This is a genomic window from Janthinobacterium sp. GW821-FHT03C10, assembly GCF_059420865.1.
The window spans coordinates 630,838-686,383 of record NZ_JBWKUN010000001.1; the positions used below are offsets into that span (position 1 = coordinate 630,838).

The window sequence follows — 55,546 nt, forward strand, 5'->3', positions numbered from 1 at the left end:
CCATCGCCCATGCGCTGATGTATGCCAACGGCATCAATCGTTCGGACATGCGCTTGCAGCGCAGCCATGAGGGGGAAAGTCGCACTTTGCATTTCGGAAATTATTTCGGTCCAGGGATGGAGTACGGGCGCCAGTTCGACAACCTTGGCAGCATGAGCAAGACGGAACTCCTGGACGAATTCGCCGGCCCCTATGCCGCTGCCGGCGGCACCAAGCTCTTGAAAAGCCATCTGTTTGCCCGGCATTTGCCGTGGCTGAAACACACTTTTCCTGCAGCGCGCTTTCTGCTGGTGCACCGCCCTGACCACGCATGCCTGGCATGGTGGGAGGCGGCCGGCGGTTTCAGCATCTCCTATCCTGATTACAGCTGGTACAAAAGTTCGACCAACATGGCAAACCAGATCGCCGCCGACAATGCGGACATCGCTGCGTTTGCCACTCAACATCAGCGGCAGCTAAGGCGCCGGCGCAGCATGCAACCGATACTGAACGAACTGGGCCTGCATTACAGTCATTCCGAGGTCCAGGCCGTTTCGGAGTTGGAATTCGAACGGCAGTGGGGACTGGGCAACCAGCCCGTCGCCGACGTCCTGGCGGCCTGCCATGCCATGGCAGGGCTAGCCCGCACCTGCGTGATCTGAGGGAGACGCCAGACATGAACGACAACGCGAGGCTGATTGCCTTTTTTCACCCCCAAACCTGGCAAGCGTCGATCGACCGCTTTCCCCTCAGCGGTTATGCGCTGGTCGAACAGGTCAATGCACTGCGGCCACGCACAGTGGTCGACGTCGGCTGCGGCTTCAATCCATTCAAAGGCAAAATTCCCAACCTGATCGGCATCGATATCGCCAATGATGCCGCCGATCTCGTCTGCGACCTGCACGATGCCCCGTTTGCGGAAGGCTCGATCGACGTCTGCCTGGCGCTGGGCAGCATCAACTTCGGCGGCGCGCAGCAGGTCGCCGCGGCATTGCGCAAGGTACATGGCTGGCTGCGGCCAGGCGGCACGCTTTTCATGCGCGCCAACCCCGGCGAACCGATAGGGAACGATATTGCCGTCTTCCCCTGGCATCCGCAATGGATACGGCAATTTGCGCATGAGGTGGGTTTTGAACTGGCCTCCGCCATCGAGGAAGAGCGGCTTGTGCTCAGCAATGGGCAAGCGGCGCGGCGCCTGTTCTGGCGCTACGCCAAGTGTTGAGCGGCCAGCAGGTCTAGCAGCAGCGCGTGCTGCTGGCGGCCATCGCCGGGTGGTATCGGCAGGTCGGCGACAATGCTGTCGCCATTGCCCGTCAGCACGATGACCCGCTGCGCCAGCCGTATGGCTTCCGGTAAATCATGCGTTACAAGCACGGCGGCACAGGCGAGTTGCTCAAACACCTCGGCCAACTGCCCCTGCAGGTGTTCACGCGTCTTCTGGTCCAGGGCGGACAGCGGCTCATCGAGCAGCATCAGGGCGGGCCGCGCGACAAGCGCGCGGGCCACGGCGACGCGCTGCCGCATGCCGCCTGATAACTGGCTCGGGTAGAGACGGCCACTGTCGCCCAGGCCGACCTGACGCAGGGCCGCCTGCGCCGCAGCCTGGCGCTGCGCTCTGGGCACGCCATTGACCAGCAGGGGATATTCGACATTCCCCTGTGCACTGAGCCAGGGAAACAGCGCGTAATCCTGGAACACCATGGCCAGGCCGGACATGCCGGGTTGCACCGCGCGGGCAGACAGCGTCACGCTGCCCTGCTGCGGACGCACCAAGCCCGCCAGTATGCGCAGCAGCGTGCTTTTGCCAACCCCGCTGGGCCCCACCAGCGCCACGACCTCGCGCTCGCCTAGAGTGAAGGAGCAATTGCGTATCACCTGGCGTGCTTGAAATGCATGGGAGACCGCGTCTACCCGCAGCAGGGGACGGGCCATCACCGTTCCTCCAGGTGCGGCGCGCATGCGCGCGCCAGCCATGCAATGGCGCCATTGATGCCCAGCGATACCACGCCAGTGACAACAATCGCGCCATACATCGCGGTCACCTGGAAGGTTTGCGACCACTCGAGGATGCGAAAGCCGATGCCGGCGTTTGCGCCCAGCATTTCGGCGGCGACGACGGCAAGCCAGGCGCTGCCCAATGCAAGCCGCAGGCCGGCCAGCAGGTGTCCGAATACGGCGGGCAGGTAGACGCTCGCCAGCAGCCAGGGCAGATTCGCGCCCATGCTCCGGGCCGCGTCGATTAGCGTGCGGCAGGTAGCGTCGAGCCCAGCCAGGACATTGATGAACAGAGGCGGCCAGGCGACCCAGACAATGATGGCGATCGTGCTCTTGCCGCCCAGTCCGAAGATCAGCAGAAAAGCCGGCAGCAGCGCCAACGGAGCAATGCCGCGCACCAGTTCGACCAGGGGAGCCGTCAGCCATCGGAACGGCGCATAAAAATGGGCCAGCGCCGCTGCCGGCAGCGCGAACAGGCAGGCAAGCACAGTACCGGCCAGCACGGCATGCAGGCTGGCTCGCATGTCGGCCAGCAGCGGACCGTGCCACAGCAGCGAAGGCAAGGCCGCCAGCACCTCACCGGGCGGTGGCAGATAGACAGGGTCGAGCAGCTGCAGGCGGATCAACGCTTCCCATGCCAGTAGCGCAGCGGCAACGCCCAGCAGGCCAAGCAGCTGCGGCGCGCGCCGATCCCGCCAGCGGCCAGCATGGCCAGGGCCGCCCAGGCCGGTCGCAGGGCGGGCCATCACGGATTGAAGCGGTCCGTGGCGCAGGCATCGCCCCGCAGGCCAGGCGCCTGCCTCAGGCCACCGTCCTGCCGCATGACATCGAGCCAGAACTGGACATCGCGCATCCGCACCTGCGCATTGCTGGTATAGCGGTGCGCCACCATCACGCTTTGCTTGAGGCCCAGCGCCCTGGCCATGATCGCATTCCCGTGCTGGATATCGTTCTGCAGGAAGGCGACGGCCTGGCGATAGCCGGCCAAAAAGCGGCTGACCGTATCGGCCTGCTCTTCCAGCATCTTTTTGCGGAAAAATACCAGCGAAAACTGCCGCTCGCCGATGATGTCGGCTCCCGTAAAGAGCCGACGCAACTTGGTCTGCGCTGCCATCGATACGCTATAGGGATCGATCAGCGCGGCAACATCGATCAAGCCCGCCAGCAAGGCCTGCTCCTGGCGCTCATGCGGCAGTGTCACGAAATGGACCTCCGACTTGGCAATGCCGAGCTTGCGCAGCGCGAGCAGCGTGGTGTAATAGAAGGAACCGGATAGGGAGTTGACGGCGATGCGACGCCCGCGCAGGTCGGCCATGCCCTTGACCGGCCCCGCGTGCAGGACGAACCATTGCTGCAGAGGAGCATCGGCGAATTCCGTCTGAGAATCGGCAACCCCAATTACCCCGACGCCCTGCGCTGCCGCATTGGCCAGGCCCGTGATCGCAGCATGGCCGGCATCGAGCTGGCCCAGTCCTGCCGCCTGGACGATGGCCGGGCCGCTGCTGAAATTGCCGGTCATGGCGACATGCACGCCGGCAGACTTGAAAAAGCCTGCTGCGATGCCGATGTACACGGGCTGGTAGTTACGAAACGTGCCCCAGCGCACGACAGGCAAACCGGCCGCCGCTGCCTCCTTGGCAGCAAGACCTGGGCAGGCAGCAACAACAGCCAGCGCCGCCGACGAAGTTAACAGCGCGCGGCGGGTGCGGCAGTATTTGGACATGGGCATCATCGGGCTTGGGCGCGGACGGATCGCAGGCTAGGATTTCATGACATCCATGTCCTTCAGCGAACCGGGCGGCAAGCCTGCTATCTCCAGGTGAAAGCCTGCCGTATCGATGGCATGCTGATACGCGCGGTTGCTGCTTCCCAGCGCCAGGCGCAGTTGCACTTCAAACCCGCGCCAGGCCTCGGCAAACAGACGCGGATCAAACAGCATTTCCACTTCCAGCCTGGGGCGCCGCTCCCCGCGCGATACCAGCCGCCATTTGGGAAAGGCATCGCCCTCCGTTGGCGTGACCAGCGAATGGCGCGTATTGTCGATCCGGCCCACCAGCGGATCATGGTCGAGCGCTTCCTGGATATCCCCATAACGCACGGGATACAGGTCGTCGCCAGCGGCGCTGTCGATCACGATACTGTGGTCCACCTTGCCCCATGGCTTGAAACCGCATTCGCCTGCCATCTCGCAATATGTGCCTATTTGCACGACGTCGCCGCTGTCGAAGCGAAGCGCCGGCATGGCATGATCGTGCTCTTCCAACAGGCGCGTCACCAACAGACGGCCGTTGGCATGCGGCGCGGTGAGCAGCCGGTCCCGGGTATCGACCACTTCGGGATAAATAGTGTCAGGGAAATGATAATAACCGCAATACGGACATTCATGCGCGCGAGCATTCTGAATTTCAGTGAATCCATAATGATCTATTAACTTCGCACTCAATACCGATTCAATTTTATTTCGCCAGGATTGCGTCACGAACGAAGAATTCGTATGTACTTCCTTCAGGCCAGATCCATGCAGTTCAATATTATTCACCAATATATAATGAACCAATTTCTTTGCAGCCGGCAACGGTATCGAGATGCGGGAAAACTGCTCTTCATATCCGGCGAAATTATATTTCGTCTTTAATATCTCGATCATGATGCGGTAGCCATCCTCATCGCGCAAAGGCGCGATCAGCGCCCCCACATCGCGCGGAAAGTGCGGCACGGTCCCCTGGCGGCCATCGCCGGCCTTCAGGTACAGCGGGCGCAATGCTTCGCCGGGCGACGGTGCAACGGGCGGCGCATAGGGCGGCATATAACCCCACTGCAAGGTCGGCATGCCCGTGGTGCCCCCCGTGCGTATCATGAAATGGGGAAGCGACGCATTCGTCTGCAGCCACTCCTGCGCCAGGATCCGGTATTGCGCCTTGTCCATGATGGGCAGGCTGCGCAGCGATTGCAGGTCAATTTCCCGCTCGGCAAGCTCCGGCATCACGCGCCGCAGCGAGGGCAGCCTCTGGCGGCTCAAGCCCCAGGTGCGTGTCAAATGAAAGTTGCGCGACAATTCCAGAGGCGACATGGCAGCTCCTGTTGGATTGCAATTAACCAGATAAGATATATTTGGCGCAGGCCTTAAAACAGTACAAATAGAATTCACATGCCTGTCGCACGTTTGTAATTCCATGTATCCCATATTATAATCAGATTTCTTTCACCGCACACCACTATGCTCCGGCATTATTTTTCGGGACAATTTTGCAACGCTGATGTCATGCATCGGGAATATTTTTTCCCATGGTTATACCTTATTAAACTATCGATAGGATAGGAATATGAGAAACAACACGGTCGCGCGCCAATTAAATACCAGAGCCATGCATTTTTTAGCAGAAAACATGGCGCAGCAAACCATTCAATTGTCACTCATCGAAGCAATTGCCGACACAGTCCTCGCCTGTGGTGACGCTGACATGTTGTTGACGGGGTCGCTATCCACGGGCAGCGGCGATGCCTATTCAGATATCGACCTCGCCATGTGCTGCGATGACCCGACAAGCCGGCTGCGCCTCCAGGCCGCCGTCGCGCAATGCCTGCAGCAGCACGGACGCGCGATAGCTCAGTTCCCGGCGACCCATTTGCAGATGCCCGACCTCCTGATTCATTTCTGGGATTGCCAGGACACCCTGGTCAAGATCGATATTCACTATCTACATGCAAGCGCAGCAAGCCAGCCTCAGCAAGGGCTGCTGCTGGTGGGCATTCCACCGTTCCGGGCGTCGGCGCCGCATGCGGCCGGACATGCGGCGTCAGCAGATCCAGCTTTTCTCGAAGATACGTACAATAAATTTTGCGGCTGGATCTGGTACACCCACACCAAGATTGCCCGTGGCGAGTATTGGGAAGCCGGCGACTCGCTCGACGTCATGCGCGCGAAGGGCTTGCTACCGATGCTGCAACTGGCGCACGGCTTGCCGCTGGAAGGATACCGCCACGCGGAGCAGCGCCTGAGCCCCCAACTGCTGGTGCGCCTGGCCGAAACGCGTTGCGATGGGCTGGCACCCACCCAGTTGTATCGTGCCCTCTTTGCAAGCTGCCGCTTCTTTGCCGAGACGGTCCAGCTGGTTTCGGCCAGCCACGGCGACGCCTGGCTCACTGCCCGGCTGGAACAAATGGTCGATTTTGTTCTACGCACAACTGAACCGGCGCATGCCGACAGCAGCAGGCCCGGCCCGAAGGCCCGCTAATCTGCCACCAGACAGGAGGAGCATCATGCTACGGATGGATGCGATCAAGCGCTATTATTCGGACGTCGACGCCTGTCTGCACACCTGCCTGCAACGGCATTGCCAGCAATTGGTCGCTGCCCCTTCGATAGACGAGAAGATAGCCGTCGGGCTTGCGCTGGACGGCCTGCTGCAACTGTTTTGCGCAGTCGGCGCGCGCCGGGCGCAGATCGCCACGGACGAGATCATCAGCCTGCCCGACATGCCGGCGATCGCTGCGGCCATCATGCCGCCGCAGGGACCGGCGGCCCTGGCGGCGCGTGCCCGGACGTTGCTGCCGGCCTTATCCAGCGCCATCCTGTTTGCGCCGGAAATGCCGCTCATGACCTTGCTCGTGGAAAAACTGCCCTTGCTGGAGCAGCGCCACGCGGCTGGCGACAGCACTCCGCCACGGCAACCGGCCCGCGACGCCGCGCTGCACTGGTCTGCCGTCAAGCCGTTCCGCTTCATCGAAGGACGCGGCATCCTCGACGATGACGCAAACTACCTGGGCTTTCTTTTTTACGTACTGGTCGACGTCGAAATCTCCGCAATGGAAATTTGTGCCTACATGCTCCTGGATAACCCGGACATGCCGGACGCCTTCATGGGCGACATGGGCCGGCAGATATGGGATGAGGCCCGCCACGCAAGCTACATCCAGGCGCTGTACCTGGAGCGCGGCGGCATCATCGGCGCCTTCCCTTATACCAACACGGTACTGGAACGCTTCATGTCGGCGGACAATCTCCTGGACGGCCTGATCGTCCAGCAGTTGCTGCAGGAGGCCAATGCGGTCGAGACCAACCTGAACCTTGCCACCCATTTGCAGCGCGCGGCGCGTGAAGAGGAGACGCTGAGCTTTCTGGTCATCAATAATGACGAAGCGCTGCATGCACGCATCGGCAACCGATGGCTGCACTATCTGGCGCAGCGCGATGGACTGAGCGAAGAGCATGTGTTTGCGCAAATGCTGCGGCTATCGAAAAAAGTCGGCCTGCCCGTCTTCGGCACCGGCGGATGGCGCGATACGCTGCGCTCCGACATCGGTTTTCCCACCTGGCTGATCGAGAAGAAAAAGATGCTGCTCAGCCTGACCTGATGCATCCCTTGCCTGGCACAGGGATGCAAGACAGTCCCCCTCTCCCGCCCCTATCGTCCACTCACCTGGCGCTCGAAGCGCAGCTGGCGCGAGACATCAGACTGGTCCGTCGCCAGGAATCCGTCGGCATGAGGTTCGATGCGAAAGCGCGAATTGCCAATGAACATGGAGCTATCCCGCAAGTTGCCCGATTGCACTTCACCACGGCTATAGTGGATAACCGGTCATCTGCTTGCACCATGAGCTTCACCATCGCTTTTTGACGGCTATTGAAAGCGGAAAACTCGCCCGCATTCCATCGCTGCACTGGCTGAGGTAGTTGATTATCCTGCTGCTGCGCCTTGTTATTGGCTTTGGCCGCCATCGGGTAACGGTCGTTCAGCACGTTTGCCGCCTTGTGCTGCTTGTACATGATGGAAGCCGCCCGATGTTGCTTAATTTTTTACAACATATTGCGCAATATATTGTATTCTTGAGTTTCACCGGGGGAGAAACCTTAGAATGCGCTATCACTCATGTCTGCTTCAAGCGCTGTCGGCGCTGTCCATCATTTGCGCATCGGGCGCATTTGCCGAGGTGCCGGGCATCTCGCGAGACGAAAAGGGTGCGATCATCGCCTCCCTCGACAGCACCTTGAATACGAACTACGCGTTTCCGGACATCGCGCGAAAAATTGTACCCGTGCTTCAGGAGCGTCTGAAAAAGGGAGATTATGATTCGGCGGCAACGAAGGCAGCGTTTGCGAGCAAGCTGACCGACGATCTCATCAAAGTCAGCGGCGACCTGCATTTCCTCGTGGGAGCCGACTCCCAATGGATCGCGGAATTCAAGGCAAAGGCCAACCCGGCGCTCAAGGCCAAGATACGAAAAGAGGAATTGAGCAGGTTGGAAGAGGCCAATTTCGGTTTCGACGAGGTCGCTCGCCTGAAGGGCAATATCGGTTATATACGGTTCAGCTATTTTGCCGATCCCGAGCTTGCCTATGATACGGCCGCGTCCGTTATGCGCTTCGTCGGCAATACGGATGCCGTCATCATCGATTTGCGCTATAACAATGGCGGACATCTGGAAATGGCGCAATTCCTGGCGAGCTATTTTTTCTCCAGCGAGAAAGACCAGCTGCTCTTCGACTACTATTACAATGAGGATGGCAAGCGTATCCAGCGCGGACAATGGGTACTGCCGGGCCTGCCGGGCAAGCGCATGGTGGACAAGCCCGTCTATATCCTGACCGGCTCCACGTCGTTTTCCTCCGCAGAATGGTTTTCCTATGCGATGAAGAAGCTCGGGCGGGCTACGCTGATCGGCGAGCGGACCGCTGGCGGTGCGCATCCGGTTGCGCGCAAGCCGCTGAACGACGATTTTTTCGTGCAAGTGCCGATCGGCCAGATCCAGGACCCCGTGGACCATGGCGATTTCGAAGGTGTCGGCGTGCAACCTGATATCCCTAGCCCCTCTATTCGCGCGCTTCCTCTGGCGCACAAGCTGGCGCTTGAACATCTGGCGAAGACCGATGACGCCAGGCGAACCGAACTTGCCTGGCTGCTCCCGAGCCTGACGGCAGCGATCGAGCGCCCGCACGTCGATGCCGCGGTGTTGACAAAAGCGGCCGGAAAATATGAAGGCCGCCAGATCATCCTGGACAATGGCACGCTTTACTATCTCTGGCGCGAACGGTTTCGGGTCGCGCTTGAGCCGATCGGTCCCAACCTGTTCGCCGTGGAAGGCGTGTCGGATTTTCGATACCGCCTGAATACCTTGCGCGGAAAAGTGACGGAGCTGGAACGCGTGAACAAGGATGGCAGCATCCAGAGGTACAAGCGCCTTGACTAAAAAGACCCATCAACCGGCCCCGATCGATGACGCCGTGTTTCTCGGCCGCGCTGTCGAACGGCTGAGCGTCCTGATCGCCGAGCAATCCAAGACTGTCTTCGATACGATGGGAATCGTCATCCCGGTCCGCTCGTGTTCGCTGATGACGGTTCTGGCAACGCTCGGCACGGCCTCCGCCGCGGATCTGGCGCGCGAACTCGGACATTCGCACCAGCTGGTCATGCAAAAGATACCAAAGCTGCTCCGTCTGGGCCTCATACGGTATCGGAACGATGACAATGATGCCCGGCGACGGCTATTGGAGCCCACGGAGGAAGGCTTGTCGCAGCTCGCGAAATTCGAGCAGTGCACGGTGCTGATCCGGGCGGCCTATGCCGGCCTGTTTGCCGAGGTGGGGGACGTCAGGCAATTCGTGGACCGGGCCGCCGATGCGCTCAACGAGAGGCCGCTGGACAAGCGCATCCATTCCCCGGCGCGTTTGACCTGACGCACAAGCAGTTTTGTCTTCATTTTTTACTGGCTATCCCCATGCTTTCCATGATCCTGGCCGTATTATCCTTGCAGTCCAGCTCATCGGGTTTTGCCTCGATCATCTGAATCACCGACAAAAGATGGGCCTTGTTCTGCGCCAGCCGCACTTCCAGGGACTCGATATCGGCGATCTTCTTCTTGAGCGCCACCATCAGCTCATCATGTTTCCATGATGAAATATCCTCCGGCAAGACTTGCCTGATTTCGTCCAGGGAAAAGCCCGCCTGCTGGGCGTCGGTGATGATGGACAGTACCGCCACCGCTTCCAGCGGATAGTCGCGGTAGCCGTTCGATTGCCGGTCCACGGCTTTCAGCAAGCCCTTGGCTTCGTAGAAACGTATCGTGGACGCCGCCAGGCCGCTGCGCTTGGCCAGTTCGCCGATTTTCATCGTTTTTCCTGCTCCCCTATTCTGGTTTGTTGTTTCGCAAAGCCGCGAGCAGCGCTTGCGCCACTTCCTTGCCCGATCCGGGATTCTGGCCCGTGACGAGGCGGCCATCGGTCATCACGAAGCTGCCGAACGGTAGAAAACCCTTGTATCCCAGGCTGCGCTCATCGAGCGGCACGGCGCCGCCGTTCGGGCTGACAAAGTCGACGCCATAGCCGGCTTCCTTCAGCGCGTCATACACGTGCGTGAGTTCCGTGAGCCAAAGCCCGGTATGGTCGTTTCTGCTCGGATACTGGGAATGATTGGTCATGACCACGAGTACCGTGCCCCGTTCCCGCTTTGGCGCCGCCGGTTCCGCAGCAACGATTTGCATGAACAGCAAGGGCATGAGCGCGAAGAAAAGCTGCTTGAAAACTGACATGGGATCGTCCTCCTGATGGTTGCGTGGCCTGCGCCATGTGATCCACTATAAGCTTAAAGCCAACTTGAATGTCAAGCGGCAGATGGGCGGTGACAGGAGTTTGTTGTCTCAGGCTGCTGCGTTTCTTCCAGCCCGTGTCGCGAACGGCACACAGGCAAAAAAAGTGCGTTTTAGAGCTTGACCTTCAAGTTAGCTTAAAGCTTATCGTAAGGCCATCGCAACCCTGGAGATAAGCATGAAGCCTTTTACCCCACTGACGCTGCCCAATGGAAGCGTCATTCCGAACCGCCTCGCCAAAGCCGCCATGGAAGAGAACATGGCTGACAACGATCACGCGCCCTCACAGGAGCTGATCCGCCTGTACCAGTCGTGGGCCGACGGCGGCGTTGGCTTGATGATCACAGGAAACGTGATGATCGACCGGCGCGCCATGACGGGACCGGGCGGCGTGGTGCTCGATTCTGCGCAATTTGGCGCCCGCTTCGAGCAATGGTCCCGCACTGCCCGTTCACGCGGGGCGCAGATCTGGATGCAGATTAACCATCCCGGACGCCAGATGCCGGCCGCCATGGGACAGGAAACCATCGCGCCCTCGGCCGTGCCCATGGATATGGGCAACTTTTCCAAGCAGTTTTCCGCGCCGCGTGCAATGACGGAAGCCGACATTGCCGACGTGAAGCAACGCTTTATCAACTCTGCCAAGCTGGCGGAACAGTTCGGCTTTACGGGCGTGCAAATCCATGCCGCGCACGGCTACCTGCTCAGCCAGTTCCTCTCCCCTATTACAAATAAACGCACGGACCGCTGGGGCGGCTCGCTCGAGAACCGGGCGCGGCTGCTGGTGGACGTCGTCAACGGGGTGCGGCAAGCCGTGGGCAAAGGCTTTGCCGTCGCCGTGAAGCTCAACTCGGCGGATTTCCAGAAAGGCGGCTTCAGCTCGGAGGACGCCAGGCAGGTGGTTTCCATGCTCAACAGCCTGGGCGTGGACCTGATCGAATTGTCCGGCGGCAGTTATGAAGCCCCTGCCATGCATGGCCAGACCCGCGACGGCCGCACCTTGGCCCGCGAAGCGTATTTCCTGGAGTTTGCCAAGGACATCGCCACCGTGGCCACGATGCCCATCATGGTGACGGGCGGCATACGCCGCTACCCGGTGGTCGAGCAAGTGCTGGGCAGCGGCATTGCCATGGCAGGCATGGGAACGGCGCTGGCCATCGACCCGCACTTGCCGAAAGCATGGCGTGCCGATCAATCGGCCAGTCCCTTGCTCAGGGCCATTACCTGGAAAAACAAGGTGCTGTCGTCGATCGGCTATATGGCGATGGTCAAGTATCAGCTGCGGCGCCTGAGCCAGGGCAAGCCAACGAAGCCCAATGTGGCGCCCGCCCTGGCGCTGGCGATGCAGCAATGGGAAACCGCCATCAGGAACCGGCAGTATCGCCGCCGGATGAACAGGCTGGCGCCCGGCGGCCTGTGACTCAATTAATTCCAATCCAACATGAAAGGTGCAAGCAATGAACATGAAAATTGCCGCGGCGGTATCCGCATTGATATGGAGTGCCGCCGCAGCCCCGTCGTGGGCCGACAGTCCTGCCGAAACCAAGCCGGTCATCATCAATATCGCCGGCCATGACCTGCCGGTGGCGGCCGGCGGCCTGTACGACCGCTATCGCTCGAATCCGCCCTTATCGGTGATCGCGGCGGAAGCGCCAGACGTGGACTTGAGCTGGTTCAAGGGTATCAAAAAAGAAAAGGTCGCCATCGGCTTTGACTCGTATTCGCCGAATTTCTATTATAAAAACAGCAAAATCACGGCCGTCTTCACGGCCGACCTGGCCAGGCTGAAGGAGCTGATGCCGGAAGATATTTTGCGGGAAGTCCAGCCACTGCAAGTGTGGCCGGGCCGGGGCGCGGTGGCGTTGACGGCCTACGCCTATGAATACTGCGACAACGACAGCTACAATGAAATTTCCCTGGCGATCGTGACCAACAAGCCCGGCACCACCAGTTTCGGCCCTTTCACCTTGCTGGGGCAATCGCTGTCGAAGGATTTCTGGGGCTATGTGCTCAAGCTGCCCGTCAACACGGAACTGGCCAGGGTGCGCGGTGTCGTTGGCTACAATCTGCCCAAGTGGCTGACCGGCATCGAGCGCAAGGAAACGGACGCCGCCGTCTCCTTTGAAGTCATGGACAGCGCAACGGGCAAACTCGATTTTGTCTTCGCGGGGAAAAAGCTGGATGGCCTGTCGCACCAGCCCGAACTGGTGACGAACAGCTTCACCAACAAGGATGGCGCCGGCACGCTGACGTATGGCTATGCCGTTTCGCGCCAGCTCAGCCATGCAACGAGCACGAGCGCGGAAGCGGTCGACCTGGCACTGGGCGATGGCAGCTTCTCCAGCTATCTCAAGTCATTGAAGCTGGGGAAGATGATGAAATATGAATATTTGCCGGAATTTCAAAATGCGCTGTATGCGCCGAAACCCTTATTAATAGGTCAGTAACAGGCTACTTGCCCGGCGTCTCGTGTTCCATGGCCGCCGCGGCAAGGGCGCGCGCATCGAGCGGCATGGATTCCTTGCGCTCGCTGTAGCGGCTGGTCAGGTAATCGGAGCGGTCGCGCACGACCAGGGTGAATTTGTACAATTCTTCCATGACGTCGACCAGGCGGTCGTAATACGGCGACGGCTTCATGCGGTCGTTGTCGTCGAACTCCTGGTAGGCCTTGGCGACGGACGACTGGTTCGGGATCGTCACCATGCGCATCCAGCGGCCCAGCACGCGCAAGCCGTTGACGGCGTTGAACGATTGCGAGCCGCCCGACACCTGCATCACCGCCAGAGTGCGCCCTTGGGTGGGACGCACGCTGCCCATTTCCAGCGGCAGCCAGTCGATCTGCGACTTGAACACGCCCGTCACGGCGCCATGACGTTCCGGACTGCACCAGACCTGGCCTTCCGACCACAGCGACAGCTCGCGCAATTCCCGCACCTTGGGATGATCAGGGCTGACGCTGTCGACCATGGGCAAGCCATGCGGGTCGAAGACCCGTGTCTCGGCGCCGAAATGCTGCAGCAGCCGCTCCGCCTCCAGGGTCAGCAAACGGCTGAATGAACGTTCACGCAAGGAGCCGTACAGCAGTAGGATGCGTGGCGGATGCGTGGCCACCGCCGGCGGCGCCAGTTTATCGAGGGTCGGCGTGTCGAGGTGGGCTGCGCTGATGTTGGGCAAGTCATGCATGATGGTTTCCTTATTCAATAATTCCATAATAGTCGAATTATGGAATTGATGGAAGCCTGTTTTGCACCTGAGTAAACGCCTCCCTCCCGGCATATGTTGATGTAGATCAATCAATTTTTGAATCGTGTGCAGCAGAATATGATCATGCGCAAGCCGCTATTCAAGCGACGATGGTTCGGCCTGCACCCTGCACTACACGTACCCACTTCATAAGGAATACCATGATCCCCACTACCATGAAAGCCGCCGTTGTCGAACAACTGGGTCAGCCGCTGGTGCTGCGCGACGTACCCGTGCCGGTGCCTGGCCCCGGCCAGATCCTCGTCAGGACGGAAGCGTGCGGCGTCTGCCACACGGACTTGCATGCGGCACGCGGCGACTGGCCCGTCAAGCCGTCGCCGCCATTCATTCCCGGCCACGAAGGCATCGGTGTGGTGGTGGAGTTGGGCACGGGCGTGACCGAGGTGCGGCTGGGCGACCGGGTCGGCGTGCCCTGGCTCTATTCCGCTTGCGGCCATTGCGAACATTGCCTGGCAGCCTGGGAAACCGTGTGCGCCGAGGCGCAGTTCGGCGGTTACACGAAGAACGGCGGCTTCGCCGAATACATCCTGGCCGACCCGCGCTACGTCGCGCATATCCCGGCCGGTCTTTCTGCAGTGCAGGCGGCCCCCATCATCTGCGCGGGCGTAACGAGCTACAAGGGCATCAAGGAAACGGGCGCACGGCCGGGCCAGTGGCTGGCCGTATCCGGCATCGGCGGACTGGGCCACCTGGCCATCGAATATGCGGTGGCGATGGGCTTGCGCGTGGCGGCCGTCGACATCGATGAAGGCAAGCTCGAGCATGCACGCGCCCTCGGCGCCGAAGTGACGATCAATGCGCGCCAGGGCGACCCCGTGGCGGCCTTGCGCGAAGCGACGGGCGGCGGCGCGCACGGCGTACTGATCACGGCGCCGTCGATCGATGCCTTCCAGCAAGGCGTGGCGATGACGCGCAAGCGCGGCACCTGCGTGCTGGTGGGCTTGCCGCCGGGCGACTTCCCCACGCCGCTGTTCGACGTCGTCGCCAATTGCGTGACGATACGCGGCTCTTTTGTGGGCACGCGCCAGGACATGGCCGAGGCGCTGGCGTTTGCCGCCACCGGCAAGGTCAAGGCCGGCATCGAATTGCAGCCGCTGTCGGCCATCAACGACGTCTTCAACCGGCTGGAACATGGCAAGGTCGCCTCGCGCGTGGTGCTCGATTTCAGCGGCAGCTGAGCGCGACTCCGGCCGCGCGGCCGCTGTGTCCTATGGTGCGACGGCAAGCAATTGCCGTTGTTATGATGGCATTTCATAAAAGACACAACAAGGACACAGCGATGAAAAAAATCCTCTCCAGCCTGCTGGCCTGCGCCGCCCTCGCCTGGCCGCTTGCGGCCGGCGCGGCCGGCCAGGCCCCGTCAACGCTGCCCGGACACTATTACCTGCAAGGCGTGATGGAAACGGGGTCCGAGCTGCTGCTGAAAAAGGACGGCACCTTCGAATGGACGCTCAGCTACGGCAATACCGACGAGCAAGCCAGCGGCGAGTGGCGCGTTGCCGGCGACACGGTGACCCTGGTGACGGGCAACGGCGGCAAGGAGCCGCAGTTCCGCGTGTTCGAGGAAGCGGAAATGCGCATCCAGAAGCCTGCCGAAGCGGGCCTGTGGGTGGCCATCGTCGGCTTCCCCAAAGTGGGGCCGATGGCCGGCGTGGAGGTGAAATTCGAGGCGCAAAGCGGCAAGACGGCCACGGCCGTGAGCGTGGCGAACGGCGACGCCATCGTGCGCATGCCGGCCTCGGAACGCTGGGTGCGCGCCGGCTTGCGCCGCCAGGGGGCGAAGGCCGACTACCAATGGCTGGCCGTGCCGCCCGCGCGCGCGCAGGAGCGCATCGCCGCGTTCGCCGTCACCGACCCGCAATGGCTGCGGGGCCAGGCATTCCAGAAGCTGGCCTTGCGCGTCGTCAAGGGCGGCCTGAAAGTCGACGATGCGGACAATGGCCTGGCCAGGGGCCTGTACGCCAAACCGGCATCGAAGCCGTAGCCTTCTTCCCTCCTCCTTCCATTCTCCACGCACGCTGTCCTGGTCAAGAATATCGGCCAGCACAGCGCCGTTTGCACCCGCGCACGCCCGTGCGCCGTTGACACCCTGCACCGTCTGTCCTATAGTCGCCGGGTTAACGACAAATGAGAATGAGAATCATGTTCAGTTCTATCAAGAAATGGCTGGTCTGCTATCCGCTCGTGGCTGCCAGCCTCAGCCTGTTACTGGCCGGAGGCGCGCAGGCGCAGGCGACCGATCCTGGCGCCGGCGCCAAACAGTTGTGGCAACTCATTGATTATGTTGCCGTCGATTACAGCGGCGCCGTCGAGCACGGTAAAGTGGTCAGCGAGGCGGAATACGCGGAAATGCTCGACTTTACCGACAACGCGACGACGCAGATCGCCGCCCTGCCCGCCCACGCATCGCAGGCGGCCATCGCCGCCGCCATCGCCGACCTGCGCAAAGCCGTCGTGGCCAAGGCCGATGGCGTGGAAGTCAAGCGCCTGGCGCACCACGCGAACGGCTTGCTGATTGCCGCCTACCCGATCCCCGTGGCGCCGAAGGTGCTGCCGAACCTGGCGCGCGGCGCGGCCCTGTATGCGGCCCAGTGCGCTTCTTGCCACGGCGTGGCCGGCGGCGGCGACGGTCCGTTGGCGGCCAGCCTGGAACCGAAGCCGATCGCCTTCACGGATGGCGATCGGGCGCAGTCGCGCAGCGTGATGGCCCTGTACCAGGTCATTTCGCAAGGCGTGGCAGGCACCTCGATGGCCAGTTTCGGCCAGCTGTCCGAAAACGAGCGCTGGGACCTGGCTTTTTTTGTTGGCGGCATGTCGCACGACGCGGCGGCGCGCAGCCACGGCGAAAAGCTGTGGCAGGACGATCCACGGGCCAAGCAACTGTATGCGGACCTGGCCGCCGTGACGACCGTGACGCAGGAAGCGGCGGCCGCCAAGCTGGGCGCGGATGAGGCCTTGGCCCTGACGGCATACCTGCGCAGCCATCCTGACAAGGCCGAGGCGCACAAGCCTGCCGGCCTGGCCCTGTCGCGTATGCGCCTGGCCGAAAGCCTGGCCGCCATGCATGCGGGCGACCGCGCAGGCGCCACGCGCCTGGGCCTGTCCGCCTACCTGGACGGTTTCGAGCCGATCGAGCCGATGGTCGGCGCACGCAACAAATCCCTGCTGCTGGCCGTGGAAAACGCCATGCTGGCCTACCGTTCCGCCGTTGCCAAGGGCACGGTGGCCGACGCCGAGGCGGCCGGCGAAACGCTGCAGCAACTGTTTACCCACGTGGAAGCGGAACTGGGCGACGCCAAGGCCGATCCGATGACGACTTTTGTCGGCGCGCTGACGATACTGCTGCGCGAAGGCGTGGAAGCGCTGCTGATCGTCATCGGCATCATCGCCTTCCTGCGCAAGGCCAAGCGCAACGACGTGCTGCCTTACGTGCATGCGGGCTGGGCCAGCGCCCTGGTGGCGGGCGGCCTGACGTGGGTGGCGGCGACGTATCTGGTGACCATCAGCGGCGCCAGCCGCGAGGTGAGCGAAGGGCTCGGTTCCGTGTTCGCGGCCCTGGTCCTGCTCAGCGTGGGCCTGTGGATGCACCAGAAGAGCAGCGCCGGGCGCTGGCAGGAATATTTGCACGAGAAACTCACGGCGGCGATGACGCGGCGCTCCGCCTGGGGCCTGTTCGCCCTGGCCTTCATCGCCGTCTACCGCGAAGTGTTTGAAACCGTGCTGTTCTATTCCGCGCTGGCGGCGGACGGCAATGGCGGCGCCCTGCTGGGCGGCTTCCTGGTGGCCATCGTGCTGCTGGTGGTGATCGCCTGGGCCTTGCTGCGCACCAGCGCCCGCATGCCGATCGGCAAGTTCTTCTCGTGGACATCCGCCTTCGTGGCCGTGCTGGCCGTGATATTGATGGGCAAAGGCGTCGCCGCACTGCAGGAAGCGGGTTGGGTCGGCGTCACCCCCGTCGACTTCATGCGCATCGACCTGCTGGGCATCCTGCCGACGGCGGAAACCCTGCTGGCGCAGGCGGCCATCCTGGCCATCATCATCGCCGGCTATGGCTGGAACCGCGTTTCCGCAGGCAAGCGCAAGCTGGCCTGACATTAAGTTCGCCCCTTGAAGCGCGCCGGTACGGGCGTTTCCGCCAGCCCCCGATAGCAGCAGGCCGCCATCGGGGGCTGTTGCATTGCGGCGGCTTAGCGCGCCGTGGCGCCCGACGACTTGTTGCCGTGTACTTTTACGCCTGCCAGCCAGGTCTCCTCCACCACGATGTCGCGCAGCTTGCGCACGGTCTCGTCCAGCGGGTCTTGCGCCAGAATCACCAGGTCGGCCCGCTTGCCGGCTTCCAGTGAGCCGACCAGGTGATCGAGGTGGCAGTGCCAGGCGGCATCGAGCGTGACGGCGCGCAAGGCCGCCATGCGGCCCAGGCGCTCATCCGGATTCAGCACCTCTTTCGCCGGCGCGGCTTCCATGGTGCGGAACACCGCCTGCTCCATCATGCGCAAGGGGCCCAGCGGCGAGACGAAATGGTCCGAATGCAAGCTGATGCGCATACCCGCTTGCAATGCCGAGTGGCAACGGTCCAGCAACTGGGCGCGCTCCTGGCCAAAAATGGTGTGCTGGAACGTATGCCCCCAGTAGCCGACGTGGCCGATGAGGAAACTGGGATTCAATTGCAGTTCCGCCATCTTGTCGATTGCCGCGTCATTCAGCAGCGACGCGTGCTCGACGCGCAGCCGCAGCTGGCGCCGCTTCCGCGCCTCCTCTTCGCCGGGACCGCCCGGCTGCGCGGTCAGTACCTGCGCGTAGCTGTCCAGCACATATTCCACCGCCTTGTCGCCGTTGGCGTGCACCAGCACGGGCCAGCCGTGCCCCACCGCCTTGTCCAGCATGCGGGTGAACACGGACGTCTCGGGATAATTGCTCAGGCCAGTGTCCGGCACCCCGGGAACGGAGTGCTCGTGCGAACAGGCATAGGGCTCGCTCTGGTAGCCCGTCAAGCCCTGGTTGGAGCCATCCGCGATCAGCTTGATCGCCTTGATGCTGAAACGCTGGTCGCCGCGGCTGTCCAGATCCGGCGTGTAGCGCTGCAGCCAGTGGTCCAGCGCCTGTTCTTCGGGTTTGGTGAACAGCGCGGCACCGATGCGCACGGGCCCCAGGTGCGCCGCCAGCTTGAGCAAGCCGATTTCCAGCTGCGGCTGCTCGGTGGCACCGAGGCCGGCATCGAAGACGGTGGTGATGCCCATGGCGGATGCGTTGTCCAGCACCTGCTTCAGGCTGGCCACAAATTCCAGCAGTCTGGGTTGCGGCGCGACCAGCAGCGCCTTGGCGATATTGATCTCGGTCAGCACGCCGGAAGGGGTGTCCGTGATGCCAGCCGCGTTCAGCGCGGCGGTATTCAGATAGGCAAGGTGGCCGGAAGAGTTCATCAGCAGGATGGGCACCGTGCCGCTCAGCGGATCCAGCCGGCTGGCGGTGATATCTTCCCAATCGAGCATCAGCGAGGGATCGACGCCGAAACCGAGCACCCAAGGGTTGCCATTCTTGTCTTTCGGCAGCGTGTCCGGCTGGGCCAGCGCGTTGCCGATCTGCCGGCTGATGCTGTGGAAACTGTATTCAGGATCCAGCTCCTGTTGCAGGGGGGGCTGCTGGAACGGCGTGAGCGGCAGCCAGCTCCTGTACAGCGCGCTGGGCAGGACGTGCATGTGGGGTTCGACGAAACCAGGCAGCAAGGTGCGTCCGTTCAAATCCGTCTCGCCCGGCTGGTGCGGCTGCATGGCCAGGCGCACCGCGTGCAGCGTGCCGGCGGCAACGATGCTGCCGCCGGCGATGCCCAGGGCCTCCACCTGGCCGCTACCGGCGCTGGCCAGGGTATGGATCACACCGTTATGGAAGATCATGGCTTGCGGCGCCAGTGTCCGGGAATGCTGGCCATAGGCTTGTTGAAACGCCGCATCGAGTTCACCGCCGGGTACGGTTTCCGTCAACAGGCCGCTAGTCAATGCTGGCAGATGGGGCAGGTTGCAGCAGGCGCAACCGAGATGGTCATGGCTCATGCAGATTCCTATCAGAAGTTAATGATTTAAATCAATGAAGTCATCCATTATTCTGGTTTAAATATACCCAACGACAGAATATCGGGAGAATATTACGTCCGGACTGGCTTGCTTGTTGCCAGTAACTATCTCGGAGCATAACGAATTGAAAATCAAAAAGACTCAAACATTGTCACGTGAATGTAAATGACTGCATGGATTTTTCTGACACCCTGCAGCGTATTTATTTTCAGAAGAATTTTATCTTCCAATGTTTCCGGCAAAAGAAATCCCGACATAGATCATCGCGTGACAATTGGATAGCTATATTTTATAAATTTTAATTATATTCAGCATTGCAGAGATTATGCCGGCCGCCCGAACAGCGGCCGTATCCAGAAATTCCCATCCATTGAATGCACCACCAACGAAAGCTTATCGATGAAAACTCAACGCGCAACAACCTGGTCGCTGGGTCTTATTGTGGCAGGCGCCCTGTTATCTTCGCATGCCTATGCGGCGAAAATTCCCGACTGCGGCAAAAGGGAACCGAGCAAAACCCTGCCCACCCCGCAAAACAGCGAATATGACGCATACCGCAATGCGAAGACGACCGCGGTGGCCGGTGGTCCGGGCAATACCGTCTTCAATAACAATGAACGCCGCCTTCCCGCCGCAGGCAAGGACGAGGTTTATTATGAATATTATCTGGGTATCGGCGGCGATGGCGGAGCCGGTTCCCATCGTGCGGTATTGCTTGTGCAGACCCCGGCGGGGAAACGCAAGCTGGTGGAACGCTATTACACGCAGGATCACTATGCGTCCTTTTGCAGCCTGAAGAACTAGTTTTTTCAAATACGAGCCGCAGCAGCGGAACACCTGCTGCGGCGCGTCGCGTGCACGATGTTCAAAACTGCGATATGATGATCGTCATGCGAAATTTACCTACTGCGACATCGAACAACTCAGGGGCCAAACCCACGGCGCTCAGCCGCAAGGAAGCCACCCACGACCGCATCGTCGAGGTGGCCACGCGCGCCATCCGCCGCAGCGGCTATGCGGGGACGGGCGTGGCCGACATCATGAAGGAAGCGGGCCTGACGCACGGCGGCTTCTATGCGCACTTCGCTTCGCGCGACGCGCTGCTGGCCGAAGCGGGCGACCGCGCGGGCGCCGAAGCGGTGGCGCTGGCGGCCCGGGTGGCCGCCTCCGCCCCGCCCGGCCAGGCGCTGCAGGCCATGCTGGCCGCCTACCTGTCGCCCGAACACATCGCCGCCATCGAGGTGGGCTGCCCCGTCTCGGCGCTGGGTTCGGAAATGCCGCGCCAGGCGCCCGAGGTGCGGCGCGCCGCCACCATCCACATCAAGGAAATGATCGACCTGTTCGCGCGCCAGCTGCCGAACTGGGGCCAGCCGGAAGCGCACGCGCAAGCCATGGCGACGGTGTGCGCCATGATCGGCACCACCATCCTGGCGCGCGCCGTCGACGAACCGGCCCTGTCGGACGCGCTGTGCGCGGCCACCCTGGCGCAGTTTCAAGAGACAAACCAGCCGTAACGCCCATGGCCCGGGTCCGTCCCGGGCTTTTTTTCAAACAGCAATATGACGATCATCATATTTTATTTCCAAAACTGTCCACCACTGAAGGAACTGCCATGAACAACAACAAGATTGCCCTGGTCACCGGCGCCTCGTCCGGCATCGGCGCCGCCACGGCCCAACGCCTGGCGCAGGCGGGCTACATGGTGTATGGCACCAGCCGCCGCGGCGCGCAAGCGCAAGACGTGCGCGACTACACGATGCTGGCGCTCGACGTCACCAGCGATGCCTCGGTGGCGACGGCCGTCGCGGCCGTCCTGCAGGCGGAGGGCCGCATCGACCTGCTGGTCAATAACGCCGGTTTCGGCGTGGCGCCAGCGGGCGCCGAGGAAAGCAGCGTGGCGCAAGCGCAAGCGATATTCGATACGAATTTCCACGGCGTTGTGCGCATGACCCTGGCCGTGCTGCCGCACATGCGGGCCCAGGGCGGCGGGCGCATCCTCAATATCGGTTCCGTCGTGGGCTTCCTGCCCATGCCCTATGGCGCACTGTATTCGGCCAGCAAGCACGCCATCGAGGGCTACACTGAATCGCTCGACCATGAAGTGCGCGGCTGGGGCATCCGCGCCAGCGTCATCGAGCCGGCCTACACGAAAACCACGTTCGAAGCCAATCTGCTGGCGCCAGATAGCCCGCTGTCCGCCTACCGGCAAGTGCGCGCGGACGTCACGCGCCGGCTGCAGGCGCTGATGGCCGGCGCCGATGATCCTGGCGTCGTGGCCGATACCATCCTGGCGGCGGCCCAGGCGCGCCAGCCGAAATTGCGCTACACGGCCGGGCCGCTGGCGGCACGCCTGCGCCTGATGCGCCGTTTCCTGCCCGCCGCGCTGATGGACGCCGGCTTGCGCAAGGACCTGCGCCTGGCCTGAGCGCCAGCGCCTTTTCAGCATTCAGAGAGAACATCATGCAAGCATTGCAACTCAAACGATACGGCGGCCTCGATCACGTGGCGTTTGCCGACCTGCCCCGCCCCGCGCCCGGTCCCGGCGAACTGCTGGTGCGCGTGCACGCCGTGGGACTCAATCCCATCGACTACCTGATTCCCAGGGGCGACTTCAAGCCGATCTTGAAAATGCGCTTGCCGGCCACCCTGGGCAGCGACCTGGCCGGCGTGGTCGTGGAAGTCGGCAGCGGCGTCACGCGCTTCAAGGCGGGCGACGCCGTGTATGCGAGCATTTTCGACACGCCACATGGCAGCCTGGCCGACTATGCCGTCGTGCCGGAACAGGCGGCCGCCCTGAAACCGGCCAACCTCGATTTCGTGCAGGCGGCGTCGATTCCCATGGTGGGCTTGACGGCGTGGCAAGCGATGCATGAGCGCATGCAGCTGCGGCCGGGCCAGAAGGTGTTCATCCCGGCCGGTTCCGGCGGCATCGGCACGTTTGCCATCCAGCTGGCCCGGCACCTGGGCGCCCGCGTGGGCACCACCACCAGCACGGCCAACGTGGAACTGGTGCGCGGCCTGGGCGCCGATGAGGTGATCGATTACAAGAAACAACCGTTCGAGGAGGTGCTGCGCGATTACGACGCTGTGCTGGGCACGGTGCGCGGCGACGGGCTGGAAAAGGCCTTGCGCATCGTCAAGCCTGGCAGTCGCGTCGTCTCGCTGATCGGCCCGCCGGACGCCGCGTTCGCCCGCGCGCGCGGCATGCACGTGGTGCTGAAACTGGTGTTCGGCTTACTCAGCCGCAAGATCATCGGCCAGGCGCGGCGGCGCGGCGCCAGCTACGCCTTCCACTTCGTGCGTCCCGACGGCGGCCAGCTGGCGCAGATCGCCGCCCTGCTCGAAGCGGGCGCCATCCGTCCCGTCATCGACCAGGTGTTTCCTTTTCTGGAGGCGAAACAGGCGCTGGCCTACCTGGCGCAGGGCCGCGCGCGCGGCAAGGTGGTGGTGCGGCTGCCCGTGCCTTGAACGGGCCGCGCCGCAACGGCGTTGGGCGCCGTGACTATGTGTGAGTTTTGCGTTGGCAATTTCGGCCATACTCGTTGTCAACCCTTTACCTATTGATACCGCTCAACTTCAATAAAGGTAGCTCATGCGCGTTTTCCCGGAATGCTGCTGGTTCGCTATCGCCCTCGCGGCCGGCACCGGCCATGCCGCCGAACCGGGCGTGACCGATACGCACATCCGGCTCGGCATGGTCAATGCGCAAACAGGCGCGGCATCGGGGCTGGGGCGGGCCATGCTCGACGGCGCGACGGCCGTGTTCCAGGAAGCGAACCGGAACGGCGGCATCCATGGCCGCAGCATCGAACTGGTGGTGGCCGACGATGGCTACGATCCGGACCGCGCCATCAGCGAAACGCTCAGGCTGGTCGAGGAAGAACAGGTGTTCGCCCTGTTCGGCAACGTAGGCACGCCCACCACCAACGCCGTCATCCCGATCGTCCAGGAAATGAAGGTGCCGCTGGTGGGCGCATTTACGGGCGCGATGACCCTGCGCCGCCCCGTGGTGCATGAAATCATCAACTTTCGCGCCAGTTACGACGATGAGTCCGATGCCCTGGTGCAGTACTTCGCCAGCCGGGGCATCCAGCGCTTCGGCGTGCTGTACCAGGACGACGGTTTCGGCAATGCCGTGCTCGACGGCACCGTGCGCGCCCTGCAGCGGCGCGGCATGGAACTCGTCGCCAAGGGCGCGTTCCAGCGCGGCACGACGGCCGTCAAGGCGGGCCTGGCGGCCCTGATCGGGCACGACCTGCAAGCGGTGATCATGGCCGGCCCCTACACGCCGGTGGCCGCATTCGTGCGCGAGGCGGGCCAGGCCGGGCTGAAGGCGGCCTTGGCCACGGTATCGTTTGTCGGCACCGACAGCCTGCTGCAGCTGCTGGGCACGGAAGGCAACAACATCGTCATTTCGCAGGTGGTGCCCCTGCCGGAAGACCGCCAGCTGCCGATCGCCGCCGACTGCGCCGCGCTGCTGGCCCGGCACGTACCGTCGGCCAGGCTGTCTTTCGTCAGTTTCGAGGGCTGCATCTCGGCCACCCTGATGGTGGCGGCGCTGCACCGCGCGGGCGCCGGCCTCACGCGCGAGCGCCTGATCCAGAGTTTCGAGACGTTCGACCGGCTCGATCTCGGCGGCCTGCAGGTGACGCTGCGGCCAGGCGACCACCAGGCGTCGACGGCCGTTTTCCTGACCCGCATCGCCGACGGCAGGATCGTGCCGGCGGACCCGGCGCCTGGCGCGAAGTGATGCGCGTCCCCCTGCCCTGGAACCCGGCATGAAAATCCGCACCAAGCTCATCATCAGTACCAGCGTCCTGCTGGCGGGCGTGGCGGCCATGGCGGCGGCCGGCCTGCTGCTGGTGAAAGGCATCGAAACCCATGTCCACGGCTTGACCGACGAGACGGTGCCGCTGTACACGGACGTGTTGCGCCTGCGCTATACCGTGCAAGACATGGCATCGGACTTTTTCGAGCTGGGCAAGGCGGAAGACATGGCGCAGCTGGAGCAGGTATCGCACAAGATCGGCGCCAATATCCAGGCCGCCGAGCGCCTCAGCAACGATTTGCGGCGCCATGGCGAGTCGCAGGCGCCCCGCTACCATGCGGCCTTCGAACGGGAATTCCAGCGCATGCGCGTCGCCGTGCGCAAGCGCCTGGAAAACGAGGCCTATTACAAGGCGCAGGCGACGGAGATGCGGCAAGTGCTGGCGCAGATCAAGGCCGCCGCCAAGGGCGCGCGCGGCAAGATCCGCCTGGTCGACAGCCAGGCCCAGACCACGGCCGCCGAGGTACAGCTGCAAAGCCAGCGCCTGAACCAGAATGCCCGCTACCTGACGGATTTGCGCAAGAGCATCCACGACATGCAGATTGCGCTGGCCGAGACGGAAGCCGTGAAGAACCGTTTCCGCATCGCGCCGCTGCGCGAGCGGCTGACGGCGGCCGTCGCGCACCTGGCGGGCACCAGCGAGCGCGACATCAGCCCGTCCCAGCTGGCGCTGCGGGGGAAACTGCTGGCCACGGCGCGCCAGATGCTCGATCCCGCCGCCGGCTTGCTGGCCCTGCGCGCCGGCCTGCTGGCCGAGGGCGGCGCCGGCGCGGCGCGGCAGGCGGCCTATCTTGCGCTCAAGGAGCAAACCAGCGCCGCCCTGGCCGCTGCCCACCTGCGCCTGGCCGAGGAGCTCGACCCCATCGAACTGCAGCTGGCCATCGGACGCGACCGGCTGGCCGAGGCGGGCCGCTACATGCACACCTCGGCCCGCATCGAGGATGCCAGCGGCGAAATCAACCTGGCCGTCGACGCCATCAGCATCGACGTGGGCGAAGTCATGCTCGCCACGGCCGCCGACGACGTCGCGCGCCTGGGCCGCGATATCGCCCGGCGCATCCGCGCCCTGCACCGCGACATGGCGACCATGCAGACCTTGCTGCAAAGCATAGGCCAGCTGGGCTTGCTGGCCGAAACGCGGACCGTCAACACCTACCTGGACGCCGTGGAGCGCTCGGGACGGCGGCTGGTGCAGGCCAAGGGTAGCGTGCTCGACAGCCAGACGGCGCTGAGCGAAGTCATCGACCACGTGCGCGCCTTCGAGCGGGAACAGGCCGCCTATTCCGCGCAGCAGGTGGCGCGCATCACGGGCCAGCAGCAGGAGGCGGTGACCAAGGTGCGCGACGGCGTGCGGCATGCCTTCATGCTGATCCTCGGCATCGCGCTGGTCCTGCTGCTGGCCTGCGTGGCCATCACGGGCCTGATCAGCGCATCGATCGCCAGGCCGCTGGCGCGCCTGTCCTACGCGATCGCGCATATCCGCGACGGCAAGGCGCTGTCGGTGCGCGTGGCGCAGCACGGCAGCGATGAGCTGGGGCAGCTGATCACGGGTTTCAACGGCATGCTTGAACACGTGGAACAGCGCGACCTGGCGCTCACGCAGGCCAAGGCCGAGGCCGACGCCGCCAACCGCGCCAAATCGGAGTTCCTGGCCAAGATGAGCCATGAAATCCGCACGCCGATGAATGGCGTGCTGGGCATGACGGAATTGCTGCAGCGCACGGAACTGAGTCCCAAGCAGCAGCGTTTCGTGCACACGGTGCACCGTTCGGGCGAAAGCCTGCTCAGCATCATCGACGACATCCTCGATTTTTCCAAGATCGAGGCGGGCAAGCTGGTGCTCGAACACATCCCCTTCGATCTGCGCCAGGTGATCGACGACGTGGTGGCGCTGTTTGCCAGCGGCATCGAGCGCAAGGCCATCGCATTTAGCTGCCGCATCGCCCCAGACGTGCCGCAGCATGTGCGCGGCGACCCCGTGCGCCTGCGCCAGATCCTCACCAACCTGCTCAACAACGCCACCAAGTTCACGGAACGGGGCGACATTGCCGTCGACGTCAGCTGCCCCGCCGCCGGCCAGCTGCGCCTGGAAGTGCGCGACACGGGCATCGGCATGACGCCGGAAGCGGCGGCGGCCGTCTTCCAGCCCTTCCGCCAGGCCGACAGCACCACCTCGCGCAAATACGGCGGCACGGGGCTGGGCCTGGCCATCATCAAGCAGCTGGCGGAAATGATGGGCGGCAACATCGTGCTCGAATCCGTGGCGGGACAGGGTTCCCGCTTCGCCGTCACCGTCGTCGTGGGCGAGGTGGCGCCCGAGGATGCGCCGGCGCCGCCGAGGATGCCCGCCCTGCCCGCCGCGCCGGACGGCGCCGCCACAGCGCCGGCGCCGCTGCGCATGCTGCTGGTGGAAGACAACGCGATCAACCGGGAAATCGCCCTGGCCATGCTGGAGGACACCCCTTACGAGGCCACGCCGGCCGACAACGGGCGGCGCGCGCTGGCCCTGTGGGAGCGCTACCCCTTCGATGTGATCCTGATGGATTGCCAGATGCCGGAAATGGACGGCTTCGAAGCGACCCGGCATTTGCGCCGCATGGAAACCCAGCAAGGCCGCAGCCGCACGCCCATCATTGCCCTGACGGCCAATGCCATCCTGGGCGACCGCGAACTGTGCCTGGCCGCGGGCATGGACGACTATCTCGCCAAGCCGTACACGCGCGCCGCCCTGCTGGCCGTGCTGGCCCGCTGGCGCCCATCGGCGGCAGCGGAGACGGCGGAGGAAGTCGACCCGGCGCAGGCGGAGCCGGCGGCGGCGAGCGATGCAAGCCCCATCCTCGACGCGGCCGCCCTGCAAAATCTGCGCGCCATGCGGCGTCCCGGCCGTCCCGACGTGCTGGGACGCATCATCGACCTGTTCTACAGCGACGCCCCGCGCCTGCTGGGCCAGCTGGAAGTGGCCGCCGGCGCCAGCGACGCCGCGGCGCTGCAGCTGGCCGCGCACACTTTCAAGTCCAGCTGCGCCAACGTGGGCGCGCTGGGTCTGTCGGCCACCTGCCGTGAAATCGAACAATATGCGCGCGGCAATGACGTCGGCGGCGCGCTGCACCATATCCGCGGCATCCAGCAAGAACTCGACCGTGTCCTCGCCGCCCTGGCCATTGAGAAGGAAGCCCTATGAATACCGCACAAGCCCCGCAAGCACTGGTCCTGGTGGTCGATGACGACACCATGACGCGCATCCTGGTGACGGAAGCGCTGGAGCCGGAAGGCTTCCGCATCGAGGAAGCGGCCAGCGGCCTGGAAGCGCTGGCCGCTTTCCAGCGCGGCGTGCCGGACCTGATCCTGCTCGACGTCGCCATGCCCGGCATGAGCGGCTTCGAATGCTGCGCACAGCTGCGCCGGCTGCCCGGCGGCGCGCACGTGCCCATCGTCGTGCTGACAGGCAATGACGACGACGACTCCATCAAGCAGGCGCTGGAAGCGGGCGCCAGCGACTTCATTTCCAAGCCGATGCAGTGGCGGCTGCTGGCGCACCGGCTGCGCTACCTGCTGCGTGCCAGCAGCGCGCTCACCGAGCTGAGCCGTATCCAGGAAAGCCTCAGCCACGCACAGGCGCTGGCCCGCCTCGGCAACTGGGAATACCGGGGCACCGGCTGCGACGGCTACTGGTCGCCGGAACTGTTGCGCATCCTGGGCCTGGAAGCCGATTCCGGCGCCACCAGCTTCGACCGCCTGCTGCAATGCCTGCCCGAAGACCAGCGGCCCCTGCTGCTCGATGCCTTCATGGAACTGCATGCCAACGGCACCAGCTACAGCCTGGAACACAAGGTGCTGCAGCCCGATGGCGGCGAATGCATCGTCTTTCACCAGGCCGAGGCCGTGCGCCAAGGCCATCGGGTGCTGCTGATGCGCGGCACCGTGCAGGACATCACGGAACGCAAGCTGCAGCAAAGGCGTATCGAATATCTGGCCAACCACGATGCGCTGACGGACTTGCCCAACCGCCAGTTGCTGAACGACCGCATCGGCCAGGCCATCGCCCACGCCCGCCGCACCCGTTTGCACCTGGCGACCCTGATGCTGGACCTCGACCGTTTCAAGTTCGTCAATGACAGCTATGGCCACCCTGTTGGGGACGCGCTGCTGCAGGAAGTGGCCCGCCGCCTGAAGCTGGCCGTGCGCGAAGGCGACACCGTGGCCCGCCAGGGCGGCGACGAGTTCGTCGTCCTGCTGACGGATCTGTCCGACATCGAGACGGCCGAACAGATCGTGAAAAAAGTACTCGAGGTGTTCGCCGATCCTGTCGTGCTGGGCGAGCATACCTTGCACGTCAGCACCAGTATCGGCGCCAGCGTCTTCCCCTCCGACGGCGACAGCGCCGACATGCTGCTCAAGACGGCCGACGCGGCCCTCTACAGCGCCAAGGACAAGGGCCGCAACGGCTACCAGTTCTACAATCACAAGATGGGCGTGCTGGTGGAGGAACGCGCCGAAATCGAGCACGCGCTGCACCAGGCGCTGGCGCTGGGCGAGCTGGAATTGCACTACCAGCCCAAGGTCGACCTCACCAGCGGCAAGATCTACGGCATGGAAGCGCTGCTGCGCTGGCGCCGCGACGGCATCGGCCTGGTGCCGCCGGACCGCTTCATTCCCCTGGCCGAGGAAACGGGCATGATCGTGCCCATCGGCGAATGGGTGCTGCGCACGGCGTGCGCGCAACTCGGCGTCTGGCATGCCTACGGCTTTACGCACCTGACGATGGCCGTCAACGTGTCGGCACGCCAGTTCCGCCAGACCGACATGCCGGAACTGGTGCGCGCGGTGCTGGCGGAAAGCGGCATGCCGGCCCACTGCCTGGAACTGGAGCTGACGGAGAGCGTGCTGATGCAAAACCGCGACCTGGTGGTGCGGGCGCTGGAACAGTTGAAGGAAATCGGCGTCACCCTGTCGCTGGACGACTTCGGCACCGGCTATTCCAGCCTGTCGTATCTGAAGCAGTTTCCCATCGACGTGGTCAAGATCGACCAATCGTTCATCCGCGACGTGACCGACAGCGTGGATGGCGCCTCGCTGACCCGCTCCATCATCGCCATGGCCAAGTCCCTGCACATGACCACCGTGGCCGAAGGGGTGGAAACGGAGGGTCAATTGGGCTTTCTCAATACCAACCGCTGCGACGCCATGCAAGGCTATTACTTCAGCCGCCCGCTGCCCGGCGCCGAGATGGATCTGATGCTCTATGCCGGCACCCATTTGCCGCCCGAGAGCTGCCATGCCGTCGCGCCCCAGCGCGTGCTGCTGCTGGTCGACGACGAGGAGCATATCCTGTCCGCCCTGCGCCGCTCGCTGCGCAAGGAGGGCTACCAGATACTCAGCACTACCAATCCGCAGGAAGCGCTGGAACTGGTCGCCTCGCACGCGGTGGGCGTGATCCTCACGGATGCGCGCATGCCGGGCATGTCCGGCAACGAACTATTACGCCGCATCAAGGGCATCTATCCGGAGATCGTGCGCGTGATGCTGTCCGGCTATCCTGAGCTGCATTCGGTCACGGCGGCCATCAACGAAGGTTCGGTGTACAAGTTCATCACCAAACCCTGGGATGAAACCCTGCTGAAAGACCATTTACTGGAAGCCTTCCAGCGCTTCGAATCGGGCGTGCAGCGGCCGCCACGGGGTCCCCATGGCATCGAGATCGGCAACCGAGCCGCCTAGCGCGCCACCAGGAGCCATCATGCAGGAGCAGCTGTTCTTCGAAGGCTTGCGCGCCCTGGCCGAAGCGGCCTTTCCCAAGCATTGCGCCTGCTGCGGCCGCGTCTTCGCCACGGCGGACGAGTTCATCGGGCAGACACGGGCTATGCAGCAGAATGTCTCCGGGCTGAAACAAAGTTTCGATGACAACAATGTCGCCATCGTCGAGGTCTACCGCAATTGCCTGTGCGGCTCGACCCTGATGGATTTCTTTTCCGACCGGCGCGGCACCTCCGAACCGTGCCAGCAGCGGCGCCAGCTGTTTGAGCGCCTGCTACCGCTGCTGCAGGAAAAAGGCATGGAACGGGCTGCGGCGCGCAACTATCTGCTGCAAGTCGTGCGCGGCCAGTTGCCGTAACGGCGGTGCTTGCATATATGATGCCGCCTGCACACACAAACAGCGAAAGACAGGCGGCGGAGAATGACAACGATCACTGGGCGATTGCAGGAAGCGGGCTTCGATGCGGCACAGGCCGCTGCCCTGGCGCAGGATATTAAACAGAAGAAATATGGTCCCTTGCTGCAGCAGCTGCTGCTGCGCGGCCTGTGGGCCGATGTCGTCGATGACAGCTTGCCGCGGCCCCAGTGGCTGGAACGCTGGCGCGCGCTGGGCGAGTCGGGCTTTCCCTTCATCAACGCCCTGCCCTGCAGCGCCTGCTGGACGCGGGTGTCGACGTGCACGACCTGACGGACGTCGTGCGATCCGCGCAGGTGTTGACTATCTACAATATCGCCCAGCTGATCGACGAACCCTGCCGCGACCTGGGCTACGACCTGGAAGAAACGCCCGACCTGGCGCTGGCGGCTGTCGATGACGGCGGCGCCCTGCACCGTTACGGCAGCCTGCACGACGCGCTGGAAGAACTCGATCCGGCGGGCCGCCACGGCCAGCCCCGCACGCTGGAACTGCGCCAGTTCGGCGGCTTGCCGGCAGCGCAGCAGGAAGAACTCCGGGACTTGCTGGAAAAAAAAGCCTGGTCGCAGGCGGCCGTCTTGTGGAAGCGCGCCGTGGGCGGCGAGCTGGCGCACTGCCTGGCGGCCATGCGGCAGCTGGTGCGCCAGCTGTAACTTGCTCTACCAGTAACCAAGCACCTTCCACCACGTCGTGCCGACGACGGCAAAGATCAGCAGCTCCGCCACGCACATGATGAAGCCGACCCGCCACCAGTTGCCCATCGTCACGAAGCCGCTGCCGAAGATGATGGGCGAGGTGCCCGTCGCATAGTGGGTCAGGGTCATCATGATGGCCGAGCCGGCCGTCATCATCAGCATGAACGGCACGTGGTACTCGGCCGGGATCAGGTGCAGGCCCACCGTCAGGAAGGCCAGCAGCATGGCGCTGATGTGCGCCGTCGTGCTGGCAAAGAAGTAATGCGAAAAGACAAACACCAGCACCAGGACGCCGGCAATCGGCAGCCAGTCCATGCCGCTGGCGACAATCGCCGCCTTCATGCCGGCCGAAAACCAGGCGATCACGCCCGTCTTGTTCAGCTGCTCGGCCATCATCACCAGGGCGCCAAACCACACCAGGGTATCCCAGGCGCTCTTTTCCGACAGCACGTCGTCCCAGTCGATGGTGCCGGTGATGATCAGCACGAACAGGCCGACAAAGGCGACCACTGTCGCATCGAGCGAAAAGGCGGGGCCGAACAGCATCGCGGGCACATTCGCCCACAGCAGCAGCAACAGGGCGAAGGTGCCCAGCATGACTTTTTCCGGCGGCGACAGCGGGCCCATGCTTTTCAATTCCGCCTTGGCGTAGGTGACGGCGTCGGGCGTGGCCTTCAGTTCCGGCGGCGACAGCCAATAGATGATCAAAGGCATGACCAGCAGGCAGACCAGGCCCGGCAGCAGCATGCACAGGGCCCAGGTGGTCCACGTCAGGTGGAAACCCTGGCCGCTGGCCTTGGCCACGAAATCGACCACCAGCGGATTGGGCGCCGTGGCCGTCAGGAACATGGCCGACGTGATCGGATTGGCATGGTAGTTGACGAGGGCCAGATACGTGCCCACCTTCTTTTCCGTACCCTTGGCCGGGTCCGAATCGAAGGCATTGGCGATCGATTTCATGACGGGGTGGACGATGCCGCCGCCGCGTGCCGTGTTACTGGGCGTAAATGGCGCCAGCACCAGTTCGCAGATCGCCAGGCCATAGCCGATGCCCATGGTGCGCTTGCCCAGCAGCGAAATGAACAGCAGGCCGATGCGGCTGCCCAGCCCCGTCTTTTTCAGGCCGCGCGATATCAGAATCGCCACGACGATCAGCCAGATCAATGGATTCGAGAAACTGCTGAGCGCATCCGTGATGGCGCCCTTGGACGAGGTCGACGTCACTTGCGACAAGGAAACGATGACGATGGCCATCATGGCCATCACGCCGATCGGCATGACTTTTAATATGATCGCCAGAATCGTGGTGAGGAAGATCGCCACCAGGCCCCAGGCCTTGGGCGTCAAGCCTTCGGGCGCCGGCAGCAATAGCATGCCGACAAGCAAGGCGGTGCAGATCAGGGCGGGGACGAGGCGGAATGGGACGGCTTCCTTGAAATGCAGGAACAGGTCGCGCACAGTTTTATACATCATGATTTCCTTTACTGGACAGGCATCCGGGCGGGCAGTGGCGCCCGCGCGGCTGGTGATAATTCTTTTTAGCAACATCATACAAGCTCATACGCAACCGCCCTGCTCCATTGCGCGTGCGCGTGACAGGAAATTCCCGAATCGTTGACTTGAGCGCTATCACAGGAGCGGAATATATTGACGGCCAGTGACAATGGGTGACTTTTTTGGCAATTTTTCTCTGTATCTTTCCCCGTAGCTGCCGCCAGATATGCCACCAGGATTGCCAACCTTTCAGGGGAAAACTTGATGAATAGCACGGAACAGTATTCGATCCACCCATCCATCGGCATTGCCCGCGTGGGCAACAGCCATGATTCGTTTTACCTGGCGCCGGAAACCATCGGCGGGCTGCCGGTCGAAGCGGACGGCAACAACGATCCCGTGCTGGAGAATGGCAAGCCGGTCCACGTTGCCCAGTTCAAGGATGCGGCCGGCCGCGTGCGGCGCCAGGCGGCCAGTTTCCGCATTTACAAGTCCGTGGCGGGACGTCCCGGTGAAAAAGTCCTGGTCGACCTGCAAGACCCGAGCATTGCCAAGATCGAGTGGACTGTGCACGTGGCCAACAAGAAGGCGGCCTGGTGGAACTTCATTCCCCTGCTGGGCGACTTGATGTTTGGCCCGTACAACAGCTATGAAACCTGGGAAGATACGCCGCCCGCCTGGAAGCTGACGCCCACGTCCTGGACCAATCTGCGCAACGGCGACGTCACGGACCCGGCGGCACGGCAAAAACTGATCGTCGACCCGGGACCGCGCACGCTCGACACGCCGCTGGGCAAAGCCCATTTCGACAAGGATGGCGCCGGTTCCTATGCGCACGTGTCCTTCCCCGATCCGCAGGCCATCACGCAAGGCTATCCGGTGCGCACCCTGGGCGAAATGCGCACGGATTCGCGCGGCAACCTGCTGGTGATCGGCGCCTATGGCCGCGCCGGCGGCTCCGAAAGCATCACGGGCTTTGGCGGCGGCGATACGTGGAATGACGACGTGGCCGACGGTCCCGTCAGCGCGACCATCCATTTCAAGGATGGCAGCCCCTCCGTGGAACTGAAAGCCTGGGTGGTCATCGGCTCGCCGAAGTTCGCGCCCGAACTGGTGAATATTTCCACCTGGGATGACGTCGTGGCCGACATGGCCATCAAATACAAGAACGCGCTGCCCGAGGCCTACGACGCGGCCCGCTGGAGCGGCAGCGATGGCTGGAATCCCGACTATGTCGTCAATTACGCGCAGGATATCCAGCCTTTCCTCGCCAGGATAGGCGATTACCAGTGGGTGGCGACGGTGCCGTCGATGACGGCCTTCATCCGCCCCGCCTTCGACGTGGCCGATGCGTCGGAAGCGAACCGGCCCCAGCGGGAAAAATTCCTCAGCTATTTCAGGAAGCCGTCGGCCATCCGGCCCGGCACCAAGGAACAGGTGCCGGGTTTTACGGGCGGCCAGGGCGGACAATTGTTCAGCGCCGCCACCACGGACAATCCCGGCGCGGGCATCCCCCTCGTGCCCTTGAACTCAGGCAGCAATTCCGTGCGCAACAACGTCATCAGCAAGTTTTCCGTGCTGACGGATACGCAATATTTTGCCTTGCAGCAATGGGCCGCCGGCAAATTCGCCCCCGACGCGCCGGGTCTGGCCTTGCCGGGCATCGACCCGCTCGACCACGCGACCATCGGCAACTGCGTCGGCGAACCCATGTGCCCCGGCATCGAAGTGACGTGGAGCGTGCGCAACCCCATCATCTATGAAAAACCGTACGCCATCCTGCACCGCGTGGACGCCGACTATGCGAAAAACGGCCTGTCGCCGGGCCGCGACGAGTGCGAACCGCTGGACTGGAACGATCCGAACGTCGGCACCGGCTGCGAACCGGGCGACCTGACCAAGCGCATGGCCATCCCGTGGCAGGCCGATTTCTATGACTGCTCCGTGCAGATGATCAACTTCGACAATCCGGACATCGTCAAGAATCCCGATTCGCTCATTCCCGTGCCGCCCACCTACTACGCCTACTGGTGGCCGCCGCAAAGCCCTTGGAACGTCATCAATGGCGCCACCACCAAGGAAGAACAGGCGCTCGCCGGCGTGCCGGCCGGCATGCAGGTGATGTACAGCCGCGGCATGAACAGTTTTTCGCAGATGATCAGTTCCTGGCACTACCTGGGGTTCATCGTGAACCAGAACGAGGATGCCGAATCGCGCCGCCAATACCCGTACTTTGTGGAAAAAGAGCGCAATCACGCGAAATTCGTGGCGGCCAGCGTGGGTGTCGGCAATGCCAGCAGTTTCGTCACGGGCGACGACGCCAACTACCTGCCCGCGTGGTTCCTCAAGGACGAGGATCCGCAGACGGCGCCCGAGAAGGCCTCGCAGCTGTTTGCCAGTGGCGGCGCGCCAGTGGCCCTGCATGACACGCCGAAGAAAATCTTGCCGGCCAACCGGCGCCGGTTTTCCCATTGAGCATGTTGATGAGTTTGCAGTCATCGCGCGATTACGACGTCGTCATTGTCGGCGGCGGTGCCGCCGGCACGGCCGCCGCCCTGACCCTGGCCCGCTACACGGGCTTGCGCATCGCCTTGCTGGAAAAACAGCTGTTCGACGATTACCGGGCGGGCGAAACGGTCTCGTCGTCGATCTTTTCGATGCTGGACTTTCTGGGCGTGGGCCGCGACTTGCTGGATGGCGCCCAGCTGCCCGCGTTTTCCCACGCGGCCGCGTGGGGCAGCGCGGAACTGATGTCGCGCGACGCCGTCTTCAGCAGCCATGGCCACGGCTTGCACCTGGATCGCCGGCAGTACGACGCCATCCTGCTGGAGCAGGCGCGCCAGGCGGGCGTCGAGCTGTTGCGCCCCGCGCAACTGGTGCAACTGGAACACGGCGACCCATGGCGCTTGCGCGTGGCGGCCGGCGGCCAGGAAGCGGACCTGACGGCCCGCTACCTGATCGACTGCAGCGGCAAGCAGGCGGCCATCGTGCGCCAGCGCAAGCGCCCCCTCCACACGGAAGATTCGCTGGTGGCGCTGTACGCCTATTATCAGTTGCAAGAACCGCAATTCCTGCCGCACCGCACCCTGGTGGAAACGACGGAAAACGGCTGGTATTACGCGGCGCCCCTGCCCGGCGACCGCGTGGCGCTGGCCTTCATCACGGATGCCGACATCCTCAAGCGCCTGCGGCTGAAGGAGGAGGCGCCCTGGCGCGACGCCGGCATGCGCACGCAGCACGTGCGCGATATCGTGCCGCGCCTGCCCGCGCCGCGCGCCCTGCGCCACTACGCCATCCACAGCCGGGTGGCCTCGCTGCCGGCGGACGAGAACTGGACGGCGGCGGGCGACGCGGCCGCCTGCTTCGATCCGATCTCTTCGCTGGGCATCGGCCAGGCCATGGCCTCGGGCATCCATGCGGCGCGGGTGGCGGAAGCCTACCTGGCGGGCGAGCGCGACATGGCGGCCGGCTACCGGCGCAGCGTCTTCGCCTCGTTCGAAACCTATCTGCGGATGCGGCGCGGCTTCTACGGGGCCGAGCAGCGCTGGCAGGAGGCGCCATTCTGGCAGCGCCGGGCCGCGTCCTGATGCCGCTGGCGGAAAAGTGAGCCAAATCAAGAGAGCGCATGCCCACAGCCCGTTTCCCGGCGAATTTCAGCCCGATCTTGCCAACCGCACTATAATGTCGGCATCGCGTGCGGCAGCAATGGCGGCGATAGACGGTAACAATTTCGTGTGGAGGCCAGTACAATAGCGTCTGGGCCTACACAGGGTTTCACTTTTGCCAGCAGTTGCCAGCAACTAACCATTTTTTTGACCAGCCAACAAATACTATGAGTTCGATGAATGAAGAGCGCGTTTTAAGCGTGCACCACTGGACGGATACCCTGTTCTCCTTTACCACCACGCGCGACCCGTCGCTGCGTTTCTCGAATGGCCACTTCACCATGATCGGCCTGCGCGTCGATGGCAAGCCATTGCTGCGCGCCTACAGTATCGCCAGCGCCAATTACGAAGACCACCTGGAATTCTTCAGCATCAAGGTGCCGGGCGGCCCCCTGACGTCGCGTTTGCAGCACTTGCAAGTGGGCGACACCGTCATCGTCGGCCGTAAGCCGACCGGCACCCTGGTCTCCGACTACCTGCTGCCGGGCAAGCGCCTGTACATGCTGTCGACGGGCACGGGCCTGGCCCCTTTCCTCAGCATCGTGCGCGATCCGGACATCTACGAGCGTTTCGACGAATTGATCCTCGTGCACGGCGTGCGCCAGGTCGACGAGCTGGCTTACCACGACTTGCTGGAAGAACACCTGCCGAAGCATGAGTTCCTGGGCGAAATGGTCAGCGACAAGCTGCGCTACTACCCGACCGTGACGCGCGAAGACTTCCGCAACATGGGCCGCATCACGGAACTGATCGAGAACGGCAAGCTGGCCGAAGACCTGGGCGTGCCGGCGCTGAACCCTGCCGAAGACCGCGTCATGATCTGCGGCAGTTCGGACATGCTGCGCGACCTGAAAGAAATGCTGGAAGCGCGTGGCTTCAAGGAAGGCAATACCTCGACGCCTGGCGACTTCGTTGTCGAGCGCGCATTCGCCGAGAAGTAATCCAGAGCACATCCGCAGCAAATTCAGGGGCCCGGCCCCGCCGCTTCCCGCGGCGGCGCCGGGCCTTCTTCATTGGCGGCCGCGCTGGTACTGCAAGCCATTCATGAAGCGCTGCACGGGCTGAAAGGCGCCGCTGAGGATATCGTCGTGCGCGGCGTAATAGCGCGTTTCGATCTTCAGCAGGCCCAGCACGGTCGCATCGAGCTTGTCCGTCTGATACGGCCGGCTTTCCAGCGCGGCGCGCGCGGCCGTCGACTGCGGCGCCTGCTGGTTATCCCAGATCAACATGGGAATTTCATAGCCGCTCTTGTCCGATGCGGAATGGCCCGCGTGATTGCGGCTGTAGCCCACTTCCTGCCCATGGTCGGAGACGAACAGCAGCGAGGCGGCGCGGCCGGTCTTGGCTTGCTCCGCCATGCCGATCAGGGTGCCCAGCACGTAATCGCCGTAGCGGATGGCGTTGTCGTACTCGTCGCGCTGGTTGCGTATCCAGCTGGACCTGCCCTGGCTGGCCATCTGCGCGCTGACGGCGTCCTGCGCCCGGTCGAAATGGGCAAAGCGGCGGGGATAGCGCATGTCATAGCTGGGATGCGCGCCCAGCAAGTGCACGACGATGAGCTTTTTCGGCGCCGCGTCGCGCAGCGCGTGGGCGAATGGCTGGAACAGGTTGCCATCAAAATTGTTTTCGCCGCGGCCGGTGCCGTAGTTGATGAAGTCGCTTTCATCGGCCTCGCCCGCCAGCAGCCCGATCCAGCCATCGTTGCGCGTCTGGTTCGAGACCCAGAACGTCTTGTAGCCGGCCGCCTCGGCCAGCATCAGCAGATTCGGCTTGGCCATCCACGCATCGGGGTTGCCGATATCGGCCGGCGTCAGCATCGTCATCATCGATTCCACCGTGCTGGCGGCCGGCGAAATGACGTCGTTGAAGACCAGCAGCTTAGCCCGCATGGCGTCGAGCCGGGGCGTGGTGGCGCGCGGATAACCGTACAGCGACATCGAGGCGCGGTTGGTGCTTTCGCCGATCACGAGGATGACGGTGCGGGCGTCCTCGCCCGCATAGCGCACGTTCCAGTCGCGCGGCGCGGCCATGGCCGCCGTCAGCGCGTGCTGCATCGCTTTCATCGCGTCCAGCTGCGCGCTGTACTGCTGGTAGCGCAAGGGCCAGAACAGGGCCGGATTTTCGCGCCGCATGGTGGTGTTGACGTGCAGCAGCACGAGAAACACGGCCATGCCGGCGGCAAAGGCTTTGTGCGGCAGGCCCGGCGCGCTGCTGGCGCGCGCGCCCTGCCAGCGCAGCAGCTGGCGGTCGGCCAGCAGCACGGCCGCCGTCACGAGCACAAACCAGCCGGCCGCTTGCGCCAGGGCGACGCTGTTGTGCAGAAAAAATTCTCCCGTTTCCGCTTGATCTGTCGCAAACATGGCCTGTAAAACGGCATTGGGATTGGGCCGCATGCCAAAATAGCCACGCAAAAACCCCTTGATGGCGGCATCGAGGTAAAACACGGGCACGACGACGCGCAGCAGCACGGTGACCGCGCTGGCGCCGGCATTGCCGCGCCACGCCTGCAGCACGCCGCCCCCGCCCAGCAGAAAGGCCACCAGCAAGACGCTCAATTTCAGGCATTCGTTCGCGCTTAACTGATCGAAGAGGAAAAACAGCAGCAGGCCAGCAATGCTGAGCAGGACACGGCAAAACAGAATCAGCATGGAAGCGATGGGTAACAGGCATTCAAGGGGGGCGGGCGAGCGATTGTAGCGCAGTCTATTGCAACTTGTATCATTATTTCCTGCGCGCTTATGATGCAGGCGCGCTCCTGACAGAAATTGTCAGTGCTTTTCATTATGCTTTCGTCACGAGCAGGCCAGCCAGCCTGTATTCATATTGATATCTCCACCTGCGACAGGACTTTTTCATGACACGTGCCATCACCATACTGACCGAGAATTTTGCCGATTGGGAAACCGCCCTGATCAACTCCACGGCGCGTCTGTACTACGGCTTCTACACGCAGTTCGCCACGCCGGGCGGCTTGCCCGTCACCTCGTCCGGCGGCATGCTGGTCACGCCGCAACTGGCGCTGGAAGCCATTTCGCTCGAGGAACTCGACTTGCTGATGGTGTGCGGCGGCAGCCACTGGCAAAGCGGCAAGGCGCCCGACCTGGGTCCGTTGCTGCGCGCCGCGCGCGACAAGGGCGTGGTGCTGGCCGGCATTTGCGACGGCACGCGCGTGCTGGCGCAGGCGGGCGTGCTCGACACCGTGCGCCATACGTCCAACGGCGCCGCCAACCTGATGGACACCGGCTATGCGGGCGCCGCCCTGTACCAGGACGTGCCGTGGGCCGTGGCCGACCAGCGCGTCGTCACGGCACCGGGCACGGCGCCCGTCAGTTTTACGCGGGAAGTGCTGCGCAGCCTGGGCATCGCCGACGACAACCTGACGGCTTACCTGGCCATGCACGGGTCCGAGCACGGCCAGGCCGCTGCGGCGCGCTAATCGGTGGCCAGCACGCGCAGGCGCGCCACGGCGTGCGTGTTGCCCGGATCCAGCTCCAGCGAACGGCGGTAATGCGTGACGGCCAGCGCCGGCACGCCATCGGCCTCGTACGCTTCGGCCAGGCTGTCGTGGCCATTCGCCCCTTGCGGATACAGTTGCACGCCCAGCTGGAAGACGGCGACCGCCTGTTTCGGCTGCTGCCGGCCCAGCAGGCGGTAGCCCCAGGCATTCAAGTCGTCTTCGGCGGGTTCAGGCAATCCATGCTGGCGCCGGATGGCGGCCAGTTTCTGTTCCAGCCCGTCAAAGCCGGTACTGGCCGCCTTGTTGCGCAATAAATGCGCGGCATACGCGCCGCCCCGCTGCTGGCGCAGGGCGGGAAGGTAAAAGCCGGCGACGGTGTCGATCAGCTGCTCCGGCTGGCCGCCAGCCAGGTTGCTGAGGATAATGACGGCCAGGCCATCGTCCGGATACACATAGAAGGCCGAGCGGCCGCCGCCGATGCCGGCCACGGCGCGGTGCGCAGCGCGACCGATGCTGGGCCAGCCCAGCGCCCACGGCGCCGGCTTGCCGTCGTTCAAGCTGGTCGGCTGCCACAGCCGTTCCACACTGGCGGGCGCCAGCAAGCGCCCCGATTGCAGCGCGATGAGCCAGTTGGCCAGTTCGCCCGCATTGCTGTTGATGCCGGCGCCGGCGCGCATGAAGACGGGAAAGTCCTCGATCACGTTGCGGTAGCTGTTGACGCCCCGGTCCAGCACGTAGGAACTGGCCTTGCCCACGACCACGTCCTTCGCATCGCCAAAACCGCTGTGCGGCATGCCCGCCACGCCGAACTGCCGGCGCTGGATGAAGCTGGTAAAGGGCTGGCCGCCCTGCTGCTCGATCAATTGCGCCAGCAACACGTAATTGGTCTGGTTGTAGCGGTAGCGCTGGCCAGGCGGCGCTTCCACGGGCAGCGCCTGCACGGCCGTCCACGCCGCGTCGGCATCGTCCGGCTGCGCCCCCACCAGCTTGCCGCTGCGCTGGTCCAGCACGTCGGGCAAGCCGGAGGTATGGTTGAGCAATTGCGTCACCGTCACGGCTTGCCAGGCTACAGGCAGCCCCGTCAGGTACTGGCCGATGGGCGCGGCCAGGTCGACCTTGCCCTCTTGCACCAGCTGCATCACGGCCACGCCCGCAAACGCCTTGGTGGCCGAGTTGATGGAAAACAGGCTGGCGTCCGTCACCGGCACCTGGTATTGCAGGCTGGCCAGGCCGAAATTGCGCTTCAGCACGACCTTGCCGTGCTGGATCACGGCTAGTTGCAGCCCAGGAATCTGGCGCTCCCGCATTTCGCTGCGCACAAAGGCGGCGATGTCCTGTTCCGCGCGCGATGCCTGGGATGGGCTGGCGGGGGCGGCAGTGGCGAGCGAGGTGACGGGAGCTGCCACGGCGGCAAGCGCCATGACGAGCAGGACGGACGGGAGACGTGGCTTCAAGATGCGGCTTTCGACGAGAGAAAACGGAACCGCAGCATCCCATACCTATTTATTAACGTCAACGACAATCTTGCCTGTAAGAAAGTTACTCTTCCAGCCACACGTCCTCGTAGCCTTCGAGGTCGAGGATGAACTTGGCGCCGCTGGGCAAGGCCAGGTAATCGACCACCTGCGGCAGCATCTCGTGCAGGTGCTCCGCATGCAGGGCCTGGTAAAAGCCGCTGGCGTCATCGTGTTCGCCGCAGTGGATGAACCAGCTGATGGTGCCGTTTTCCGGCAGCACGATGCGCGTGCCGTAGATGGGCGACTGCGCCAGGCTGCCGATGGCCAGGGCCACCATGGGTTCGGGCGCCTGCGCCGGCAAGCCGAATTTGTCGCAGATGCGCTGCTGTGTTTCGCTGATCAGTTCAGTCATGGTGCTCTCAGGATCCGATGTATCGGTAATGCAGGCGCAGCGCGCCATCGTGGCCGGACATTTCCAGGTGCAAGATCGCTTCGCCCGGCTTGCCGTCGGCCAGCAGCAGGCATTCCAGGCCCAGCGGGCCGGCGTCGGTGGCATACACGTCGACGCCGGGACGGCCGCCCTTGCCCGGCACAAACGCTTGCGCGAGCGGCGCCAGGGACAGGGCCGCTGCCCGCGCAAAATAACTGTCGAGCATGTCGACGATCTCCGCGGCCACGGCCGGCGACAGGCCCCAGTCGCGTTGCAGCGCAACAGGATCGCGCCGATCGAGCGTTTGCACGAAGGCCGCGGCCTGCGCGTATGCCAGCTGCCGCAGGCTGTCGGTAACCGCCATTTCCATAGAGTGACTCCTGCCTTATCCATTCAACAGGCGCCATTATAGTGCCTCGCCGCGGCCGTGGTCGATCCGTTTCGCATTCATAATCAAACGGCCCACCCCTTATTTAAAGCGCCATTTTATTATCTACCGCACCGCAATAATATAAATGAACCGCGTGATATTTGGTGAGTATCCTGGAAATATAATCGCGAATACGATTCAATTCGAGTTGACGCCTATTTATTCCGGCGCTAATATCGAATGGCCATATACCATGGCATACAGCGCAAGCAGTACTTAACCATCACAAGAGGATAGTACAATGCAAAACCAAACCAAATTGTTCGCGTTCAAGCTGGCTGAGAAACAGGTAGAAAAACAAGCGGCGCCCGCCACCGTCTGGAAAGTGCGCGACGGCGTCGCCGTTGCCGGCTGCACCGCGGTCGGCACCAATGATCAATATCGCGACTCTTCGCGCCTCAAGCCGAACGACAGCGGCCAGTATTGCTGATTCCCGGCACGCCATAACCCCGCCGGGCGCGGGGCTTGCCTATATTCTCCCGTATTCAAACTGGCGCCGTGCGGCGCGGCTTTTCCGCGCGCGATGAATATATCAACGCCTTTCAATTGGAGATTCCATTTTTTAAAAGTAGCTATAGGCAAAAATCGAAACACCACCATTAATAGAGGATCTCATGCACGATAAAAAAGAAACCAAGCTGTTTGCTTTCAAACTGGCGGAAAAGGAGGCAGGCAAGGAAGTCAAGCAACCATGGCAGGTGCGCGATGGCGTAGCCGTGGCCGGCTGCACGTATTACGGCGATCCGGAAGATTACAATCTGCGCGACAGTTCGCGCTTTGCGCCCAACGATACGGGCGTGTATTGCTGATACCGTAGCCAACTGAAGGCCTTGCCACGGCAAGGCCTTTTATTTTCCTTCGCCGCAGGCCCCTGAATGCATAAAAAGGTATTAATTATCAGCCATAGCGGCGATTTGCATGCCGACCTGGTTTCCCGGATCCTGGCCGCCCGCGGCCATGCCCCCTTCCGTATCGACCTCGATGCCTTCCCCCGCGATTACCAGCTGTGCCAGCGCCTGCTGGGCGGCCAGGCCAGCGCGCGCCTGCGCCGCCTGCCCGACGGCGACTGGCTGGACCTGCGCCAGGTAGGCGCCGTCTGGCTGCGCAAGCCGGCCGACTATGCCTACGCCAGCGGCGACCTGACACAGCAGGAGCGCGCCTACGCGCGGCTGGAAACGGAGCAAGCCATCTTCAGCGTGCTGTACACGCTCGATTGCTACTGGCTCAGCCATCCGCTGGCCCTGCGCGGCGCGCAATGGAAGGGCGAACAGCTGGAACGGGCCGCGCGCATGGGCTTTCGCGTGCCCGCCACCGTGATCAGCAACGTGCCCGACGACGTGCGCGCTTTCCGCGCCGCCGTTGGCGGGCCCATCATTTTCAAGAGCATGTCCACGCCGAGCCTGGCGGCCGAAGCCGTCGAGGATGCAGACAGGGTCAACGCGGGTATCGGCACCACCGTCGTCGACGACGCCATGCTCGACAGCCTGGACGCCGTCGGCGAACTGAGCTGCCAGTTCCAGGAATATATCGCCAAGCAATACGAACTGCGCATCACCGTGATAGGCCAGAAACTGTTTGCCGCCCGCCTGTATTCCCAGGACGATGCGCGCACGGCCATCGATTCGCGCGACATGTCGGCGCCCATCCGCTATGAGGCGACCACCTTGCCGGACGAGATACACCAGCGCTGCCTCGCTTTCGTGCACAGCTATGGTCTCGAGTACGGCGCGCTGGACCTGATCGTCACGCCCGAGGGCGAGTATGTTTTCCTGGAAAACAATCCTGTCGGGCAATTTTTATATGTGCAACAACTGCTGCCCGCCCTGCCCCTGCTGGAAAGCGTTGCCGATACCCTGATCGAAGGAGCCGTATGCCACAGCCAGACCTGACCCTGCTGCCGGCGCAGCTGCGCGCACTGGAGCAGGCGCGCGACAGCCGCGCCATCGTCCTGGCCGCCTCGCACTTGGACATGGAACTGCTGCCCGCCCTGTACCAGCTGTGCCAGGGCATCGGCCCCGTGGCGCGCCTCGACGTGGTGCTGCACGGACGGGGCGGCATCGTCAACGCGGCGCGCCGCATCGCCCTGCTGCTGCGCCAGCATGCGCGCCACCTGAGCTTTATCGTGCCCTTCCACTGCCAGTCGGCCGCCACCCTGCTGGCCCTGGGCGCCGACGAAATCATCGCCGGCGACCTGGCCCTGTTCTCGCCCATCGACCCGCAGCTCGACGGCGTGGACGGCGGCTCAATGTCCAGCCTGGACATCAAGGTCTTCGGCGACATGGCGCAGCAGTGGTTCGGCGTCGATGCCGGCGAAGCGCGCCAGCAATCCTTGTCCCTGCTGTGCGGCAGCATCTTTCCCCCGTCCCTGACGGCCTTTTACCGCACCACGCTGGAACTGGCGCAGATCGGCGAGGAATTGCTGGCGTGGCAATTGCCCGATGCCACGCCAGAGGCGCGGCGCGCCATCGTCGCGCAACTGGTGACCGGATACCACTCGCACAACTATGCCCTGACGCGCGAAGAGCTGGCCCAGCTGGGGCTGAACATGGCGCGCGATGCCCAGGCTGAACGGCTGGGCTGGGCCATCTCGGTCCAGTTGCAATCGAGCATAGGCGGCGCCCTGCGCAGCGCGCCCGACGAGGCGTGGAACGATGCGCTGCTGGCCTCGCGCGACGGCGTGCAGCTGCGGCGCCAGCGTCCGGGCGGCTTCGCGCCCCTGTGGACTACGCAAGCGCAGCCGCCATGCTGACGGCATTGCTATCTGATACTGCGCGCTGCTGCATCGCCTTGCTGCTGTTGGCGGCCGGGGTGGGCAAGCTGCGCAGCTATGCTGCCTTCCGCGGCAACCTGGCCACCTCGTTCGGCCTGCCGCCCGCCGCCGCTGCCTGGGCCGCGCCAGCCCTGGTCACGGCCGAACTGCTGCTGGCGGGCTGGATATTGGCCGGCGGCACGCATCTGCCGATGCTGCTGTCGCTATTGCTGCTCAGTACCCTCACCGCCGTGCTGGCCTGGCGCTACTTCACGCACAGCGTGGTGCGCTGCAGCTGCTTCGGCGAAGCGGCGCGGCCCGTGTCGCACTACGACCTGCTGCGCAATGCGCTGGCGGTCGGGATCAACGGCGCCTACTGTGCGCTGGCGCAGGAAACGGCCTTGCCCGTGGCCACCACTGTATTGGCAGCCGGCCTGGCCGCCATCGCCTGCGTGGCCATCATTTCCCTGCACAACATCGCCACCCTGGCAAAGGCGGACTGATGGATGCCACCACATTGCAACTGGTGCTGGCGGCGCTGGCGTTCGCCATCGCCGGCAATCTCTGGCTGAGCCTGGCCGTGCTGCGCGCCAGCCGCCGCGAAAGGCTGGCGCCCATGGCGCTGGCGCCGGGCCAGCCACTGCCTGCCGTGCAAGCCCGCCCGCTGGCCGGCGGCGCGCGTTTCCAGCCGGGTGCCCCCGGCCAGGCGGCCGTGCTGCTGTTCCTCGCCAGCCGCTGCCCGAAATGCGCGGAAAAGCTGGCCGGCATCGAACGGCTGCTGCCGCTGGCGCGGGATGCAGGCCTGGCCGTGTGGCTGCTCAGCGAGGAAGCGCCGCGCCGCCTGCGCGCCTTCCTGCCCGACGGCCCCTTGCGGGCGGCGGCGGCACGCGTCAGCCTGCGCGACTACCGGCGCCTGAATCCGCTGATGAGCTCTCCATCCTATCTTTTTGTCAACCATGAGGGCATGCTTGAGGCGAGCGGCCTGATCGGCGACGAAGACTGGCTGGCCCTGGCGCAGCAGCTGGAACAGGAAGCACGTCCCGAGGAGCAGGCGGCATGAATGCCGCTCCCCACCTGGAACGCCTGCGCCTGCTGTACCCCGTGCGCTGGCGCATCGCCGCCGGCCTGCTGTGCATGGCCCTCACCGTGGGCGCGCAGCTGGCCTTTCCGCAAGCCATCGCGTATTTCATCGACCACGTGGCGGAACTGACCCGGCGCGGCATCACGCCGGGCATGGCGGCCGCCATGCTGGCCTTCAGCGTGCTGTATGCGCTGGCCTCGGCCGCCCGCTTCTACCTGCTGCAGTCAAGCGGCCACATGGTCGTCATGGGCGTGCGCCGGCGCCTGTTCGACGTGGTGATCAACCAGCCCATCGCCTTCTTCGACAAGCACCATGGCGGCGAGCTGAACAGTCGGCTCACGTCCGACGTGTCGGCCCTGCACGAAAGCCTGACCATCGGCGCGGCCAATGCCCTGCGCTCGCTGTGCGTGTTTCTGGGCGGCATCGCCATGCTGCTGCAGCTGTCACCCATGCTGAGCCTGCCGCTGGCCCTGTTCATTCCCATCAGCCTGTATTTCGGCAAGTTATCAGGCAGCAATTACCGGCTGCGTTCGCGGGCCATTTCCGCCAGCCTGGCCGCCAGCGGCAAGGTGGCGCAGGAATATTTCGCCCATGCGCGCCTGGTGCAGGCCTTCAACCAGCAAGGCGGCGCCATGGCCCGCTATGCGCAAGCCATGCGGCAACTGCTCGACGTGTCGCTGGCCGGCACGCGGCTGCTGGCCGTGTTCCAGGGCGCGCAGGGGCTGCTGGCCTTCGTGGCCCTGCTGACCACCCTGTGCTTCGGCGCCCACCTGATCGGCCAGGGCCAGCTGACGGTGGGCCAGCTGACGGCCTTCGTCATCTATGCCAGCATGGTGACGGACACGGCCGGCTCCATCAGCGAATTCTGGAACACCTGGATGCGCACCATGGGCTCGACCGACCGCATCTTCGAGATCCTGCGCAGCCACCGTCCCGTGCCCGACGCGGCGCCGCAGCCGCCGCTGGCCGGCCATATCGCGCTGCGCGATGTGCGCTTTTCCTACCCCGAGCGGATGCAGGCGACGGCCCTCGACGGCGTCAGCCTGTCCATCCGGGCCGGGGAAAAGATCGCGCTGGTGGGCGCCTCAGGCGCGGGCAAGTCCACCATCGCCAGCCTGGTGCTGGGCCACTACCAGCCCGGGGCCGGCAGCCTGCTGTTCGACGGCATCGATGCGCGCGTGCTGGGCGTGACGCAGCTGCGGCGCCAGATGGCCGTGGTGGAGCAGGAACCGGCCCTGTTTTCCGGCAGCATCGCGGACAATATCGCCTTTGCCGTGCCGGACCGCCAGGTGACGCGCGACGAAATGCTGGCGGCGGCGCGCCTGGCGCACGCGCACGACTTCATCGAGGCGTTTCCGGATGGCTACGACACCGTGGTGGGCGAACGGGGCGTGCAATTGTCCGGCGGACAGAAGCAGCGTATCGCGATTGCCCGCGCCATCCTGCGCACGCCGAAAATCCTGATTCTGGACGAAGCCACCAGCGCGCTCGACGCGGCCAGCGAACAGCTGGTGCAGCGCGCGCTCGATACCTTGATGCAAGGGCGCACCACCATCATCATCGCCCACCGCTTTTCCACCATCGTCAAGGCCGACCGCATCATCGTCATGGACAAGGGCCGGATTTGCCAGCAAGGCACGCATGCCGAGCTGCTGCGCGCGGGCGGACAGTATGCGCGGCTGATGCAGCAGCAACTGTCGCAATTCCAGCAGTTGCATGACAGTACGGCAACCCTGTAGAGTGGGCACGATGAAAAAAACCTACCATGGCAGCTGCCACTGCGGCACCGTGCGCTTCGCGGCCGAGATCGACCTGGCGGCCCCCAGCCTGCGCTGCAACTGTTCCTATTGCCTGAAGATCCGCTGCTGGGCCAGCCAGGTACCGCCCGCTGACTTCCGCTTGCTGGCCGGCGAGGAGGCCTTGAGCGAATACCGCTTCGGCGCCGGCCGCGAACGCCACTATTTTTGCCGCCACTGCGGGGTGCGCCCGTTTGGCCGCGGCGATTCGCCCCGCAGCGGCCCGTTTGTCGGCATCGGCGTGAACTGCCTCGACGATGCGGCGGTGGCCGAACTGGCCCGGGCGCCCGTCACCTTTGTCGATGGCTGGCATGACGACTGGGACACGCCGCCGCAGGAAACGCGGCATCTGTAATCATGAAACTAAGAAATGGTTGTCAGCTACCACGGAGTTTTCCTACGTGGCGGCAAGGAGTGTCCCTATGGTTAAGCCCGACGCGGGCGGCGAGAATCGTCGCAACGGTGCCGCACGGCGCCGGAGCGCAGGCAGGAGCATCCGCCCCAATGTCGGACCGGATGATGACGCAGACTAACCATAGGGGAATGACCATGACTTCGAACAGCAACGACAAATCCGGCAGCCAATCGGACAAACAACAATCGGGCAGCCAACAGTCGGACAAACAGTCCGGCAGCCGCCAATCGTCGGGCGGCACCCAGGGCGGCACGCACGAGCAGCATGTGGAAGCGGGCCGCCAAAGCCACAAGAATGACGGCGACAGGCAATCGGGTTCGCAGCAGTCGGGCCAGCAATCGGGCCAAGGCAGGAGCGGCAGCGGCAGCGAACAATCGGGTTCCGGCTCCGGTTCTCGGGGCGGCACGCACGAGCAGCACGTGGAAGCGGGACGTCAAAGCCACAAGAATGACGACAAATCCTGATTCCCGGGCAGTGTGATTGCCGGCAAGTCAGCCGGTCATCCGTAGCAGCATGGACCGGTGCGGCGTGGCCGTGCCGCTCCATGGGTGTGCTACGGCCGCCCCGCTATTTTGCACCCGCCCACACAGATGGCGCGCGAAAGGCCGTTGTCTGGATCGGCATTCTGGGCGATAATTACGCCCATGAACGATACCACTACCTTACCCCCATTGCCCGATCGCCTGTCGATCGACCCGAGCAGCCCTTACCACGTTGCAGCCGTGTTCGAGAACGACGTCGGCATCCGCTTCAACGACAAGGAACGTCTTGACGTGGAAGAATATTGCATCAGCGAACGCTGGATCAAGGTCGCATCCACCAAGTCCCTCGACCGCCGCGGCCGTCCGCTGCAGATCAAGCTGAAAGGCAAAGTCGAAGCGTTTTACCGCTAAGCGCAGCTGTTCGCTCCCATCGAGGCCGATTTTCATCGGCCTTTTTTGCGTCCGCCGCTTTCCGCTCAGGCAGTGCTGGTGACCAGTCCGGCCGCGGCCGCCATGGGCAGCCACAGCATGGCGTCCGCCAGCACCTCGTCCGGCGCCCTGCCGCTGGACTGTGCCGCCCGCTGCGCGCACTGTGCCAGCGGCGCGCCGCCGGCCAGCGCCTGCAGGCAGTCAAACTGCCAGGGCTGCAGCTCGTGCATGGCAAGCCGGTAATGCATGCGCGAAATGGCCACGTAAGCGGGACTGGCCTGCGGCTGGGCCGGCACGGCAGCGTCCGGCGCGGCCTGCACCTGTTGCCAGAATGAACACAAGGGAAATGACAGGGCCAGCAGCCGCGTGCACGGCGTCAGGCGCCAGGCCGGCGCATTTCCCAACAACAACTCCAGGCCGGAAGGCAACAATGACGGCGCCCGTTTTTCCAGGCCCGGCGCCCTGCCCGCCTCGCTGCGCGCCCGCTCCAGCCGCGCCAGTTCGACGGGAAAGCGCAAGACGTCCCCCTGCGCGCCGGCGGCACCCTGGCTGGCGGCGAGAAAATCGGCAAAGCCGCCGCCCAGGTCGTACAAGGTCGGGGAAGCGGACGGGTGGCGCCAGACATAGGCGCGGGCAAAGAAGGCGAACAGCTCGTCGCCCATGACCTTGCGCAAGACGGGATAATCGGCCTGCAGGCATTCGAGCAGGCGCTGCACGTAGCCGTCCGCATGGATGTGCAGCGGCGCCGGCCCGCCCCGCGCCCGTTTCAGCACTTGCTCCTGCGTCAAGCCATGGCGCTCGCTGGCCAACTGCGCGCCACGCGCCGCGCCGCCCGGCGCCGTCATCGCCGTCAGGAACCACGCCTGCAATTGCGCCAGCGGTGCGTCCGCGCGCGCGTTGCCGTCGGCGCTACGGGGCATGGGCGGCCTCCAGGTGAAAGCCCAGCGGCGCCGGGACGGCGGCGGCAATCTTGGCCGTGGCGGGCGCCGCGTCGGCGAATTCTCCCCGCCCGGCCGCGCGCGCCTTGTCCAGTTCAGCCAGCAGCTGCGGATAGGGCGGAATGTCCGCATCCCATTCCAGCAGGGCCGACACGCCCCCCGTCAGCTGCTGCGCCAGCGCGTACAGGCGCCAGACGGCGGCCGGCACGGGAGCGTCATGCGTGTCGATCAGCATCGCGCCGCAGACGGTGGGTCCGGCCAGGTGGATCTGCACGATGTGGTCGTGCGGCAACTGGCGGATGTAGGCGGCCGCGTCATAGCCGTGGTTATGCGCGCTGACGTGGACATTGTTGACGTCGAGCAAGAGTCCGCAGCCCGTGTCCTCGGCCAGGCGGCCCAGGAATTCCCATTCCGGCATGCTGGACTGGGCAAACTCCACGTAGCTGCTGGGGTTTTCCAGGACCAGGGGACGGCCCAGGAATTCCTGCACTTGCCGCACCCTGCCCGCCACGTGGCGCAGGCTGGCCTCGTTCAGCGGCAAGGGCAGCAAATCGTGGCTGTTGAGCGAGGCGGCGCCCGTCCAGCACACATGGTCGGAAATCCACGCGGGGCGGATCTCGGCGGCCAGTTGGCGCAGCTTGCGCAGGTAGGCCAGGCTCAGGGGATCGCTGCTGCCGATCGACAGAGATACGCCATGCATGACGATGGGCACCTGCGCCGCCACCTGCTCGAGCACGTGGCGCGCATAGCCGTGGTTGTCGATGAAATTCTCGCTGATGATCTCGAACCAGTCCACTTGCGGACCGTGTTCCAGGATGTACGCGTAATGGGGCGGACGCAGCCCCACGCCCAGGCCCAGGTTCGGCAGGCCCAGGCGCGGAAGCGCCGCTGGCTTGACGGCCGCCATCAAGTCGACGGCGGCAAGGCCAGGCGCAGGTCGGTGGGCGCCGGCGGCGCGCCCACCGGCGTGCCGCGCGCCGCCATCACCTTGCCGTAGGCTTCCCAGGCCTTGTCGTAGACATTGTCGCCGAGGGCAAAACTCATGCTCTGGCCCAGCGGAATGCTGCGGTGCTCGGGCGCGGGACCGAAATCGTACAGGGTCATGGTGGCGGGTTCGGGCGGGTCCTTCTTCGTGGTGTTCGGATACAGCTGCGAGGCCGAAATCGGCACGGCGCAGCCGCCGAAGCCGCCGCATTTGTTGTCGCTGGGCGCGCTGTAGACTTGATCGTCCTGCGGCGGCGGTGGCGGCACGTAGCACTCGCTGCCAGGCGCCGCGGCAGCCTTGACCGAGTGGCCGCAGGACGAGCCGCCCGTGTCGGCCTGGGCAAAGCCGCAGCCGCCCTGGGCGTGGCAGCCGTTGGAGCCGCGGCAGGTGTGGTAGACGGCCAGCGCGGCGCAGGTGGACGACGCCTCGCCCTCCAGGTGCATGCCCTGGCAGGCGTGGTACAGCACGCCCTTCTCGACCAGCGGCACGCCCGTCGCCAGGTTCGGCGCTTGGCCCAGCACGGCCCAGCAGATGGCCATGCGGTCGCCCGCGCCCACCATCGACGGATACGGAAACTCCAGTTTCTGGTTCAGCCAGTACTTGTCCAGCACGGAAGTGATGCCATAGATGGCGCCCGTGGCCACCGTGCTCAGCATTTGCAGGGTGCCGCTGGCGTCCTTCAGGCGGTTCAGGGCGCCCGCCACGGCAGCCGGCGCAGGGATGTTCTTCGGCGCGGTGGCCGGATTGTAGCGCTCATTGGTCAGCATGGCCTCGCTCCAGCGCCCGCCTTCCTTGTGCCAGCCGGCCCAGGTCTGCACGGGCAGCATGGCCTTGACCTGGCCGAAGCGCTCGTAATGGTCGAACGGGGCGCTGTCGTGGCGCGCGGCCGCATCGCGCGATTCGGCCTCCTTGCCATTGTTCGCGTAGGACGGGTAATCGCACTTCAGGGCGGCCAGGTCTTCGCGGTAGTCGGGCTGCACGGCCATCAGGCGCTGCCCTGCGTCACGGCGGTAGCGCTGGATGGCCGTATCGCTGCCCTCGCCCTGGTCGGTGATGGCAGCCATCATGTCGATGGCCTTGTTGAACGAGCCCGTCTGGCCGCCATCCTGGTCCTGCGGGCCGAAGCAGGTGTCGAACTTGGGAAACTCGGCCCGCGCATGGCCCTGCACCTGGCTGTTGAACATGTCCTGCTGCACCGAGCCGTTGACGAACAGCTTGTGCCACAAGGTCTGGCCATCCGTGTATTCGATGCTGATGTAGCGCGCATAGCATTCATACATGTAGCCGATGGTGCCGAACAGGGGCAGATCATGCACGTGCTTGCCCGGCGTCCAGCCCACGAACGGTACCTCGGGGAAATATTTGGTGTGGTTGTGCGCGTCAAACTTCGCCAGCTGGGCGCGCGCCTGCTGTTCCGGCTGCTCGATGGCGAGGAACAGGTCGCACTGGTTGTCGTTCAGCTCTTCCAGGTTGACGCGCACGTGGCGGTAATCGGCCGTGTCCTGCAAGTCGACAATGTGCGGGATCAGCGTGCAGTCCTTGCCGTAGCAGGTCCAGCCGTGGTCCTGCGATTGCAGCTCCGAGCCCGTGAAGCATGGCGCCGTGCCGATGGCCGTGGCCAGGTTGGCCGCCATCTGCAGGTGCAGCATTTCCTGGATGAAGACGCTGAAGATGATATTGAAAGCCTTCTGCTCCTTCAGTTCGGGCCGCGCCGTGGTGCCCATGCCCGGCCACTGGCGGCCTTCGTAGTAGGTGATGCCTTTCGAGTTGATCTGGTGCGTGCCCTGGATCGAATACATGGTGGCCATGTACAGGGGAATCGTGAACAGCTCCACGCTGACGGCCGCCTGGGCGATGGCGCGCACGGCGGCAGTGTCGGTGGCCAGCATGTCGAGCGGACGGTTGCTGATGGCGGCCTGGGTGCTTCCTAAAACGGGCATTTTCATTCTGTCTCTCCACAGGAAGGATGCGTTTCGGATATCGGGCCGCGCCGCGCCATCTGCGTGCGCTGCTCACGGCACAGAAATCATACGCCTGAGAAAGATATTTTTGCGGCAAGATTTATGCACTGCTCCAGGCATTGATCTGCATCAATTCAGCTGCGCTTTGGCCGTGAAAATAGGCGTTTTACGCCATCATTCGATGACAATTGAATAGAATCGGTAAAACGCACGCGTGTATAAGCGCCGCGCCGTCCAACGCCGGCGCGGCGCTTGCATGATGATAGTCAGGCGGCCGGCGGCGGCTGGAAGGCGCAAAAGCCGGGCCACTGGTCGCGGCTGTCGCACACTTTCAGGCAGCCTTGATTGTCCTTGAAGGTGGCGACGACCTTGATGGGAAAGCCATATCTTGGCGTGGTGGCCAGGAAGGCGGACGGGCAGCTTTGCTCGTTGCTGAAACGGAAAGTGATTTCTTCGCGGCGCCCCTTGCGCGCAAAACTCAGCATGAAGGTTTCATTGCTGTTCCACTGCGCCTTGCCCGGCACGCGGAAACGGTAGCGCGGGCTGCCCGGCTGCTGCCCGTCAAGTTTCTGGCCGAAGACGCGGCTGCTGGCCGTGGCCGTCTCCACCTTGGCGATCGGATACGGCACGGCAAACATATAGGTGCCGGCAAAACCCTGGTCGAAGCCCAGGCCCTTCTGGTAGAACGGCACGACGATATGCGGCGCACCCGCATACTCCACGCTGTTGCGCGCCGTCATGCGCGACGTCAGCTTGTCATCGGGCGCTTGCCCGAAGACCACGTCCACTTCCACCAGCGCCTGGCTCTTGTCGATGTCTTGCGCCAGATAATCCCTGGGGGCGATCTCGCTGTGCACGCAGCCGGCCAGCAGGGCTGCGGCGAGGCAGCCGGCGATCAGTCTAGGTATGCTCATGGCTGTTTTCCCTCCGGCGGCGCGGAACTGAAGCCCAAGCCCGTCACTTGCCAGCCGCCCTTGCCTTGTTTCCATTGAAATTGCTGGCCGAACCAGGCCAGTTCCAGCTCGCGCCGGATGCGGTTGCTATCCGTGCGGCCTTGGCGCGCCTTGATGGCGGCGCCCGCCTGCGCGGAAGCGGCCTGCGACAAGGGCTTCAGCCACCGTTGATACGTGTCTGGCGGCAAGGCCAGCACGCCGGCCACGCCGTCGTCGCGCGTGGCGACGATGATCCCCACCTTCGTCAGCGCATTCGTCAGATACGCGCCGCGCCGCCCGTCGGGCGAGACGGAAACCAGCATGGCGGGTGCGTAATCGCCCGTGACGCCGCCCGGCACGTCAAACCACAGCAGCTCGCCCGTGTCCGTATCGAGCGCGCGGCCGTCGCGGGCAAACAGCAGCACCTTGGGGCGGCCCGGCTGCGGCACGCCCCATTCGGGGTCGCGCTCCGTGCGCACCATGTCGTCGCGCTGCAGGGGACTGAGGGGGCGCATCAGCGGTTCGCCATTCTGCACGCCGATGAGGATGGTGCCCTGGCCCGTGTAGCCCTTGGTGAATGCCAGCAGCATGGGCTGGCCCTCGCGCGTCGCTTTCAGCGGGCGCACCTCCACCACTTCGCGCGCGCCGCCGGGCCAGTAACCGTGCTTGCGGAAAGTCAAGGTGACGAGCGCGTCGTGGCGGTCGCGTGTGACGACAAAGTCGCCGTATTGCTGCATCACCGGCACGTATGGCGTTTGCGCCTGCGCGGCGGGCACGATGGCGGCGGCCAGCGCGGCGGCCGCCGCCAGGCGGTGTAAAGAAAAGAACAGCATGGCATCCTGTCAAGGTCGCACTGGGCGAAGGAACGCCATCATAAACGATTCATCGCCAGCAATACTGTCCAATAGGAAACATCAACGGCGCTGGATTTCGATCAGCTCGATCTCGAACAGCTTGGGCCACAGTTTGCCCGTGACAAACAGGCGTTTTCCCCGTGCATCCCAGGCGATGCCGTTGAGCACGGCGTCGGGATTGGCCGTGCCCCGCTGCTCGGGCGGCAGCAAGCCCGTCAGGTCGATCCAGCCCACCACCTTGCCGCTGGCCGGGTCGATGCGGGCGATCACATCCGCGCCCCACACATTGGCGAACAGTTGTCCGTCGACCATTTCCAATTCGTTCAGCCGCTCGATGGGGCGGCCCTCGGCCTTCACCTCGAAGCGGCGCACCTCGGCCATCGTTTTCGGATTCAGCACGCGGATGGCGG

55 protein-coding genes (2 of these 55 running past the window's edge) are annotated in these 55,546 nt (G+C 63.9%); 35 read left to right on the forward strand and 20 right to left on the reverse strand.

The features are described 5' to 3' along the window. Positions 1-641, forward strand: the 3' portion of a protein-coding gene (locus tag AC07VH_RS02515) for a hypothetical protein (RefSeq protein ID WP_494786660.1). 64 nt of this gene lie to the left of the window's left edge; the window shows 641 of its 705 coding nt (coding positions 65-705); the start codon falls outside the window, past its left edge; its stop codon occupies positions 639-641. Between the two features lie 14 nt (positions 642-655). Continuing rightward, a complete protein-coding gene (locus AC07VH_RS02520) occupies positions 656-1,201 on the forward strand; it encodes a methyltransferase domain-containing protein (RefSeq protein WP_131686590.1) in 546 nt (181 codons plus the stop codon). On the opposite strand, the gene AC07VH_RS02525 is transcribed toward AC07VH_RS02520, so the two are convergent. Genes AC07VH_RS02525 through AC07VH_RS02540 form a run of 4 tightly spaced genes read right to left on the reverse strand, consistent with a single transcriptional unit; the run spans position 1,186 to position 5,044 of the window. Then, positions 1,186-1,911 (reverse strand): ABC transporter ATP-binding protein, encoded by a 726-nt coding sequence (locus tag AC07VH_RS02525; RefSeq protein ID WP_475417929.1) that lies wholly within the window; start codon positions 1,909-1,911, stop codon positions 1,186-1,188. The two genes, AC07VH_RS02520 and AC07VH_RS02525, sit on opposite strands and share 16 nt — an antisense overlap. Then, on the reverse strand, positions 1,911-2,720 hold the full coding sequence (locus AC07VH_RS02530) for an ABC transporter permease (protein ID WP_475417931.1): 810 nt from the start codon (positions 2,718-2,720) through the stop codon (positions 1,911-1,913). The genes AC07VH_RS02525 and AC07VH_RS02530 overlap by 1 nt, the downstream gene beginning before the upstream one ends. Beyond that, positions 2,720-3,697 carry an ABC transporter substrate-binding protein gene (locus AC07VH_RS02535; protein ID WP_494786661.1) on the reverse strand — a complete coding sequence of 326 codons (978 nt, stop codon included), beginning with the start codon at positions 3,695-3,697 and terminating at the stop codon, positions 2,720-2,722. The genes AC07VH_RS02530 and AC07VH_RS02535 overlap by 1 nt, the downstream gene beginning before the upstream one ends. 36 nt (positions 3,698-3,733) lie before the next feature. Continuing rightward, positions 3,734-5,044, reverse strand: coding sequence for a phenylacetate--CoA ligase family protein (locus AC07VH_RS02540; RefSeq protein WP_494786662.1), 1,311 nt, complete (start codon positions 5,042-5,044; stop codon positions 3,734-3,736). Positions 5,045-5,297: 253 nt separating this feature from the next. Between AC07VH_RS02540 and AC07VH_RS02545 the strand changes: the two genes are divergently transcribed. Beyond that, positions 5,298-6,209, forward strand: a complete 912-nt coding sequence (locus AC07VH_RS02545; protein WP_494786663.1) for a hypothetical protein — start codon at positions 5,298-5,300, stop codon at positions 6,207-6,209. A 25-nt stretch (positions 6,210-6,234) separates the two neighbouring features. Beyond that, the gene (locus AC07VH_RS02550) at positions 6,235-7,329 is read left to right on the forward strand and encodes a DUF455 family protein (protein WP_494786664.1); all 1,095 of its coding nucleotides are present in this window, start codon (positions 6,235-6,237) and stop codon (positions 7,327-7,329) included. 61 nt (positions 7,330-7,390) lie between these two features. Here the strand turns inward: AC07VH_RS02550 and AC07VH_RS02555 are convergent, their stop codons facing one another. Further along, complete coding sequence (locus AC07VH_RS02555; protein WP_494786665.1) at positions 7,391-7,741, reverse strand: hypothetical protein; 351 nt, start codon at positions 7,739-7,741, stop codon at positions 7,391-7,393. An 89-nt stretch (positions 7,742-7,830) separates the two neighbouring features. Here AC07VH_RS02555 and AC07VH_RS02560 point away from each other — a divergent pair, with 89 nt between their 5' ends. Continuing rightward, positions 7,831-9,162, forward strand: coding sequence for a S41 family peptidase (locus AC07VH_RS02560; protein ID WP_494786666.1), 1,332 nt, complete (start codon positions 7,831-7,833; stop codon positions 9,160-9,162). Then, positions 9,155-9,649, forward strand: a complete 495-nt coding sequence (locus AC07VH_RS02565) for a MarR family winged helix-turn-helix transcriptional regulator (RefSeq protein WP_494786667.1) — start codon at positions 9,155-9,157, stop codon at positions 9,647-9,649. The genes AC07VH_RS02560 and AC07VH_RS02565 overlap by 8 nt, the downstream gene beginning before the upstream one ends. 19 nt (positions 9,650-9,668) lie before the next feature. Here the strand turns inward: AC07VH_RS02565 and AC07VH_RS02570 are convergent, their stop codons facing one another. Further along, positions 9,669-10,082, reverse strand: a complete 414-nt coding sequence (locus AC07VH_RS02570) for a MerR family transcriptional regulator (protein WP_494786668.1) — start codon at positions 10,080-10,082, stop codon at positions 9,669-9,671. A 16-nt stretch (positions 10,083-10,098) separates the two neighbouring features. After that, complete coding sequence (locus AC07VH_RS02575) at positions 10,099-10,500, reverse strand: hypothetical protein (protein ID WP_494786669.1); 402 nt, start codon at positions 10,498-10,500, stop codon at positions 10,099-10,101. A 235-nt stretch (positions 10,501-10,735) separates the two neighbouring features. On the opposite strand from AC07VH_RS02575, the gene AC07VH_RS02580 reads away from it, so the two are divergent. Beyond that, a complete protein-coding gene (locus AC07VH_RS02580) occupies positions 10,736-11,977 on the forward strand; it encodes an NADH:flavin oxidoreductase/NADH oxidase family protein (protein WP_494786670.1) in 1,242 nt (413 codons plus the stop codon). Positions 11,978-12,020: 43 nt separating this feature from the next. Further along, a complete protein-coding gene (locus AC07VH_RS02585; RefSeq protein ID WP_494786671.1) occupies positions 12,021-13,004 on the forward strand; it encodes an acetoacetate decarboxylase (ADC) in 984 nt (327 codons plus the stop codon). A gap of 4 nt (positions 13,005-13,008) precedes the next feature. On the opposite strand, the gene arsH is transcribed toward AC07VH_RS02585, so the two are convergent. Continuing rightward, positions 13,009-13,743: an arsenical resistance protein ArsH gene (gene arsH, locus AC07VH_RS02590; protein WP_494787104.1), complete on the reverse strand. Its 735-nt coding sequence runs from the start codon at positions 13,741-13,743 to the stop codon at positions 13,009-13,011. 221 nt (positions 13,744-13,964) lie between these two features. Between arsH and AC07VH_RS02595 the strand changes: the two genes are divergently transcribed. From AC07VH_RS02595 to AC07VH_RS02605, 3 genes are all read left to right on the forward strand, one after another. After that, the gene (locus AC07VH_RS02595; protein ID WP_494787105.1) at positions 13,965-14,999 is read left to right on the forward strand and encodes a zinc-dependent alcohol dehydrogenase; all 1,035 of its coding nucleotides are present in this window, start codon (positions 13,965-13,967) and stop codon (positions 14,997-14,999) included. A gap of 101 nt (positions 15,000-15,100) precedes the next feature. Beyond that, positions 15,101-15,805 (forward strand): hypothetical protein, encoded by a 705-nt coding sequence (locus AC07VH_RS02600; RefSeq protein WP_494786672.1) that lies wholly within the window; start codon positions 15,101-15,103, stop codon positions 15,803-15,805. A 158-nt stretch (positions 15,806-15,963) separates the two neighbouring features. Further along, entirely contained in the window at positions 15,964-17,913 is a 1,950-nt protein-coding gene (locus AC07VH_RS02605) for an FTR1 family protein (protein ID WP_494786673.1), read from the forward strand. A gap of 95 nt (positions 17,914-18,008) precedes the next feature. On the opposite strand, the gene AC07VH_RS02610 is transcribed toward AC07VH_RS02605, so the two are convergent. Beyond that, positions 18,009-19,868 (reverse strand): amidohydrolase, encoded by a 1,860-nt coding sequence (locus AC07VH_RS02610; protein ID WP_494786674.1) that lies wholly within the window; start codon positions 19,866-19,868, stop codon positions 18,009-18,011. Positions 19,869-20,288: 420 nt separating this feature from the next. On the opposite strand from AC07VH_RS02610, the gene AC07VH_RS02615 reads away from it, so the two are divergent. From AC07VH_RS02615 to AC07VH_RS02660, 10 genes are all read left to right on the forward strand, one after another. Next, positions 20,289-20,693: a ribonuclease domain-containing protein gene (locus AC07VH_RS02615; RefSeq protein ID WP_475413783.1), complete on the forward strand. Its 405-nt coding sequence runs from the start codon at positions 20,289-20,291 to the stop codon at positions 20,691-20,693. Between the two features lie 74 nt (positions 20,694-20,767). After that, positions 20,768-21,403: a TetR/AcrR family transcriptional regulator gene (locus AC07VH_RS02620; RefSeq protein ID WP_494786675.1), complete on the forward strand. Its 636-nt coding sequence runs from the start codon at positions 20,768-20,770 to the stop codon at positions 21,401-21,403. Between the two features lie 98 nt (positions 21,404-21,501). Beyond that, positions 21,502-22,314 carry an oxidoreductase gene (locus tag AC07VH_RS02625; RefSeq protein ID WP_494786676.1) on the forward strand — a complete coding sequence of 271 codons (813 nt, stop codon included), beginning with the start codon at positions 21,502-21,504 and terminating at the stop codon, positions 22,312-22,314. 35 nt (positions 22,315-22,349) lie between these two features. Then, the gene (locus AC07VH_RS02630) at positions 22,350-23,357 is read left to right on the forward strand and encodes an NADP-dependent oxidoreductase (RefSeq protein WP_494786677.1); all 1,008 of its coding nucleotides are present in this window, start codon (positions 22,350-22,352) and stop codon (positions 23,355-23,357) included. Between the two features lie 124 nt (positions 23,358-23,481). After that, positions 23,482-24,639: an ABC transporter substrate-binding protein gene (locus AC07VH_RS02635; protein WP_494786678.1), complete on the forward strand. Its 1,158-nt coding sequence runs from the start codon at positions 23,482-23,484 to the stop codon at positions 24,637-24,639. A gap of 28 nt (positions 24,640-24,667) precedes the next feature. Beyond that, a complete protein-coding gene (locus AC07VH_RS02640; protein ID WP_494786679.1) occupies positions 24,668-27,898 on the forward strand; it encodes an ATP-binding protein in 3,231 nt (1,076 codons plus the stop codon). Next, the gene (locus tag AC07VH_RS02645; RefSeq protein WP_494786680.1) at positions 27,895-30,435 is read left to right on the forward strand and encodes an EAL domain-containing protein; all 2,541 of its coding nucleotides are present in this window, start codon (positions 27,895-27,897) and stop codon (positions 30,433-30,435) included. The genes AC07VH_RS02640 and AC07VH_RS02645 overlap by 4 nt, the downstream gene beginning before the upstream one ends. Positions 30,436-30,454: 19 nt before the next feature. Further along, positions 30,455-30,829, forward strand: coding sequence for a hypothetical protein (locus AC07VH_RS02650; RefSeq protein ID WP_489627284.1), 375 nt, complete (start codon positions 30,455-30,457; stop codon positions 30,827-30,829). 63 nt (positions 30,830-30,892) lie between these two features. After that, positions 30,893-31,159, forward strand: coding sequence for a hypothetical protein (locus AC07VH_RS02655; protein ID WP_494786681.1), 267 nt, complete (start codon positions 30,893-30,895; stop codon positions 31,157-31,159). After that, positions 31,147-31,539: a hypothetical protein gene (locus AC07VH_RS02660; RefSeq protein ID WP_494786682.1), complete on the forward strand. Its 393-nt coding sequence runs from the start codon at positions 31,147-31,149 to the stop codon at positions 31,537-31,539. The genes AC07VH_RS02655 and AC07VH_RS02660 overlap by 13 nt, the downstream gene beginning before the upstream one ends. A gap of 6 nt (positions 31,540-31,545) precedes the next feature. Here the strand turns inward: AC07VH_RS02660 and AC07VH_RS02665 are convergent, their stop codons facing one another. Next, a complete protein-coding gene (locus tag AC07VH_RS02665; RefSeq protein ID WP_475413841.1) occupies positions 31,546-33,051 on the reverse strand; it encodes an anion permease in 1,506 nt (501 codons plus the stop codon). Between the two features lie 288 nt (positions 33,052-33,339). Between AC07VH_RS02665 and lodA the strand changes: the two genes are divergently transcribed. From lodA to AC07VH_RS02680, 3 genes are all read left to right on the forward strand, one after another. Next, positions 33,340-35,550: a CTQ-dependent lysine 6-oxidase LodA gene (gene lodA / locus AC07VH_RS02670; protein WP_494786683.1), complete on the forward strand. Its 2,211-nt coding sequence runs from the start codon at positions 33,340-33,342 to the stop codon at positions 35,548-35,550. An 8-nt stretch (positions 35,551-35,558) separates the two neighbouring features. Then, a complete protein-coding gene (locus tag AC07VH_RS02675; protein ID WP_494786684.1) occupies positions 35,559-36,662 on the forward strand; it encodes a tryptophan 7-halogenase in 1,104 nt (367 codons plus the stop codon). A 245-nt stretch (positions 36,663-36,907) separates the two neighbouring features. Next, positions 36,908-37,681, forward strand: a complete 774-nt coding sequence (locus tag AC07VH_RS02680; RefSeq protein WP_035818959.1) for a ferredoxin--NADP reductase — start codon at positions 36,908-36,910, stop codon at positions 37,679-37,681. A 69-nt stretch (positions 37,682-37,750) separates the two neighbouring features. Here the strand turns inward: AC07VH_RS02680 and AC07VH_RS02685 are convergent, their stop codons facing one another. Then, positions 37,751-39,388: a phosphoethanolamine transferase gene (locus AC07VH_RS02685; protein ID WP_494786685.1), complete on the reverse strand. Its 1,638-nt coding sequence runs from the start codon at positions 39,386-39,388 to the stop codon at positions 37,751-37,753. Positions 39,389-39,594: 206 nt separating this feature from the next. Here AC07VH_RS02685 and AC07VH_RS02690 point away from each other — a divergent pair, with 206 nt between their 5' ends. Continuing rightward, on the forward strand, positions 39,595-40,176 hold the full coding sequence (locus tag AC07VH_RS02690) for a type 1 glutamine amidotransferase family protein (RefSeq protein ID WP_494786686.1): 582 nt from the start codon (positions 39,595-39,597) through the stop codon (positions 40,174-40,176). On the opposite strand, the gene AC07VH_RS02695 is transcribed toward AC07VH_RS02690, so the two are convergent. The 3 genes from AC07VH_RS02695 to AC07VH_RS02705 all read right to left on the reverse strand — a co-directional run bounded on the left by AC07VH_RS02695 (position 40,173) and on the right by AC07VH_RS02705 (position 42,454). After that, on the reverse strand, positions 40,173-41,651 hold the full coding sequence (locus AC07VH_RS02695) for a serine hydrolase domain-containing protein (RefSeq protein ID WP_494786687.1): 1,479 nt from the start codon (positions 41,649-41,651) through the stop codon (positions 40,173-40,175). The genes AC07VH_RS02690 and AC07VH_RS02695 overlap by 4 nt on opposite strands. An 85-nt stretch (positions 41,652-41,736) precedes the next feature. After that, complete coding sequence (locus AC07VH_RS02700; protein WP_494786688.1) at positions 41,737-42,066, reverse strand: immunity protein Imm33 domain-containing protein; 330 nt, start codon at positions 42,064-42,066, stop codon at positions 41,737-41,739. A 7-nt stretch (positions 42,067-42,073) separates the two neighbouring features. Next, complete coding sequence (locus AC07VH_RS02705) at positions 42,074-42,454, reverse strand: hypothetical protein (protein ID WP_489627275.1); 381 nt, start codon at positions 42,452-42,454, stop codon at positions 42,074-42,076. Positions 42,455-42,755: 301 nt separating this feature from the next. Between AC07VH_RS02705 and AC07VH_RS02710 the strand changes: the two genes are divergently transcribed. The 10 genes from AC07VH_RS02710 (at position 42,756) to AC07VH_RS02755 (ending at position 49,448) form a co-directional block, all read left to right on the forward strand. After that, positions 42,756-42,944, forward strand: a complete 189-nt coding sequence (locus tag AC07VH_RS02710) for a hypothetical protein (protein ID WP_475413800.1) — start codon at positions 42,756-42,758, stop codon at positions 42,942-42,944. Positions 42,945-43,128: 184 nt separating this feature from the next. Further along, positions 43,129-43,323: a hypothetical protein gene (locus AC07VH_RS02715; RefSeq protein WP_494786689.1), complete on the forward strand. Its 195-nt coding sequence runs from the start codon at positions 43,129-43,131 to the stop codon at positions 43,321-43,323. Between the two features lie 66 nt (positions 43,324-43,389). Further along, the gene (locus AC07VH_RS02720; protein ID WP_494786690.1) at positions 43,390-44,403 is read left to right on the forward strand and encodes an ATP-grasp domain-containing protein; all 1,014 of its coding nucleotides are present in this window, start codon (positions 43,390-43,392) and stop codon (positions 44,401-44,403) included. Further along, positions 44,385-45,263, forward strand: a complete 879-nt coding sequence (locus tag AC07VH_RS02725) for an SDH family Clp fold serine proteinase (RefSeq protein ID WP_494786691.1) — start codon at positions 44,385-44,387, stop codon at positions 45,261-45,263. Before AC07VH_RS02720 ends, AC07VH_RS02725 begins: the two co-directional genes overlap by 19 nt. Then, positions 45,257-45,766 carry a MauE/DoxX family redox-associated membrane protein gene (locus AC07VH_RS02730; protein ID WP_494803967.1) on the forward strand — a complete coding sequence of 170 codons (510 nt, stop codon included), beginning with the start codon at positions 45,257-45,259 and terminating at the stop codon, positions 45,764-45,766. Before AC07VH_RS02725 ends, AC07VH_RS02730 begins: the two co-directional genes overlap by 7 nt. Next, the gene (locus tag AC07VH_RS02735; protein ID WP_494786693.1) at positions 45,766-46,323 is read left to right on the forward strand and encodes a hypothetical protein; all 558 of its coding nucleotides are present in this window, start codon (positions 45,766-45,768) and stop codon (positions 46,321-46,323) included. The genes AC07VH_RS02730 and AC07VH_RS02735 overlap by 1 nt, the downstream gene beginning before the upstream one ends. Beyond that, positions 46,320-48,083, forward strand: a complete 1,764-nt coding sequence (locus AC07VH_RS02740) for an ABC transporter ATP-binding protein (protein ID WP_494786694.1) — start codon at positions 46,320-46,322, stop codon at positions 48,081-48,083. The genes AC07VH_RS02735 and AC07VH_RS02740 overlap by 4 nt, the downstream gene beginning before the upstream one ends. A 10-nt stretch (positions 48,084-48,093) precedes the next feature. After that, positions 48,094-48,495, forward strand: coding sequence for a GFA family protein (locus AC07VH_RS02745; protein WP_494786695.1), 402 nt, complete (start codon positions 48,094-48,096; stop codon positions 48,493-48,495). A 194-nt stretch (positions 48,496-48,689) separates the two neighbouring features. Further along, a complete protein-coding gene (locus AC07VH_RS02750) occupies positions 48,690-49,019 on the forward strand; it encodes a hypothetical protein (protein WP_489627267.1) in 330 nt (109 codons plus the stop codon). A 180-nt stretch (positions 49,020-49,199) separates the two neighbouring features. Next, on the forward strand, positions 49,200-49,448 hold the full coding sequence (locus AC07VH_RS02755) for a DUF3297 family protein (RefSeq protein WP_010398340.1): 249 nt from the start codon (positions 49,200-49,202) through the stop codon (positions 49,446-49,448). 65 nt (positions 49,449-49,513) lie between these two features. On the opposite strand, the gene AC07VH_RS02760 is transcribed toward AC07VH_RS02755, so the two are convergent. From AC07VH_RS02760 to AC07VH_RS02785, 6 genes are all read right to left on the reverse strand, one after another. Further along, on the reverse strand, positions 49,514-50,386 hold the full coding sequence (locus tag AC07VH_RS02760; RefSeq protein ID WP_494786696.1) for an HvfC/BufC family peptide modification chaperone: 873 nt from the start codon (positions 50,384-50,386) through the stop codon (positions 49,514-49,516). Continuing rightward, entirely contained in the window at positions 50,376-51,311 is a 936-nt protein-coding gene (gene bufB / locus AC07VH_RS02765) for an MNIO family bufferin maturase (RefSeq protein WP_494787106.1), read from the reverse strand. Before bufB ends, AC07VH_RS02760 begins: the two co-directional genes overlap by 11 nt. Beyond that, positions 51,311-53,335, reverse strand: a complete 2,025-nt coding sequence (locus AC07VH_RS02770) for a ferritin-like domain-containing protein (protein WP_494786697.1) — start codon at positions 53,333-53,335, stop codon at positions 51,311-51,313. Before AC07VH_RS02770 ends, bufB begins: the two co-directional genes overlap by 1 nt. Before the next feature lie 281 nt (positions 53,336-53,616). Further along, a complete protein-coding gene (locus AC07VH_RS02775; RefSeq protein WP_494786698.1) occupies positions 53,617-54,264 on the reverse strand; it encodes a hypothetical protein in 648 nt (215 codons plus the stop codon). Continuing rightward, positions 54,261-55,115 (reverse strand): hypothetical protein, encoded by an 855-nt coding sequence (locus AC07VH_RS02780; protein WP_494786699.1) that lies wholly within the window; start codon positions 55,113-55,115, stop codon positions 54,261-54,263. The genes AC07VH_RS02775 and AC07VH_RS02780 overlap by 4 nt, the downstream gene beginning before the upstream one ends. 81 nt (positions 55,116-55,196) lie before the next feature. Continuing rightward, positions 55,197-55,546, reverse strand: partial view of a glutaminyl-peptide cyclotransferase gene (locus AC07VH_RS02785; RefSeq protein ID WP_494786700.1) — the 3' end only. Its footprint extends 469 nt past the window's final position; 350 of the gene's 819 nt are visible here — the last part of the coding sequence; its start codon lies beyond the right edge, outside the window; the stop codon is at positions 55,197-55,199.

Excerpts from the sequence above, each read along its gene's own strand:
- AC07VH_RS02710 (WP_475413800.1), top strand. The coding sequence starts at position 42,756 with ATGCAAAACCAAACCAAATTGTTCGCGTTCAAGCTGGCTGAGAAACAG.
- AC07VH_RS02715 (WP_494786689.1), top strand. The coding sequence starts at position 43,129 with ATGCACGATAAAAAAGAAACCAAGCTGTTTGCTTTCAAACTGGCGGAA.
- AC07VH_RS02560 (WP_494786666.1), top strand. The coding sequence starts at position 7,831 with ATGCGCTATCACTCATGTCTGCTTCAAGCGCTGTCGGCGCTGTCCATC.
- AC07VH_RS02585 (WP_494786671.1), top strand. The coding sequence starts at position 12,021 with ATGAAAATTGCCGCGGCGGTATCCGCATTGATATGGAGTGCCGCCGCA.
- AC07VH_RS02675 (WP_494786684.1), top strand. The coding sequence starts at position 35,559 with ATGAGTTTGCAGTCATCGCGCGATTACGACGTCGTCATTGTCGGCGGC.
- AC07VH_RS02770 (WP_494786697.1), bottom strand. The coding sequence starts at position 53,335 with ATGAAAATGCCCGTTTTAGGAAGCACCCAGGCCGCCATCAGCAACCGT.
- AC07VH_RS02690 (WP_494786686.1), top strand. The coding sequence starts at position 39,595 with ATGACACGTGCCATCACCATACTGACCGAGAATTTTGCCGATTGGGAA.
- AC07VH_RS02700 (WP_494786688.1), bottom strand. The coding sequence starts at position 42,066 with ATGACTGAACTGATCAGCGAAACACAGCAGCGCATCTGCGACAAATTC.
- AC07VH_RS02555 (WP_494786665.1), bottom strand. The coding sequence starts at position 7,741 with ATGTACAAGCAGCACAAGGCGGCAAACGTGCTGAACGACCGTTACCCG.
- AC07VH_RS02605 (WP_494786673.1), top strand. The coding sequence starts at position 15,964 with ATGTTCAGTTCTATCAAGAAATGGCTGGTCTGCTATCCGCTCGTGGCT.
- AC07VH_RS02550 (WP_494786664.1), top strand. The coding sequence starts at position 6,235 with ATGCTACGGATGGATGCGATCAAGCGCTATTATTCGGACGTCGACGCC.
- AC07VH_RS02650 (WP_489627284.1), top strand. The coding sequence starts at position 30,455 with ATGCAGGAGCAGCTGTTCTTCGAAGGCTTGCGCGCCCTGGCCGAAGCG.
- AC07VH_RS02545 (WP_494786663.1), top strand. The coding sequence starts at position 5,298 with ATGAGAAACAACACGGTCGCGCGCCAATTAAATACCAGAGCCATGCAT.
- AC07VH_RS02760 (WP_494786696.1), bottom strand. The coding sequence starts at position 50,386 with ATGCCCCGTAGCGCCGACGGCAACGCGCGCGCGGACGCACCGCTGGCG.
- AC07VH_RS02540 (WP_494786662.1), bottom strand. The coding sequence starts at position 5,044 with ATGTCGCCTCTGGAATTGTCGCGCAACTTTCATTTGACACGCACCTGG.
- AC07VH_RS02640 (WP_494786679.1), top strand. The coding sequence starts at position 24,668 with ATGAAAATCCGCACCAAGCTCATCATCAGTACCAGCGTCCTGCTGGCG.
- AC07VH_RS02745 (WP_494786695.1), top strand. The coding sequence starts at position 48,094 with ATGAAAAAAACCTACCATGGCAGCTGCCACTGCGGCACCGTGCGCTTC.
- AC07VH_RS02735 (WP_494786693.1), top strand. The coding sequence starts at position 45,766 with ATGGATGCCACCACATTGCAACTGGTGCTGGCGGCGCTGGCGTTCGCC.
- AC07VH_RS02535 (WP_494786661.1), bottom strand. The coding sequence starts at position 3,697 with ATGTCCAAATACTGCCGCACCCGCCGCGCGCTGTTAACTTCGTCGGCG.
- AC07VH_RS02755 (WP_010398340.1), top strand. The coding sequence starts at position 49,200 with ATGAACGATACCACTACCTTACCCCCATTGCCCGATCGCCTGTCGATC.
- AC07VH_RS02740 (WP_494786694.1), top strand. The coding sequence starts at position 46,320 with ATGAATGCCGCTCCCCACCTGGAACGCCTGCGCCTGCTGTACCCCGTG.
- AC07VH_RS02720 (WP_494786690.1), top strand. The coding sequence starts at position 43,390 with ATGCATAAAAAGGTATTAATTATCAGCCATAGCGGCGATTTGCATGCC.
- AC07VH_RS02600 (WP_494786672.1), top strand. The coding sequence starts at position 15,101 with ATGAAAAAAATCCTCTCCAGCCTGCTGGCCTGCGCCGCCCTCGCCTGG.
- AC07VH_RS02620 (WP_494786675.1), top strand. The coding sequence starts at position 20,768 with ATGATGATCGTCATGCGAAATTTACCTACTGCGACATCGAACAACTCA.
- AC07VH_RS02520 (WP_131686590.1), top strand. The coding sequence starts at position 656 with ATGAACGACAACGCGAGGCTGATTGCCTTTTTTCACCCCCAAACCTGG.
- AC07VH_RS02725 (WP_494786691.1), top strand. The coding sequence starts at position 44,385 with ATGCCACAGCCAGACCTGACCCTGCTGCCGGCGCAGCTGCGCGCACTG.
- AC07VH_RS02685 (WP_494786685.1), bottom strand. The coding sequence starts at position 39,388 with ATGCTGATTCTGTTTTGCCGTGTCCTGCTCAGCATTGCTGGCCTGCTG.
- AC07VH_RS02730 (WP_494803967.1), top strand. The coding sequence starts at position 45,257 with ATGCTGACGGCATTGCTATCTGATACTGCGCGCTGCTGCATCGCCTTG.
- AC07VH_RS02780 (WP_494786699.1), bottom strand. The coding sequence starts at position 55,115 with ATGCTGTTCTTTTCTTTACACCGCCTGGCGGCGGCCGCCGCGCTGGCC.
- AC07VH_RS02775 (WP_494786698.1), bottom strand. The coding sequence starts at position 54,264 with ATGAGCATACCTAGACTGATCGCCGGCTGCCTCGCCGCAGCCCTGCTG.
- AC07VH_RS02530 (WP_475417931.1), bottom strand. The coding sequence starts at position 2,720 with ATGGCCCGCCCTGCGACCGGCCTGGGCGGCCCTGGCCATGCTGGCCGC.
- AC07VH_RS02750 (WP_489627267.1), top strand. The coding sequence starts at position 48,690 with ATGACTTCGAACAGCAACGACAAATCCGGCAGCCAATCGGACAAACAA.
- AC07VH_RS02665 (WP_475413841.1), bottom strand. The coding sequence starts at position 33,051 with ATGTATAAAACTGTGCGCGACCTGTTCCTGCATTTCAAGGAAGCCGTC.
- AC07VH_RS02570 (WP_494786668.1), bottom strand. The coding sequence starts at position 10,082 with ATGAAAATCGGCGAACTGGCCAAGCGCAGCGGCCTGGCGGCGTCCACG.
- AC07VH_RS02630 (WP_494786677.1), top strand. The coding sequence starts at position 22,350 with ATGCAAGCATTGCAACTCAAACGATACGGCGGCCTCGATCACGTGGCG.
- AC07VH_RS02635 (WP_494786678.1), top strand. The coding sequence starts at position 23,482 with ATGCGCGTTTTCCCGGAATGCTGCTGGTTCGCTATCGCCCTCGCGGCC.
- AC07VH_RS02625 (WP_494786676.1), top strand. The coding sequence starts at position 21,502 with ATGAACAACAACAAGATTGCCCTGGTCACCGGCGCCTCGTCCGGCATC.
- bufB (WP_494787106.1), bottom strand. The coding sequence starts at position 51,311 with ATGGCGGCCGTCAAGCCAGCGGCGCTTCCGCGCCTGGGCCTGCCGAAC.
- AC07VH_RS02680 (WP_035818959.1), top strand. The coding sequence starts at position 36,908 with ATGAGTTCGATGAATGAAGAGCGCGTTTTAAGCGTGCACCACTGGACG.
- AC07VH_RS02610 (WP_494786674.1), bottom strand. The coding sequence starts at position 19,868 with ATGAGCCATGACCATCTCGGTTGCGCCTGCTGCAACCTGCCCCATCTG.
- AC07VH_RS02705 (WP_489627275.1), bottom strand. The coding sequence starts at position 42,454 with ATGGAAATGGCGGTTACCGACAGCCTGCGGCAGCTGGCATACGCGCAG.
- AC07VH_RS02655 (WP_494786681.1), top strand. The coding sequence starts at position 30,893 with ATGACAACGATCACTGGGCGATTGCAGGAAGCGGGCTTCGATGCGGCA.
- AC07VH_RS02580 (WP_494786670.1), top strand. The coding sequence starts at position 10,736 with ATGAAGCCTTTTACCCCACTGACGCTGCCCAATGGAAGCGTCATTCCG.
- AC07VH_RS02575 (WP_494786669.1), bottom strand. The coding sequence starts at position 10,500 with ATGTCAGTTTTCAAGCAGCTTTTCTTCGCGCTCATGCCCTTGCTGTTC.
- AC07VH_RS02525 (WP_475417929.1), bottom strand. The coding sequence starts at position 1,911 with ATGGCCCGTCCCCTGCTGCGGGTAGACGCGGTCTCCCATGCATTTCAA.
- lodA (WP_494786683.1), top strand. The coding sequence starts at position 33,340 with ATGAATAGCACGGAACAGTATTCGATCCACCCATCCATCGGCATTGCC.
- AC07VH_RS02645 (WP_494786680.1), top strand. The coding sequence starts at position 27,895 with ATGAATACCGCACAAGCCCCGCAAGCACTGGTCCTGGTGGTCGATGAC.
- AC07VH_RS02615 (WP_475413783.1), top strand. The coding sequence starts at position 20,289 with ATGAAAACTCAACGCGCAACAACCTGGTCGCTGGGTCTTATTGTGGCA.